The organism is Nitrospirae bacterium YQR-1 (assembly GCA_039908095.1).
In the GTDB taxonomy this organism is placed as follows: domain Bacteria; phylum Nitrospirota; class Thermodesulfovibrionia; order Thermodesulfovibrionales; family Magnetobacteriaceae; genus Magnetomonas.
This window is the reverse complement of the sequence record JAMOBJ010000002.1, coordinates 57,672-115,342: the sequence shown is the minus strand read 5'-3', so window position 1 is coordinate 115,342 and position 57,671 is coordinate 57,672. Positions and strand designations below refer to the sequence as shown.

Below are 57,671 nucleotides of genomic sequence, written 5' to 3'. Positions count from 1 at the left end.
TGCATATTTCTCGCCTGCACTGGCTTTTGACAAGGAAACGAAAGAGCCCTTTACTTACACAAAGATGATGAATAATCCGGCAGTGTATATAGAATTTAGAAAAGACGGTAAAGACTTATATGAAGGCTGGGTGGCTAAACGCTATCCAAAAACGTGGAACCTGCCGGAGGGGCACAAGGTGGAACTTGTTGATTACTGGGGCTATCAATATACCGGGTTGCAGGTGAGAAAAGACCCCGGTGTGTGGGTAGTTTATCTCGGATGTTTAACAATGTTGTTTGGCCTTTACGGGGCCTTTTTCTTGAGCCACAAAAAAATATGGGTATTAGTTAAAGACAACAGGAATCGCACACAAGTTATGGTAGCGGCGACGTCTAATAAAAATCGCATTTCTTTTGAGAGTGATGTGGAAAGAGCATTTGGAATGCTCGCAGGGCTGAAATGAAAAGAGTGAAAATACTAATGGGAGGAGGCGGTTGATGGCAAGTCCGCAGTTTTTCGGCATAGCTGAGGTTGGCTATTTTGTAGCGATGATGGTATATATCGGGCATTTTGTGTTTCGGAGTGCATTTTCAGGGAAAATTGCCACTGTCATAACCTCTGTTTCATTTCTTTCACAGACGGCGGCAATTCTGCTGCGGTGGTATGAGTCTTATCAAATGGGTATAGGCAGAGCGCCTCTTACAAATTTGTATGAATCACTGGAGTTTTTTGTCTGGTGTCTGATTTTGGGCTATCTGATAATTGAGTATAAATACAAAACCAAAACTTTCGGCGCCTTTGTAACACCTATCGCAGGGTTGGCTCTTGGGTTTATAGACTTAACCGGAATGAGGACAACAATTGAGCCACTTGTACCGGCTCTTCAGAGTAATTGGCTTTTAGCGCATGTTACGATGAGCTTTATATCCTACTCGGCATTTGGCCTGTCCTTTGCCGCCGCTATGATGTATCTGATAATGAAGACGGAGGAGCGCAAGGGGTCGGCATATTGGTTTTGGACAGTTATAGGCGGCATTTTTGTAGCTTTACTTGTTGCCATGTTTATTGACTACCTCAATTATCATATACTGCAAATCACACCGGCAGGTGAAAGGAGTAATATTTTGGGCTCAACCTTCAGAAACACATCCTCCGCTGTGAGAGTGTTTAGTTATCTGGCCACAGCCGGCTTTATTGCCTTTGTTTGGCGCTATGGCGGCACATTGAAGCGCACACTCAGTCACTTTAAGATATCTCCTGAGCTTCTTGATGAGTTAAACTATAAGGTGATAGCTCTGGGGTTTCCGATTTTTACGCTGGGGGGGTTGATATTTGGTGCAGTGTGGGCGGACCAGGCCTGGGGAGTGTACTGGAGCTGGGACCCGAAAGAAACATGGTCGCTGATAACATGGCTTGCATACGCTTTTTACCTTCACGCCCGTTTTATAAAGGGCTGGCGCGGTATAAAAACAGCCGTTGTGTCCTCTGTGGCATTTATAATCGTTATATTTACGTATCTGGGAGTTAATATATTTCTATCCGGACTTCACAGCTACGGCGAGATGCCATAGGTTTTTTTGACCTGGTTTGTCGTGAAATGGACAAATCCGATATGGCATTAGCTATAACCGGCCACTCTAAATCTCTTTAACCATTCCAAAGCCCATGTGGCAGTAATCGCCAAAACCCGTGTCGTATCCAAACTTCAGCAGCTCAGGCTCTGCTGAGACCTTAAATGGTGCAAGATATCCCACTATTTCCGTTCGCTCGTATTTTACTTTTTTCTGAATTCTGCCCCTTTTTCTTTCCATATAATCGGAGTCGAATTCAAAATTAAAATTATTGTCATTGCTTATTTTCATGCCGGTAAATTTTCTGTATTTATCTGTCAAACTATCTTTAATTTTTTGAATAAACCCCATATCTTCAAATTTCAAAAAGAATCCATCGGAATTCATTTCATCTAAACCCTCCGTGGTAACTGTGATAGGTGACAGAGATGTGAACTTCATTTCAGAGCCAAAGGGGGGCATTTGCACCTCATCTATGCTCATAAGCTCAAAACATACACCATTAACACTAATTTTTTTTCTGTTTTTCATATATGCCGAAAAATCGTTGAGAAATTCCTTCACAGGAGATGAAACAAACCACTGCGCATTCCCTCTGTTAAAACTTATCCTGTAACCTCTGACCTTATATGAATCAAAAAATAATTTTGAAAAAGTAAAGAGTTTAAATTTCCGCTTCTCTTGACAACCGGCTGTTAATTTGCCCTCGTAGCACTTTGCGTCCGGCTTACTCAGAAAATCACTAAACCACGACTGCATAAGGTGGTTATAATCTATCGACAAGGTACCAACAGGATGGTTAAAAACAAAATTTAATCTCATAAGCTTCCCCTGATATTCAAAATTGGTATTGTTCTCCATAAGCAGGGTAGCAAATTCCATGCCAAACAAAACGAAACCGGCAAGTGTTAGATATTGAAGGATAGTTTAACGTTTACGGTTCAATCTTGTGGAACATTATACCTACATGTGTGGTTATTTAGCCATACATGTGTGGCAATATCGCCATAGTTGTGTGGTTAAAAGTCCATGTTTTCGCTTTCATTAAAGATTGACAGACCTTTCTTTAGCGGGTTGCATTTATTTGTCTAATGAGTTAGAATTGGAATAAATGCAATATCGGCAGCGTTTTGTTTACTATTAGAGACACCTGATTGCTTAGGTTGAGATTGAACTAAGGAAAATGATACACATAAATACTGTGTCCGATTATGGCAACCGGCGTTAAACTCTCCAGCATTCCAAGGGATTCTTTACTTAGTTTGATTGAAGTGATATTGACGGCAAAATACACCTCCGGATAACCATGTCCCATATAGAGTTGCTGTTTTGGCGGCGGTTTAAAAATTTTGCCCTCATCGTAATAATCCACAGGGGTCCCAATCCATGTCTGTACAATCATCTTATCAATTTTGTTTTTCTGAGCCCATATGTAGAGCCGCTTAAGATTTTGCCCCCAATCAAGATTAGAATCCAGCAGATGTTTATAACCATTGGCAGGACCGCCTGCAATAACATTGAAATATGCAAGATAATAAGGATAGACGCTGATTATACTAAGTAGTTGTAACACAACGGCTAAATGCCACAGCCGGAACTTTAACCAAAAATGTTGATAAGATAAAACTAAAACCGAAAAAAGAGTTAAAGTAGCAATCATCGGCTGTATGTGGCGAATGCCGATGTTTAAGCTTGAGGTGAAGGTTGTTGACAAATAAAGCACCGAATACAATAGCAACATTATCTCAAGCGGCTGTGTCTTGTGATTGCGCCATCTAAAAAACAGCAGGCCTGAGGCAAATAAAATCAAAAGTATAGGGGTTTCTTTATATAGCAGAGCAATGAGAAAGTAATACCACCAGCCCTTATCATATCTGATCTCTCCGTTAAGATACTGAGGTGGATGCCCCCCTCCCGCTCCCAGTTGAGTCCGCTCCGTTATATGTTTTAAGCCGGTTTTATATAGTACCACCGGTCTAAAAAACACATTTGTCTGCCATGACGGCTCTGTTGCCTGCTTGTCATTTGTAATAACAAAATTTAGCTGCATTGGATTTATTGCCCAACCAACTCCAAAATAAACCAGATATAACATCAACACCGGCACAATAAAAATCAGCGCAAAAGTGCGCTTTGCATTAAACATTTGTTTAAAACGGTTAAACATCAGAAATGCTAAAATAAGAAAATACACGGCAAGTCCTGAAAATTTGCTTAAGAGTGCTCCACCCAAAAACACAGCCGTAAGCCATATATAAATTCGCTGTTGTCTTTCCAGAAAAACCCCAAAAGATACCAGTGAAAGCACCGTAAAGACGGTAATCCCTGCATCAGTTGTAATATAACGGGCATGTGCCAGAAAGTTTGGTTCAAAAGCAATGAAAAATACGCCTAAGCAGGCAAATACCGGAGAGATTATCTGCTTTAGGAGTAAACCAAGGACAAACAGGAAAAAAGCATGAAATAATATGAGTGCAACACGTCCGGAAAGTAATACAGTGTCAAAGTTGCTTTTATTGAGGTCAAAAAATCTGTATCCCTCCTTCCACTCATCAGCAGGTGTGTTGGAGACTAAATCGGACTTATAATTAACTTTCTGAAAAAGCATCGGCACTGCGGCAATCATTTTAAGCATTGGCGGATGCTCTAAATTTAAGATAAAATTCTGTTCCTTTAGAGCTGCATAACCAGATGGAATATGCGCCGTCTCATCATTAACAAGATTGTCATCCTTGACGCTAAACACACCAATACAAACAAATGTCACACACAAAACAAACAGTGTAAGGATGAAACGAATATTTCGTGTATCATTAAAAAACTCTGAATTTAGCTTCTTAAACCTCATTGCTTAGTAACTATATCATTTCTGTTATGCTGCAAACAAGAACACCAGTCTCAGGGAATCGGGCGCTCCTGAAGAACTCTCTCCAAGTGCTTGGTATTAGAGGATAATTTATTTCATCTCAGGCATGGTAATATGCCCTTCTTTTCTCCCCTCACTTGACGGGAGAGGCTCTTGGAGGGTGATTATAAAAAATCGTACCCCTTGCCCTAGCCCTCTCCCGTAAGGGCGGAGGTAACATTCCCCAACGGAAGGCTGGATCGTTCTATGCGGTTATTTTAAATTGTTACCTTGTTTTAGGTTTAAGAGACTCTCCGCTTGCCTCAATGGTTTCAAGCATACACTGGGGCATATTCCTTGCAAAGGTGGTCATTAGTATGAACCCTTTCTGAACCTCCGGGTCCTTTAGTGCACTAAAGATATTCATCATACCGGGTTTGAGGGGTTTTTCCATAAGTTGTTGCATGGTGCGGACAGCGCATTTTTCCATACCCTTCATCATAACTTCTGTTTCTTTGGCATATGCCGCCTCAAGTGTGAAGTCCAAGCCGCCGTCTCTGTCAAACTTATTTAAGAAATCAAGAAGTTTAACGAACGATGGCATACATTCACCTGTTTTAATAAGCACCTCAAGGGTTTCGTCCCTTTCAAATGCCATCCTAAGTGAATTAACAGACGGTGTGATCTCTTTCATGATAGTGTTGACAGCCGGCATTAAATCCTCAAAAAACCCTTTAAATGCCTTCATTGCATCAAGCATCATAATGAAAGTTGGAATGCTGTCGCCTACTTTTTTAAGCAGTTCGATTGTTTCATCCCTTTCGTAGCGGACTCTGAGAGCATTTAGGGTATCCCCAATCTCCTTGGTGATTTTCTCCATAGCAGGCATCATATCAGCATACATTCCTTCCATTATGCTAAGCCTGTTGTGTATATCATTAACTTGCGCGGCCATCTTCTCTGTACTGCTTAAGCTTACTTCCGTGTTTTTCTTTACCATAGCGCGCTCCTTACACTAAGCCGTTAAGCATGAGGTTCCAGTAAAGAGGCCTGAGCATGTGTACCTTGAGTACCCAGTTGGAGTAGCTTTCTAAGGCAGGTGAAATGGATTCATCGTAGTTAAAATGTGCAAACATAACCCTCTTGTATTTAGTAAGCATCGGGCATATGATCTCTCCGTCGTACTTTACGTCGGATACCTCACCATTTATGTTTGCCTTGAGGCGCTCCACGAGCACCTTCGCCTGCTTTCTAATACCCGAGGCGGTCTTGGATGTCGGGAAATCGGTTGCATCTCCAATACCGTAAATATTAGCAAACTTTTTGCTTACCATCAGATTTTTATCACAGCTTACCCATCCAGCTGCATCCCCTACGTTTTCAGAGTTCTCGATTACAAACTCGCCGCCATGAGGTGGGGTTATGGACAGAAGGTCAAATTTAACCTCTTTTCCGCCGAAATCCTTCAGCACTCCCTTGTTGTGGTCAACTTCAGACGGTGTAAAGTTCGGGACGGTCTCAATACCCCTTGTTGCAAATATGGAGTTTAACTTCGAGGCATACGGCTCCCTGCTGAAAACCGCAGGCATCGGGGTTGTAAAGACAAATTTAAACTTGTTTCTGAGTCCTTTAAGCCTCATCGTATCCTCAGCCATCATGATAAACTTCATAGGGGCGGCAGGACATTTTATCGGCATCTCACTTATGGTTGATACTATTGTGCCACCGTCCATATCTTTAAGCTTATCCCTGAGACTTATCGCTCCGTTGAGGTTATAGAAGGTAAACACATTTTTGTTTGCCTCCAAACTCTCTTTTAAACCCTCGGTCTCATCTAAAATTAATTTTGCTCCGGTTGCTATTACCAGATAGTCGTAGTACAGCTCACCGCTTTTCCCTGTTATTACCTTGTTATTTCCTGCATCAATCTTTGTAGCCTCATCATGCACCAGTGTTATGCCCTCAAAAAATAAATCTTTTACAGGCCTAATTAAATTCCTTGGCTCATCAAGGCCAAAAACGACCAGAGTAAATGCCGGCTGGTAGAAATGCTTTTCACTACGCTCAATTACCACAATTTCTACGTCATCAGGACTGAATTCCCTTCTCATGCGGTTTGAAAACATTACACCACCGCTTCCACCACCAATGACCACTATTCTCTTCATGAGTGACAAGCCTCCTTACTTTAAAAACCGTTTATAAAAGGTGCTCCTCATACCTGTCAGCAGGCAGAGTACTATCTTGACTGGCTATAGGCTAAACAAATTTATTCATAAATGTCAATAACAAAAGATTAATTATTTCAGAAACTCTCATATAAAAAGTATAAGTCAGAGCTAAAGTGAGGGTCCCCTTTTTGAAGCACCGCTTTCCATTTATTTGTAAAAATATCAGATTCATTTTTAAGCCGCAGTTTCTTGCCGGCAGTGATATCGTATCCCCTGCTTACAGACTCATAGTGGCGGAGTTCACTTTCGGGGCTCCAGATTGTCTCAAACCCTGCGGCATTTAGGCGTAAACACAGGTCAACGTCATTGTAAGCAAGGGGAAGGCTTTCATCAAAACCCCCGATATGGTCAAACAGCTCTCTGCGAAGCATAAGACAAGCCCCGGTTACGGCAGATACGTTTCGCACAGCTTGAAGTGCATACAGGTATCCGTCACTTCTACCGTCTGCACCCTGAAAAGGGTCCCCTGCAACACCCCCAAATCCCAGCACTAAACCACCGTGTTGAATTGTGCCGTCAGGGTAGTACAGTTTTGCCCCTACCGCTGCGGTTCCGGTTTTCAGAGCATGACAGAGCATTTTTTCCATCCACTGAGGCGTTATTACCTCCGTGTCGTTATTCAGAAAAATTAAAACGTCCCCGGAGGACTCGGCAACAGCCCGGTTATTTACCCGTGAATAGTTAAACTTGCCGGGTATCGTTATTATTTTTATATTTTCTTTTTTTTTTAGGTTGTCATAGAGCAGAAATGTTTGATTTGTAACACTGCCGTTTTCGGCTATTACTATTTCAAAGTTTCTATAAGTGCTTTTTGAAAGAATTGAGTCTGTACATTTTTTCAGCACAGAGCTGTTGTCCTTATTTGGTATTATGATTGAGATTAGCGGGGTTGATTTCAATATATAATTAACACTGTATATACCGGAGGGGTTTTGCTTCTGAAGACTAAAACCGGTATCGGTACCGCTTTTGATATAAGAGGTTAAAACCTCATCGCAGCCGCCTGAAAACTCAATTGCCCTTTCATCTTCTCTCTCGACACTTACGTGAAAGAGCACCCTTGAGATACAGTGGCTCCGTCCTTTCATTTTACACACATGAAGAGACACCTCAAGGCTTAGACAATTGACGGAGGAAATAGAAAGCCCGCTGATAAACTCCCTTCTTACCACCCAAACGTCTCCCACATAGTTGAGGCGGTAAAGGGTTTCTGAGGCCGGAGAGGGTTTAAACACAGGGCAAAACCGCCTGTTTTTGCGGCGGCTGATGTAATCATGGTTGGAATATATAAAGTCAACATCAGGGATTTCATTTATAATGCAAATATACTCATCCAGGGCAAAAGGCTCCATCACACAGTCTTTTCCGATATATAAAATATAATCCACGGAGAGACAACGGGTATTTATCGTATCCACAACAAGAGCTTCCGCCACAACATAAATATTGCAGTTTGGCTGTCTCAGTGAGGTGATTGAGTCATTAATGCCGGAGCTGTCAGAAACCACGATTATGGCAAAGGACGGGTTATGTTTGAAATCACATGATTTTTGGGTGGTGGCGTGTGGTTCATTAAGCAAAATCCAACGCTGATAGTCCTTCCTTTTTATGAAAAATCCATGATTTTTTCTGAACAATTTTCTTTTTAAAGGTTTAAGAACTCTGCTATAGACAGCTTGTTTTATCTTATGTAAAAGTCCTATTTGATACCTGCCTGAAATAAAGAGTTGACACAGCCCTCTGATGTTGACAAAAGATCAGGGGTAACTTATAATCAATACAGGAATTATAACAGATTATGAAATCAAAAATGTATCACAAATAGCCGGCAGCCGGAAGATGGACAGTCCAAAAATAAGTGTTGTGATGCCCGCCTACAACCATGAGCTTTTTGTGGCTGAAGCAATAGAGAGTGTGTTGATGCAGAGTTTTAGTGATTTTGAGTTTATAATAATAAACGACGGTTCGCAGGACGGCACTGCTGATATTATAAAGCAATATACAGATAGCCGTATAGTGTGCTATTATCAGGAAAATGCCGGTTCTCACGCTGCAATAAACAAAGGATTAAGTCTTGCAAAGGGCGATTATGTTTCGATAATTAACTCTGATGATTTGTACCGTTGTAACAGGCTTGAGGTTCTTTATAATAAGGCCGTAAACGACAAGCTTGACTTTCTTGTGACAGATTTAACCCTGATAGACAGAAACTCCGATGCCATTACCGATACCGGCCATATATGGATAAAATGGTACGAAGGGCTCAAAGACGTTTACAGAAAAACACCGTCTCCGCTTATGGCAATACTAGCCGGTAACTATACAATAAGCACGTCCAACTTTTTTTTTCGAAGGAGCATTATAGGAAAAATAGGCTACCTGAGCAGCCTGAAATATACTCTTGATTACGAATACGCCATAAGGGCGATGGAATTTAACGAAAAGGGTTTCTTTTTTTTAGTTGATACCCCCTTGTTTTTTTACCGCTTGCATGGGGACAACACGATACTCAAGGACCCTGTCGCAGCCCATCTTGAGGCTTACACTCTGGTAGCCGATGCGCTTAAGCATACCTATGGGGCGGACATAGCCCCTGCAATTGATCATCTCACTGAAATGACCCTTGCAATAAAAACCCTTTGCGAGGGACATATGGGATTTTCTGTAAAAAGATATATTAAAAAATATATAAAACCGGGCACCACCCTGTTCAAACTGGCCAAGGCCATTTCCGCTGTCACAGGGTAATGAGCAGCAATCCTCACTGAAGGGTAGCCGGGACAGCTGTTAAGGCTGACTCTTTCAATGACAATAGGTGCTCTGTAATGCCGAAACTTGACAAAACACTGCGCTTTAACTTAAAATTAAAAATAGTCATATTAAGAACAACACTATTATTTTTTCATAAGATAGCAGGGAGGTTATACCGTTAGGGTGAGAGAGCGGCTTATTTTTGTATGACAGAGACAGGCAGACCTGAAATAAGTGTGGTAATGCCGGCTTATAACCATGAGATGTATGTGGATGAGGCGATAGAGAGCGTACTTTCCCAGACATTCAAAGACTTTGAACTGGTCATAGTAAATGACGGCTCTACAGACGGCACGGAGGCTGTTATTAAACGATACGACGATCCCCGCATACGTTACTATTACCAGGAAAACGGTGGCTCACATGATGCAATAAACAAGGGAATTTCACTCTCACGTGGCGATTATGTCGCTATCATTAACTCAGATGACGCCTTCTACTGTGACCGCCTTGAGGTTCTACTGAACACGGCAAAAACCGAGGGGCTGGATTTTGTAGTTTCTGCGGTGACTCTGATTGACGGCAATTCCAACATAATCTCAGACCCAGCGCACATATGGATCAAGTGGTATGAAAAACTAAAGACTGCCTACAGAGAAAATGAATCTCCTCTTAAAGCAATCATGGTAGGCAATTATACAATCAGCACCTCCAATTTTTTTGTAAAACGCACCCTTTTTGATGAAATCGGTACATTAAGTAATCTCCGCTATGTTCTTGATTATGACTTTGCGATAAGGGCAATGAAGAGGGATGAGTCAAAGTTTCGTTTTCTGGTTGAGAGCGAACATCTTCTGTATCGTTTGCACGGTAAGAACACAATCCTTTCGGATACGGTGAGTGCTCACCTTGAGGCTTATGAGCTTATATCAGAGGCGGTGAAGCACATCTTTGGCAAGGAAATAATCCCGTCGGTTGACCATCTGAAGGAGATGACCTACTGTATCAGGTCACTAAGCGGGGGATACGAGAACTTTGCATCTCAGCTGCTTACCGAGCGTTATATAATAAGAAATTCCTTTAGCCATAAACTTGGTAAACTTCTCACTCTGCGCACCTTTAAAGAGAAAAAGGGTAAAACAGTAAAAGACGTACAATCACTGAAAGCAGGGATAGAGTTATTCATAGACGATGTTGATGTGGTATCTTTTGATTTATTTGATACAGTTTTTGACAGACACATTGAGCCACCCGAGCGGGTTAAAGCCCTTGTTTCCGAGCTGATTTCAAAGTATCTAAGAGACACATACGGCAAAGAGCTGGCGGCTATTGACATTCTTCTGATTAGAAATGAGGTTGAGACAAATCTTCGCAACTTTAATGCAACCCATGGGGAGGATTATGAGTGCTCTTACAAAAGTGTTGTAAGAGCAATGTCTGAGAAAATCCTCGGCAGGCTTGATGAGGACTTTGTCAAGCAGGTAATCGTTTTTGAAATCATAACGGAAAACCAGGCAATTTATGTAAAAGATGGAATGATGGATTTAATTAAATGGATAAAATCCAGGGGTAAGAAAATGATAGCTATCTCCGATATGTATCTAGATAAAGATATCTTGTGGGAGATTATACGATTGAAGTCATTGGCAGGGCTCTTCAGCTCTCTGTATGTATCATCGGAGAGAGCTTTAAATAAGATTTCAGGTAATCTGTTTAAACATGTAATGTTTTCCGAAAAAACACTTCCGGAGCGGATTCTTCACATAGGAGATCATAAAGAGGCCGATTATAAAGTGCCGGTAAGCCTCGGATTTAAAGCTATACGTTTTTATGATTTAAAACAGCACAAAAAAAAACACATTTTAAAGACATACAATACCCTGGCCAACAATAATATCTACTGGTGCGGCAGGTATCTGCTTCAGTTGGTTAAACCTTCAAGGGAAACCACGGAGAGCAGTTTTTTTTATCACTATGGTTATACACTTTTAGGGCCTCTTTATGCGCTTTTTGTTTATGGTGTCATTGAAGCGGTAAAAAGATTTCACCTGAAGAAGCTGTTTTTTATAGCACGTGAGGGGGACCTTTTTCTTGAGATATACAACAGGCTTGCCGGTAATTTTTTCAAAAAAGATGAACTGCCGGAGGCCCTCTATGTTTATATAACAAGAAAGACTACAGCGCTTCCATCAATCTATAAGGGGTTAACAAAGGAAAAAGCATGGATGACTTTTCATAAGCCGCAGAAAGAGGGGCTACAGTCACTTTTTGATGTTTATGGACTGCATGAGAGTGAGTTTGAGGAAATTGCTTTAAAATCCGGGTTTTTAAGCCTTCAAGAACCGGTAAGAGAAAAAGACAATTGGTGTTTGACTGTTATGCTGAAGGATCAGAGATTTCAAAAGTTAGTTAAGAAAAAAGCCAGGAAGGAAAGGCATATGCTCAGGGATTATTTACGCCAAACCGGTTTTTTTGGAAGTAAGTCCGTTGCCTTTATAGATATTGGATGGAGTGGTTCGATACAGAAGTTTTTAGATGATACTTTTGGTAACAGGCCGGACTATCCACACTTATACGGCTTGTATTTTGGCTTTAGTAATGGTGCAAGGTATGTTTTTAATTCGGCTAAAAACACTATCGTGGGCGTATTGTTTGATGACAGGTATAGTAGCCCTGTTGAGAGGATATTCAGCCGGTTTGAAGAGCTCTTTGAGGAGGGCGCAAGGGCACTACATGCAACTGTCACCGGTTATAAAAACAATCCTCACACAAAAGAAATTGAACCCATTTACAAAGATGACAGCGACAGAGCCAGAGAGATCGAACTGCAGCACAATTCTGATATATCCGATATAAGAAGAGGGGTATTGGATTTTACAGAAGAATTCCGGAAAGCGCTGGTATTAACTAACTATACATTTTCCGAGCTGAAACCGTTCTTTATGACCATGGCTGAACGTGCTGTTGCTTTTCCTAAAAAAGATGAGATAAAAGAGCTGTTTTCCATTAAGCATGCTGAGGATTTCGGCAGAAAAAACATTACAGACTTAAGTGGCTGTATGATAGAGAAAAAATCAGTGCTTCTAAGTCCGGCGGCATTTAAGAGGATTGTTAAAGATTCCATGTGGCGCTATGGTACGGCAAAAAGTCTGGGAATTCCGGGCATGAATGTTTTTTTCCGGCTGCTTGATATTGTAAGAGGAATTTAGTAGTGCAAATATGCCGTATTTAAAAAAAAACAACGACCTCTGTATTTGTGACCTGAAGCAGGTATTTATTATAAGTGTCCTGCACAGGTTTATATTCTACCTTAAATACAGATACATTCACTACTGTCCTCAGGTAAAAGAGATCATAACCGCATGGCTTGCGCACAGTGCCTTTTATCTTCACCGCAGTCTTATAAAAATTGGAGTTTATCTGAGAAAACTGTGGAGACTGCCGGCAAGAATTTTTCTATATGTGTTACGGCGTCTTTTCAGGGGAGTTGTTACGTAGTACCGTTTTGAGGAGGCTGTGGCGGACTGCATCACTGCCTGAGAAATTTATTCTATCCGCAAAAATTGACACAAAGCAGCTAAAAACGTTATAATTATCACTTACTAAGCACTAACAAGAGGAAGTCTTTTAACGCACTATGCCAGGGCTCTTTCAAGTAATACCGGTACTGTTACTGTTATTGATAAGCGGAAATGCCGAGGGCGGCCACAACGTCCGGCACTTTCCTGAAAATGTTCCTGAGCATGCATCCATCTATGGAGATATATCCACGCCCTTAGTGTTTGGTGACATTGATGGAGATGGAAAAAATGAAATCATCTTTGGAACTAAAAACGGCTATGTTTTTGCTATTGAGAGGGACGGGAAAAAGACCGGATTTTTGAAAGTTGGTGATTCTGTAAAGGTACAGCCGATATTGGTAAATTTTGAAAGAAACGCTCATCCCGACATAGTTGTCTTTAGCAGACTTTCCGAGTACAATAAACCGGCAAAAGAGAGTCTGATGGTTATCGTTGACGGAAAAATGTTTACCAAAAAGCTGGAAATTAAAATAGAAGGCAGTGTGGTTTCAAAACCTGCGGCTGCCGATTTTGACAATGACGGTAATGTGGATTTTCTTGTTTCAGGGCGTGGACTTTATTTAATAGACGGAGCTTATCTGGCAAAGATGGCTCCCCCTCAGGTGTATAGTTATTCCTCTTCAGGTGTCAGCCTTACATCCCCCGTGGTTGATGACTTTAACGACGACGGAATAAATGATTTTCTTATTCCATATACAAATAAGAATCAGTATTTTATAGACGTGTTTCTTTCGACCGGAAAAGAATTTGGTTATGTAAAAACCACATTTCCGGTCAGTGGCGAGATGAAAGTTCCTCCAACGACAGTTAGAACAAGGGATGATGCTGTTGTGCAATGGTTACTTATAGCTCCTGAGGCAGACAATAAAATTTCCTCATGGACACTTACATGGTCTCATGAGAGTGAGAAACTATCACTTAAGTTTAACAGCCGCAGTGCAGAGGTCCTGGCTGACGGTAAAAATCAGGTGCCGCTTATCTGTGAAAATGGAAATAGTTGTAAGTTGATGGCAAGAGCTCCGGATAACTCCACGTTAAGTTTCCTTGACCCGGTTAGTTTTAAAGGCGCGGACAGTACAGGTGGAATTCCTCAATATGCTAATATACCGGCTTATTTCAGAATTCGGCAAGGAGCTGCGGCGTCTCTGAGTACGGCCTTTATTGAGGATGGGACGCTCTATGTGTATGAGGCCGGCAAGAAGATAAAACTTGCCTCAGTATCCGCCGAAATTCCCGGCCTTGAAAAAATATATCTGTTTCCGGTTTTAAAAGACGGCGGCTCCGATTATATCCTTGCCGGAACAGACGGCGACAACAAAATATGGTTAGATGGCAACAATACATTTAAAGCTGACTTTGTGCAACCAAATGAGCACGGGTACTTAAATCAGGGAGTGTATCCATTGAAGGAAACTAACGCCTTTTTTGAAGAGATGGAAAATTTTATAGACATAAGAAATGAAGGCCGATTAAATGAAATGCTTAACTTAATGGCGCAGCTTTATCCGGGCAATGTGGATTTTCATAGAGGGGTGGAGGCATTAAAGACGAGAATAAAGGCGGAGGCACTGAGATATGCAAAACTTGAGGAGATGAAAAATGAGCTGAGAAAAAAGGCTTCTAAATATGATTATTTTCTGTTAGCGCAGTGGCTGCTTTCGGACAATATAGAAGTGAATCTTAATTATGTTGTAAAGCAAGACCCTGAGTTTCTGGAAGAGGAGCGGATAGCGGGATTGTACAAAGACTTAGAGCAGGTTAAATCTTTTTTGAAAGCCTTTTTTCCTATTACCTCCGGCATATTGGTTCTTATTGCAGTTGTTTTAATCATATTTAACTATTCTTTTTTTATAAAACTGTACCTTAATATTTTTGACCGTCTTGGCACAACCCTGTTATTCAAAAAACTGATAAGAGAGAGGGGCGGTGTTGAGGAATTAAATGAGTATCTGGAAGCTGAGGGCTATTTTAAGTGGCCGCTTGACCAAAAGACTGATTTCAGGTTCAGGATTTTCCTGGCTCTTTTATTAAAGGAAAAGAACCACCTCTGGTTTGAGGTTCTGAGTATCTATGAAATGGCCGTTCTTGCCTGCGGCGGCTTGAAAGACCAGGATAGGTGGACATTTTACCGGTATCTTCTGTACTTGTACAAAAGACTTTTTTACAAGAAAATCCACAGAGATTCTGTGTTTCTTTGGTTTGTTTTTCAGTTGAGGCACGCCTTTGCCAGTGACTTTTACGACTATCCCGACAGAGGGGATGCAGAGATATCACTTCTTAAGTATGAACTGGCCAGGGTTTTTATAAACATGAACGAGTACAAGCCTGCATTTAATTATTTCCATAAACTGATACTTCAAGACAGTGCAGCGGGACAGAGCCCTACAGCGGGGGACGATGTTTTAAGGTTTCTTGAATTTATACCGGAGAAGAAGCTTGAAAATTATTTTATTAATTATCGCAGGCATTTTTTCAGCAGAGTGCGGGGGCTGGCTGAGCAAATCAGGGTGTTGTCATTTTACCGGTTAAGGAACTTAAATGAAAGACTTGTTTCACTTATCAGCTCCATGTATGAGGAATGTTTTTTGAGAGGCGGTTTACCCAAAGTGATAGTGTCAAACTATACACCGGCGGATTTAGCCTGTGTTCACGGAGCGTTTATCACCATAAAAGCCATTAACAGGGTAAAAGGAACAGAGGTGGTGTTGCGCTGTATTTATAATAAGTACAAAGCACTCAACATAGCGTTGGACCCGCGGATTAAGGAACTTCCTGATATATTTGCAAGAGTGATAAATGTCCACAAAAATAAACGGTGGAGCGTTGTGGTAGAGCAGGCGTTACCATATAAGTCTTTAAAAAGGACAGCAGAGAAGGGGATTACAGTAAAAGAGGCGGTGGAGATATTGGTGTTACTTTCAGAGTGTTTGTTAAAGTATCGCTCCGGCTGGTTTGTACCAAACCTTCATCCGTCATTTATATTTAAAGAAGGCACAAACATTTATTTTTCGGCAACCGGAATATCCAAGCCCAACATGGACAGGATATATCTGAAAACATTCAAAAATAAGACAGGAGGAGATTTCTTTATAGACCCGTCTTTTGTAGAAAACCCGGTGGTTGAAAACGTGTTAAGTTCCACAGAGGCCATAGAAAAAAACACTGTAGCATTACTGGGTCTTATTGCGTATTATCTTATAGAGGGTAAGCCGTTAATAAAAGATAATTTTGTTTCAGGCCAGCATATTGTTCAGTTGACAAAGTGCAAAAGCGCCGGTAAGGCGATAAACTCAGCATTAAGTCCGCCCGATGAGAGGATATCTCTTAGTGAGTTTTGTAACCTTATACGGGAGATTTCATGGGAGCCGCAGGATGAGTCGAAAGTTTTGTAATACCAAGTAGCAGTCATAAAGAGTAACGAGGCGGCTGGGAGAAAGCTCCGGGATATACTAAAGCGTCGCTTTCCTCATTGCCGCCTGTGTTTACTTCTGACTGCTACTTGGCCTTTAGGGGAGACGTCAAGGAGCTTTCGACGAAGCCAACAAAGTTAATCGAATGAATGCAACTTGGTATAACGTGGATTTTGCCAAGGTGGTTGACAAGGCATGAAATATTTTTATACCATTAAACAGGAAGGAAATTAAAAATATGAAAGAAAGTGTAATTTTTGATACCCATGCATATGTGAAAAGGCTTAAAGCTGTAGGGTTTACTGAAGAACAAGCTGAGGTGCAAACTGAGGTTTTATCCGAGTTGTTAGAGGAAAGCCTTGCTACCAAACGTGACTTAAAAGAGCTTGAAAACATTCTTAGACGTGACTTAAAAGAGCTTGAGAATAATTTTAAGCGTGATGTGAAAGAGCTTGAAAACAAGGTTGCCCGTGATTTAAAGGAGCTTGAATTGAAATTATCTGTACGGCTTGGCACTATCGTTGCCGTAGGGATTGCAGGAGTTGCAGCGGTTATGAAGTTAATTTCACACTAAAATTCTTATAAATCAGAAATAATACATTGGAACCGGAAAAATTAGAGAAGGAATATCGTAATGAGTGTGAAATCTCCGTTGTTATACCTATGTACAATGAAGCGTCTAATGTTGCCTTTCTATTTCAGCGCTTAACCCCGATACTTGAGACAACCGGCCTCAATTACGAAATAGTTTGTGTTAACGACGGAAGCTCTGACGACACACTGAAGAGGCTGCAACAGGAAAGACAAAATAACCATGCAATAGTGATTATAGACCTCTCCCGTAATTTCGGCAAGGAGCTGGCCCTTACGGCAGGCCTTAAGTACACGGTGGGAAAGGCGGTTATCCCTATAGACAGCGACCTACAGGACCCCCCTGAGTTGATTATCTCAATGATAGCAAAGTGGCGTGAAGGCTTTGACGTTGTTTATGCTGTAAGACGCTCCCGATCCGGGGAGACCTTTTTAAAGCGTTTTACCGCTAAGATGTTCTACAAGACAATAAATTATATTACCGATATAGACATCCCCAGAGATACCGGGGATTTCAGGCTTCTTGACAGGCGGGTAGTTGACGTGCTTAACAAAATTCCGGAAAATACAAGATTTATGAAAGGGCTCTTTGCATGGGTCGGTTTTAAACAAACCGGTATATTTTATGACAGAGACCCCAGGTTCTCCGGTGAAACTAAGTGGAACTACTGGAAACTTTGGAATTTTGCTATAGACGGAATCACTCTTTTCAGTGTAACCCCCCTGAAGATTTGGTCTTATGTGGGATTTTCCATTGCTTTTTTATCATTCCTATATGCTTCTTTTTTAATTGTCAAAACATTAATCAGAGGGATAGATGTTCCCGGGTATGCATCCATTATGGTCACGGTACTGTTTATTGGTGGAATCCAACTTTTAAGCGTAGGGATTCTTGGTGAGTATATAGGACGGATTTACAGGGAGGTCAAAAGACGTCCCCTCTTTATTGTTAATAAAGTTTATGGAATAAATAAGGACAATGTTAATGAGGAGACCCCGGATACCTAACCACAGCAGCAGCTCAGCCCATTGTTCCGGGCTGAGGACTTAAGCAGATAAATCATGATTCAGACTTTTTTTATTTAATAAAATAATTTCAAACAAAAACATTGAATTAAATGTGTGAAGTATGTTATAAACAATGATAATTTAGTGGAGCCTTTATTGCTGTAAAGTTAAAAACATAAGGAGATGCTATGAAAAAATCGTCAATTATACTGTTTTCGTTTATATTTCTAATAATGAGTACCGGCATTTTATATGGAGCTGCAGATTATGTCTCAGAGGGAATAGCCCAGTTTAAGGAGGGCAATTACGAGGAAGCACTGGAACTCTTTAAAAAAGCACAGCAGGGACAGCCGGGCACATCAACTATATCTTACTACCTGGGTGTTACTTACAAAAAAATAGGTGATTTAAAAAGTGCTGAGAAGTATTTTAAAGAATCCCTCCATTTTGTGCCACCGGTGGCAGATGCATATATTGAGCTGATAGGCACCCTCTACGTCTCAGATAAACTAGATGAGGCGCGCCAGTGGATTCAAAAAGCGGAAAACGACAAAATACTCCCAGGACAAATCGCTTTTTTAAAGGGACTGGTATTGCTTAAAGACAATGACAACGAGGGGGCAATAAGCTCATTTAAAAAAGCAAAGGAGCTCGATTCAACAGTCATTCAGGCTGCGGATTTTCATCTGGCTATAGCGTACAGCAAGGAGAGGCAATTTGATGAGGCAGGCGGCTATCTCGACAAAGTGGTTGCGGCAGACCCTACCTCTGATATGGCGTCATTTGCAAAAGAGTACCAAAAGGAAATAGCAAAAGGCAAGGAGGCATTTAAAGAATGGCAATTTACCGTTGGTGTATCCTACAGGTATGACGACAATGTACTGTCCAAACCCATTGATGATATCCCTGGAGTAGATATATCAGGCGAGAAGGACAGCGCCATTCTGAACCTCTTCAGAATTGATTACCGTCCAAACCTTGGCAGCAAGTGGTTTTTTAATGCTCAGTACAATTTCCTTAGTACTGTCTATTTTAAAAACGAAACACATAACCTGTTTATAAATAGTTTATCACTAAGCCCGGGGTATAATTTCAAGGACTCCGCTCTGTCCTTCCCCCTTACATACACACATGCGATACTTAAAGATAAGTCCTACATGGGGGTTTTGTCACTTAAGCCTATTTACAACTGGATTTTTGTGCCAAACAATATAGCACAGGCATATGTGGGCTATGAATTGCGTGATATGATGGCAAAGATATATGATCCGGATGAAAACCGTGATTCCAACAAGTTTCTGGGCGGCTTCGGTTATGTTTATGTTTTCTCCAAAGGCCAGGGAATGTTTAACTTAAAGTACGAGTACTCATATGACGACACTGTGGGTAGTAACTGGGTAAATGACGGACATAAAATAAATGCCGGTCTTGTCGTGCCTATCGAGGAAAAACTATCCGGTATCATTACGGGCGAGGCTTTTTTCCAAAACTACAAGAATGAACACAACGTGTTTTATGTTCACAGAAAGGATGATTCATACACCTTTGGCGCCAGCCTTGTCTGGCAGGCACTGAAGAATTTTAACGTCAACTTTAACTACACACATACAGATGTTACCTCCAATATTTACATCTATGAATACAAACGAAACATGTTTACCACAGGGGTTGAGTACAGGTTTTAGATTAGATGATAACTAAAACAACAAAAAGTTTTTTAATACTCCCTGTAATGGTATTTCTGCAAATACTTACAGTGTATGCTTCCCATGCGCTAAGTGCTGAAGCTGTAAGGATTGGAATATTTGAAATTCAGAAGATAATAGCTGAGGCTAAACCGGTAAAACAATACCGGAAAAGATATGATGATACGCTTACGCAAAAGAAAGCCCCTCTTTTACAGAAAGAAGAGGAGGCTAAAAAATTAAAGGAAAAAATAGACAAGGGCGACCTCAAACTGGATGAAAAGTTAAAACTGGAAGAACAGTTCGCCCAAAAACTTAGAGAGCTAAAACGCCAGAAAGAGGACCTCGATCAGGAAGTGCTTCAAATGGAAAAATGGCTGAAAGCTCAGGTTTTTAAGGACCTTAATGAAATAATAGCAGAAATAGGGAAAAAGGACGATTATACAATTGTAATAGAAAGAAACACAGGCGGTATTGCTTATGCCAAACCTGCTATTGATTTAACTGACAAAATCATAGAATTGTACAACCAAAAGAAATAATATTGTTGCTGTAATCTTAGTTTTACTCAAATATTAACAGGAAAACCGATTTTCTATACCGGAATTCAGTTAAGTTTTTCATGTTTGCTTTTTTTGTATGTAAATGTTAAAATCGCTGAGGCAGATATGTCTTAGTTGCTGATTATGAAAATGCAAATGGTTCGGGGGGAGTTGGATTAAAGTCAGGCAGCACCGCTGAAATGGCAGTTAGTGCAGTTTTTAAACAAGCCGGCAAAGATTATATTATGAAAAAGGCAACTGTGTCAGAGATTACAAACATAAAAGAGTGTATGTTTTATAGCACTGATGCCGCAAGAGCAATGCCTCTTATGGACATATATGAAACTGATGACCTGCTTGTGTTTGAGATAGATGCGCCTGGGATAATCCTGGAAGAGGTCAATGTAAAAGTCTGTGATGACCTTGTGGTAATTGAGGGAGACAGGAGGAAGACAACACGCTCTGAAGGAAGCCGTTTCCTCTGTATGGAAAGGTGTTATGATCACTTCAAACGTGTGGTGAAACTACCGGTAAAGGTTAATGTTGCTACCGGCAAGGCTGTTTACTCCAAAGGCGTAATAAGGCTTACTTTTGAAAAGATTAAGGACAGAGTTATACAAATTACTATCGAAAGAGGGACAATAGGAGATTGAGATGGGTGAAGCTGATAAAAAAATAGATGAAAAAGAGCTTGAAATTCCGGAAATGCTGCCGGTACTGCCGGTCAGAGATATAGTTGTATTTCCTTATATGATAATCCCTTTATTTGTAGGACGTGAAAAGTCCATCAGCTCTATAGATTCATCATTAAGCACCAACAGGATGATAATGCTGCTGACCCAGAAGGACCTCAACACTGAAAACCCCGCCATAGATGAGCTTTATCATACAGGCACTGTAGGGCTTATTATGCGTATGCTGAAGCTACCGGACGGACGCGTTAAAATACTGGTTCAGGGGCTTACAAAAGCACGTTGCTCCCAAATATACGAAAAAGACAACATCTATGTTGCCCATATACAGAAAATTGAGGAAAAAAAACCGGAGGTTCTCACCCTGGAGGTAGAGGCCCTTATACGCTCGGTTAAGGAGCAGATAGAGAAAGCTCTGTCTTTGGGTAAGACGATTTTACCCGATATTATGATAGTGATAGAAAACCTCGATGACCCCGGCAGGCTTGCAGATTTAGTTGCTTCAAACATCGGGTTAAAAACTGACCAGGCGCAGTATATTCTTGAGATTGAGAACCAGTTTGAACGGCTAAAGAGGGTGAGTGAGGTTCTTAACCGTGAAATTGAGCTCCTCATAGTGCAGCAGAAAATCCAGACGGAGGCTCGCGGTGAGATAGATAAAACCCAGAGGGAGTACTTCCTCAGAGAGCAGCTTAAGGCTATACAGAAAGAGCTTGGCGATATAGACGAAAAGATGGAGGAGATCCGGGAATTCAGAAAGAAAATCGAAGAGGCGAAGATGCCTGAAAAGGTTCAAAAGGAAGCTGAGAAACAGCTTAAACGCCTTGAGAAAATGCACCCGGACAGTGCAGAGGCCGCCACTGTCAGAACATACCTCGACTGGCTTGTGGAATTGCCGTGGTCTAAATCCACTAAAGACAACATCAACATAAAAACGGCAAAAAAAGTATTAAATGAAGACCACTACGATCTGGAAAAAATAAAGGAGCGGATTTTAGAGTATCTTAGCGTAAGAAAGTTAAATCCGAAAATGAAGGGGCCGATTCTATGTTTTATAGGGCCGCCCGGAGTGGGAAAGACCTCGCTTGGAAAGTCCATAGCAAGGGCGCTGGGCAAGGAGTTTGTGCGTATGTCCCTTGGCGGGGTGCGAGATGAGGCTGAAATACGAGGCCACAGGAGAACCTACGTGGGTGCATTGCCGGGCAGAATCATACAGGGCATAAAACAAGCCGGAACTAATAATCCCGTCTTTATGCTTGACGAGGTTGATAAAATCGGTACGGATTTCAGGGGAGACCCCTCATCAGCCCTCCTTGAGGTTCTTGACCCGGAGCAGAATAACTCTTTCGTTGACCACTACATTGCAGTGGCCTTTGATCTTACTAAAGTCATGTTTATAACCACGGGCAATATCGCCGACACCATTCCAGGACCACTTAAGGACAGAATGGAAATAATCAGTCTCTCCGGTTACACGGCTGAGGAGAAAAACGGCATAGCAATAAATTATCTGATTCCTAAACAGTTTCAGGAACACGGTCTTACAAAGGGAGTGCTGAGAATATCCAACTCAGCCCTTAACCTTCTCATCACTCAATATACAAGAGAGGCCGGCGTAAGAAATCTCGAGCGTACTATAGCCAAACTATGCCGTAAAGTAGCTAAACAGATAGCCGAGGGGAAGCGCAGAAAGTTTCTCGTAACTAATAAGAACCTTTCAAAGTATCTGGGAGCACCGAGGTTTTTACCGGAAGAGGAAATGAAAAAAGACGAGGTCGGTGTCACTACAGGATTGGCATGGACAGAAAGCGGCGGTGACATTATATATGTTGAAGCCACCACAATGAAAGGCAAAGGCAACCTTACCATAACCGGGCAGCTTGGTGATGTTATGAAAGAATCGGCTCAGGCGGCTCTTTCGTATGTCCGTTCCCGAGCCAAAGAACTCGGCATTAACGAGGATGTTTTCTCAGAAAAAGATATTCACATACACGTACCGGCCGGTGCTATTCCAAAAGACGGCCCCTCTGCGGGCATTACTATAACAACGGCTGTTGCCTCAGCTCTTATCGGTGTCCCTGTCCACAAAAACATTGCTATGACCGGTGAGGTAACTCTCAGAGGAACGGTCCTGCCTATTGGCGGTCTTAAAGAAAAAACTCTTGCAGCAAAACGGCTCGGCATAAGAAGAATCATAATACCAAACAGAAATCAAAAGGATCTGGACGATATACCCAAGTATATCAGAAAGGACATGGAGTTTATACTTGCTGAGACCATGGATAACGTCCTTGAAATAGCTTTAAAGAAACCGGCTGCAACATAGTCTGACACTATGAAAAACTCCGGAATGGGTGAGCTGTCCCTTGTAAAACACATAAGGGAGAGCTTTTTTAAAACTGCCGAGGGGCTGATTGTAGGAATTGGGGATGACGCCGCCGTCTTAAAACCTCCGCGCGGTCTTCTTACCGCAACAACAGATGCGATGATGGAGGGGGTACATTTTGACCTTTCGTATTGTACCCTATATCAGGTGGGATATAAACTTGTCAGTGTAAACGTAAGTGATATTTATGCCATGGGAGGGCGTCCGCTTTACATGCTGTTGTCACTTGCAATCCCTAAGGAAAGAGCCAAACTCTGCATTGATGAGTTTTTAAACGGTCTGCGGAGTGCTCTGACTATTTATGATACAACTTTAGTCGGAGGGGATGTGACCTCATCACAGTCAGGGCTGGCCCTAAGTGCCACACTCATAGGAGTTGCAGAAAACAGTCCTGTTATGAGAGCAGGGGCAAAACCAGGCGACAGGGTTTACGTTACGGGGCAGCCCGGAAACTCGGCGGCGGGTTTACAGCTCCTCAAGAAAATCAGGCGCCAGATTCACTTAGAAAACGCCGAGACGATAGATGATTTTCATATACCATGGAGCACCTTGAAGCCGCTTATCACAAGACACCTTATGCCCACAGTCAAACATCGCCAGTTTACTGAAAACATAAACGCTATGATAGACATCAGTGACGGCCTCTCCATTGACCTCAGGCGTCTTTGCACTGAAAGCGGTGTCGGTTGCAGGCTTTATGAAAACTATCTGCCTGTATCTAACGAATTAACTGATTCATGCAGCTACCTTGGAGTTGACCCCATTGATTTATGTCTTTGCGGTGGTGAGGACTATGAATATCTTTTCACCTGTTCCTCTGCCGCCGATGTTACAGATGCTGTTTACATTGGTGATATTGTCAAAGAGGGTATTACAATTGTAACTAAAGACGGCAATGAAACAGAGCTTAAGGAATGTGGGTATGTACATTTTGAAGATTAGAAATGCCTTTAAGCAGCTCCTTGGCCTTGACGATCCTCCTTTTTTGATCGCCCTGTCTTTTGGCATAGGGGCGCTTATCGGGTTCTCTCCGCTCTTTGGCATTCACACCCCCTTAGCCCTTATTCTGGCTTGGGCTTTCAAACTAAATAAGGTGTCTATCATAACAGGTGTCTATCTGTTGAACCCTTTGACTATGGTTCCGATATATACATTTGGCACATGGGTTGGAATTAAAGTCTTACGCAGTGATGCCTCCGTTGCAAATCTTAATTTTAAACACGTGACATTGTCCAATATAGGAGAGACTTTTGGGGCACTTTTTTGGCCGTTTTTTGTCGGCAACACTATAACCAGCATTATTGGAGGTGTATTAAGTTTTCTCATTTTATTTTATATCATCAAACTAAGATCCAGACTAAAACCGATTGAGGCAAACACACTGCCACATAACCAATAATGACCACCCCTACCGCCTTTATAATTACACTGGGCTGCCCTAAAAACCGGGTGGATTCTGAAAATCTTGAGACCCTCTTTCATAAAAACGGCATAAACACCGTCTCTTCACCTAAAGACGCATCTTTTTTAATTATCAACACCTGTGGGTTTATCGAGGATGCCAAACGGGAATCTATTGGTGAAATCCTCTCACTCATAGACGAAAAAAAACAGGGCAAAAAAATACTTGTTTTTGGTTGTCTGGCGCAAAGGTATAAGGATGAGCTTATGGCGGAAATTCCTGAAATTGATGCTATCTGGGGAGTAGGCAGCGAGGATGAAATAATCCGCTACTGCAAGGAGACCCAAATATCAGATGAGTTAACCGGCAAAAAGCAGCTCCGGCTGAAGATGCCCCCTAATCAACCCTATGTTTATTTAAAAGCAGCCGAGGGCTGCAATCGCAGCTGTTCGTTCTGTGTTATACCCTCAATAAGGGGGAAATTCAGAAGTTTCCCTGTGGATAGCATTATAGAAAACGCTAAAATGCAGATACTGAGCGGTAAGAAGGAGTTGGTTTTTGTAGCTCAGGACCTTACCTCCTATGGCTCAGACTCAAACACATCACTGCCCTCATTAATCAGGGCTGTGGCTGCCATCAGCGGGGATTTTTGGATACGTCTCCTTTACCTCTACCCAACCTCCGTTACTGATGAACTCATTGCGTGCATCAGAGATGAGGAGAAAGTGCTCAAGTATTTTGATATTCCGTTTCAGCACTCCGAGGATAGGATACTAAAAGCTATGGGACGGGGAGGCGGTAAGATTCACCAATTAAAACTTGTAGAAAAAATTCGCAGCCGGATACCTTCAGCAACACTTAGAACAACCTTTATAATCGGGCATCCAGGAGAGACAAGAAGTGATTTTACAGCCCTTATGAATTTTGTTAATGAGGTGCGCTTTGACCACCTTGGTGTGTTTTCGTACTCCGATGAGGAGGGTACACTCTCACACACAATGCCCAAAAAGGTATCTGTCAGAACAATTAAAAAACGTATTGATGAGATAATGATGCTTCAGGCTAAAATCTCATATGAGAAGAATCTGGCTATAATCGGAGGCACATATCCGGCTCTGATTGACGAGGCCGGTGAAAATGTTTTAATCGGACGTCTTGCGCGCCATGCTCCTGAAATTGACGGTAATGTTATTATAAATTTATCCGGCGATGAAAAAATGAGTCACAAAACCCTTTCAAGTTTTATAAACGTAACTATAACCGATGCCTCTGAGTATGATTTAACAGGAAAAATTCTTACTACCGGTATAAAATGAATATGAAAGCAACCACCTTTGCACAGAAAATAACACCTCTGCATGTAGCGCTTTTTTTTCTGACATTACTATCCACACTGGTTGCCGGTATGATTCAAAAGGGGATAAACCCATTAAGTTCACCCGGTAAATTCTATGAAGGGTTGCCGTTTGCTCTGACCCTTATGGGGATTCTTCTTTCGCATGAGCTTGGCCACTATGTAGCATCGGTTAAACATCACACATTGGCTACACTTCCGTACTTTATACCGGCGCCGTCTATATTCGGCACATTTGGTGCATTTATAAAAATGAAATCTCCCATTCAAACTCGTACCGCCTTAATAGACATCGGCGCCTCAGGGCCTATAGCCGGATTTGTTTTCTCACTAATCGCCTCAATTGCAGGTCTCATGGGTTCGGAAGTTGTAAAGACAACCGGCACAGAGGGCATAGTTCTGGGTGATTCCTTATTATTTACTCTTTTATCTAAAATTATAATCGGTACACCTCCTGCCGGATACGACATAATGTTAAACTCAGTGGCATTTGCCGGATGGATTGGTCTTTTTGTTACATCGTTAAATCTCCTGCCGGTTGGGCAGCTTGACGGCGGCCATATTGCCTATGCTGTAACAGACATCGGCCACATGTGGATGTCAAGGATAATTGTCGCAATTCTTGCCTGTATGGGCGGGCTCTACTGGGAGGGATGGCTTGTATGGGCTTTTTTAATGATTCTCCTTGGCATACATCACCCGCCGGTTTACTTCGCTGAGTTCCCTCTCCATGCTTCAAGGAAAAAAGTCGCTGTCATCTCTTTAATTATTTTTATTATCACTTTTATGCCGTCTCCTTTTATATTAAAAGATTAAATAAACTGCTTATGCAGTTATTGATCTTCCCCCGATTCAGTGGACACAAAGTTTCAGTATTCTATCTTATTTAACTGTCCACTGAATCGGGGGAAGATCAAAAAAAAAACTACTTTACATTTTTTTATTCATTTTGTTACACTAATTTTATGGCAAGGAAAATTGATATGTTGCAGGTATATCATCGGCTAAAGGGAGCGCAGCTTAGCAGCAAGGCCGCTAATCAGCTTATTTCGCAGCCTGCTACCAGGTCGGATGTGGATGAGCTGTTAATTGAGTTAAAAAAGGTACTTGCTACAAAAGAAGACTTGAGAAATGAAATCAACAGGCTGATTGCTGAGCAGAAAAAAACACGTCAGGCAATTATGATAAATATTTTAATCATTGCTGTTCTTTTTATTCTGAACAATCCGGCTTCTTTAGATTTTGTCTCAAACCTTTTAGGGATTTTTCAGTAACGGCTGTCACCATTATGTTCATTTAAAACAAGCAACTGAAAATGCCGGTCCGTTGGGGTGCTCAGGTTGTTCAAATGCCGGTTGAATATCTTCAAAGCCAAAGAATCTGAGTGCAGACAATATGTCTTCTCTGAGCATCCAATGGCTGTAAGGGGTAGTGCAGTCGGGGACGGAACAGGAAGGCACCCCGCCGTAATAGTACCTATAGAGGGTGTGTTTAAATCCTTGATAGTTATGCTCCTGAGATGTTTCCTCTGTGAAAAAACCGTCTATGAGGGCATTGTTTTTTATCCGTTCCTTGTCGTAGTAATGGCTCCAAAGGTAAAACTTATCACACACCCTTGAAATAAGCGATATTAACTCAACAGGATTTATATCCTGGTACAAAACACCACTTGCAATGCAGACGTCAAATTTATCCTCAGTTACTCGAAGGTACTCTGTTAAATTACCAAGGTGGAACCGGCTCCGCTTAAGCTCCAATATTTCTTTTATAATAAGGCATTTCATGTATGGCACTGAGTTTGTCTCTATAGAGAGTACTGATTGTGCCCCCATCTTTTCGAGCATATATGAATAAGCGCCTTCTACCGGACCAAGCTCAAGTATGTTCCGGTTATGAAAACCTCCAAGATACATTTGAGCCCACAGAAGCCTCGGGTCTTCAAATAGCGGCATTGCACCGGCTTCTGATTTGTCATATGGCGGTGGCAGTTTGCAAATCCACTGTCCTTTAAAGATATCAAGCACATTTTGCACATCCACTCCGGTGGTTATATGGTCATCACTGATTTTCAAAGGCGGCCTCCTTTGCGATTTCTTCTAAAAGTACACAGCTTGCCGTATTTAGAAATTTAACCACAAAAAACTTATACCAAGTTACAGTCAAAAGAGTAACGAGGCGGCAAGAAGAAAGCGACACAGGCGTACTATGCTCGTACGTCAAGGAGCTTTCGACGAAGCCAACAAAGTTAATCGAATGAATGCAACTTGGTATTACAGATGTCTCCAACTCTCTTCAACTATCTTATAGTCACCCGGACAGCCGTACAACACCAGTGTCTTTATGCCTTTGTCTGAAACCGTATCTGAGGTGTACTCCTGTGTGAAACTTACCTCTATGCGCTTTCCAGAGACAACTTTAAATTTTATATCCTTAGCATTAACTTTCAAACTTTTTGAAGCCTTAAATAATCCCTTCTTATAAGCCTTCCATTGTTTAACATTCATCCCGTCAGATGAAAAAGCCGGGGAATAATGGCTTATGTACTTTTCGATATCCTTTGACTGCCATGCCGCTCTCCATTTAGATACTATGGTTGAAACATGCTTAGACACTATAGGTTCAACATCCATCTTGTTAAATTCCTCGGCTATTACCTTAAATTCATCGCTGCCACCGCCCCCTGTCAGGTACAGAAGTTTTGTGCCGTAAGAAAGCACATTGTCGGCACAGTAGAGCTGATTGAACTTATACATAAGAGCATTGGAATTCTCAGTGAAAATGTTTATATCCGAGGTTACCACTTTTCTGTTGGGATAGACCTGCATAAGTTTCTTTTTTTCAGCTAAATATCTCTGTGCGGTTCCGTTTGACTCCCCTTTGAACTTAGTATCAAAGAAACTGGCAAACCCCTCATAATCACCCTTCTCCCAACTGGTTATAAATTTTTTGAATATATCCATATATTTCTTTTTCTTTTTCTTATACTCTTCTATGTTAAGGAAATGAAGATGTTCGGAAATAATCACAGGCGTTCCTAATATAAGAAAGGTCTTCAGATGTTCAAAGTCTTTGTTTTGTAGAGCAACACAACCCTTGGTCTTGTTATCGTTTCTCTCCTCGCCCATACCGTGAATCCAGATGCCGTGCCCGGTGCGTCCCATGTTTTTGTCCACTATGTTGGGGTAATTAAGCGTTAAAGCGCCGTCACCAAACAGCTTGCGGTCCAGCTTCTCCGGTGGTATATACTTTGTTATGAAATAGAAACCCTCAGGGGTTTTCAAATCCCCTTCTCTTACTTTTGAACCATTATTTTCACCTGTTATTACCTTGTAGTCTTTTACGATGTATGGAACGGTATCTTTAACAGTTACCGAATAGAGAGTGCTTGTGGTTTTATCTACGAGTATTACATTGAAATTATCGTTGTTGTCTGTAAAAACATTACCGGAGAGGGAGTCTATATGGGACTGCTCCTTGGAAGTCCCCTCAACAGCATATACATTGCCGCAAAACAGTGCTGTTGCAACAGCAAAAAACGACGAGATGAATAAAAATACCTTCTTTAACACTAAAATACCGGTACCCTCACAAAAATTGATAATGCCGGCATCAAGGCAAAGCCGGCTGCCGCCGCAAATGATGTAATTTGCAAAGCATCTGCTATTTTGACCAAATCAACAGCTCCTCCATCGTCACCTATGACAGACTTATTTACCAAAATACCGCTGTAGTATGAAGCTCCCCCCAATGCTATGCCCAGAGCACCGGCCATCGCCGCCTCAGGCCTTCCCGCATTTGGGCTCGGATGCTTACCACCGTCTCTTACCAACACCATAATGCTTTTATAAACTGACAGGCGCTTTGCTCTGTCTGTGTCCCCTTTTCTTATAATTACATAAATTACCGAATAGTATAACATAGATATAAATTTTAAAGCAAGAGTGCCGGCAACTATTAAAAAAGCCGTCAAACGTGATGGGATAAAGTTTGTTATATCATCAAGTTTTGCCCCTGTTTTGCCAAAATATAAATATTTTGTGTTTTTATATCCAACCATCGAGTCTATAGTGTTTATCGCCTTATAGGCAAAAGCCAGTGGCAGGCCTCCAATGGCAAAATAAAACATTGGTGCAATTACTCCGTCCGATAAGTTCTCCGAAAGACTCTCTATCGCTGCCTTTATAATTGCCGGCTGTTCCATCTGATGCGTATCACGACCGACAATTGAGCTCAGAGCCTTTCGTGAGCCTTCTGTATCACCGCTTTGTAACAGTTTATATACCAGGACCACAGAGTCTCTGAGCCCGCAGTAGGCTATTGAAAATGAACCAATAATGCCGATAATTATGTCTGACAGTGCAAACCTGCCGCCTACTATAAACACATTGCCAAAAACCTTGTTTGTGTAATAATTTATAAAATAAAAAAAAACATATGTTACAGAAACAACGGCGATAACCATGACTGCTCCGCAAAAAAGCTCTCCGCCTTTTGTGCTTGTAAGTTTCCTGAGGCTTGTCTCTGATTTTTCAATCAAAAGGCCTATTGCTTTTACAGGGTGTGGAAACCACCTGGGGTCGCCTATAAGCAAATCCACAATAAAGGCAATAAGAAGTTGCAGCGGTATGCCCGCAAGGTACTGTATGTCCATATTATTATATTAACTCCTTCTAAGAGACTCCCTCCATGTGTTTGTTTTTAAAGTCTTTTCTTTATTTGTCATTCCCAACTTGATTGGGAATCCACTTCTTTTTTCCTCTATAATAAGGATATGGATTCCCTTTTTCAAGGGAATGACAAAAAAAAGGGGGAGGAAGCACCCTTCCTCCCCGGAGTATACGAAATTTTATCTCAACAGGGCAAGTACGTTTTGCGGGGCCGAATTGGCCTGAGCCAAAACCGAAATGCCGGACTGTTGTAGAATCATAGACTTAGTAAGGTTTGCTGTTTCGGAGGCAAAGTCGGCATCCATAATTCTGGACTTTGACCCCTGAGTTGTCTCTATTACGTTGTCTATGTTTCTGATAGATGCTTCAAACTGGTTAGCCTTAGCTCCCATGTCTGATTTTGAACTGGTTACAAAATTTAAAGCTGCATCAATCGCAGCAATAGCATTTGAGGCTTGCGATCTGAATCCGGTAACGCTGGTTGAATCTGCTACCTGAAACGATGCTATACCGGTATAGGTAATACTGCTTTTAGCCTCAAAACTCCAGTTAGGCGGATATCCTGCACCGCTTACAAAGCTGGCATCCCCTATACCATTTACTCCGCTTGTGGTAGCGGTGTGAATATCTTTTAAGTAAACGATTGCTCCATTTTTACCGGTTGGAGTAAATATCGGGCCACCCAGGGCATCTGTGTTCATTGAGCCGACTGCAACCCTTATCTGGGCGTCACTGGCTGCATAGCTTGTATGGATTCGTTGATCAAAAGCACCGGCAAGCAGCCTCTTGTCATTGAACTTGGTCTGCTCCGATATTCTCCCTATTTCCTCTACAAGTGAATTTACTTCCTTTTGCATGTACGATATATCGGTTACGCCATACTGCCCGCTCATTGCCTGCACGCCAAGCTCACGAATTCGCTGTAGGTTTTGAGTGATTTCATCCATTGCACCCTCGGCAGTCTGCACCATTGACATACCATCGTTGGCGTTTCTTACCGACACGGTCAAGCCTCTGACCTGTGAAGTCATTCTTGTTGCTATTGCAAGCCCTGCTGCATCATCCTTTGCTGAGTTTATCCTGTATCCTGATGATAATCTTGCCATTGCATCCTGCAACGGAGTTTGTGTTCTTCTCAAATTACGTTGAGAATTAAGAGACATTATGTTTGTATTTATTACAAATGCCATGGTAAACCTCCTTGCGTCTTTTTTAAATAGCATCCAGCTATTCGGTTAATCTACAAGTCAATATGTCCTAATACTATAAACACTAATTCTACATCTCATACACCTCCAAATATTTCAATAATTCAACTTATTGGGATTACAACCCAATTCTGTTATCCTCCTGCTTTATCAGTATTTTTCTATCTCAACAGTGAGAGCACATTTTGCGGAGCCGAGTTGGCCTGAGCCAAAACCGATATGCCGGACTGTTGTAGAATCATAGACTTAGTAAGGTTTGCTGTTTCATTAGCAAAGTCGGCGTCAATAATTCTGGACTTCGACCCCTGAGTTGTCTCTATTACGTTGTCTATGTTTCTTATAGACGCTTCAAACTGGTTTGCTCTTGCACCCATGCTGGCTTTTGAGCTTGTAACATAATTCAATGCCGCATCAACTGCAGCGATAGCATTTGACGCTTGGGACCTAAACCCTGTCACACTGGTTGAATCCGCCACCTGAAAAGCCGTTGTTCCGGTAAAAGTGATTGTGGATTTAGCTTCAAAACTCCAGTTAGGCGGATACCCTGCACCACTTACAAATGAGCCATCCCCTATGCCGTCTATTCCGCTCGTTGTAGCAGTATGGATATCTTTTAAGAATACGGTTGTACCATTTTTACCGGTAGGCGTAAAAATCGGGCCACCCAGGGCATCCGTGTTCATAGAACCGATTGTAACCCTTATCTGGGCGTCACTGGCGGCATAGCTTGTATGGAGCCGTTGATCAAAGCCCCCGGCAAGCAGCCTTTTGTCATTAAATTTAGTTTGCTCTGAAATTCTCCCTATCTCCTCAATAAGGGCATTTACTTCCTTTTGCATGTACGATATATCGGTTACTCCGTACTGCCCGCTCATTGCCTGCACGCCAAGTTCACGAATTCTCTGAAGGTTCTGGGTGATTTCATCCATTGCGCCCTCAGCAGTCTGCACCATTGACATACCGTCGTTGGCATTTCTTACCGACACAGTCAGACCTCTTATCTGAGTGGTCATTCTTGTCGATATTGCAAGCCCTGCTGCGTCATCCTTTGCTGAGTTTATCCTGTATCCTGATGATAATCTTGCCATTGCATCAGCAAGCGGAGTCTGGGTTCTTCTTAAGTTACGCTGTGAATTGAGGGACATTATGTTTGTGTTTATTACAAATGCCATGATAAACCTCCATGTGTCGTTTTAGTCTAATAGCATCCGGCTACTAGTTTTAATAGTAATTGCACTTAACGGTTCTGATACAACACCGTCTATATACTTAATTTATAATCTTAAATAAATTAAGCTGACAGCGGTTATGTATCGTTGATAAGTTTGTGATGGAGAATTATTATTGTTGCTGCAGTTATTAAAGTCATGTCAACCTCCTTGTAATTTCACCAATTCTGACAGCATCCGGCTGCCGTTTTAAACCTAAAAACAAATATTTAACTTACTACTTTTTTATTGTCGTGCCCAGTGAGCTTTACGGTACTGTATCCTTACAATACCTAAACACTGTTAACACTTATTGCCTTCTATTTGTCTTCTTTCTTTCCTTTTTTTCCTTTCCTTTTTCCTGCTTTTAATAGTTTATCGGTAGTATTTTGGAAAAACTTAACAGTGCTTATAATAAAGACTGAAATCATAGAAATCCTCTGTATTTAACGGGTACATGCATACGTATTGACAAAAGGGTTACAGTAGCGGTAGAATCAACGATAGCGCCCATGGCTCAACTGGACAGAGCGTCGGACTACGGATCCGAAGGTTGGGGGTTCGACTCCTCCTGGGCGCGCCAATAAACCCATGTTGGCTACCATTCTACAATGTTTTTTAATTCAAATTCAAAAATAGGCCGTTGACCAATGTTGACTATTAAATAAGGACATTCCAATGAAGCGCACATTAAAACAAGATTTTTTTGTGGTTATCCACTGGGATGTTTATATGAAATTTGAATAAAAAAACACTGTAGAATGGCTTATGGAGCGGAGAGGGTGGGATTCGAACCCACGGTAGATTTGCACCTACAACGATTTTCAAGACCGTCGCTTTCAACCGCTCAGCCACCTCTCCACTGTGTCACTATCAGCTTATATAATACAACAACAGATATAGAATTTATCAATAGAAAAAAATAAGAAAAAAAGTTATCCTGTACATGGCAGGGTAATTTCTGATTAAACACCACCAAATCAAAAGGGCTGCTCATACCTGTAATAATTGTTGCACAGCTTTCTCATAGTAGTGTTTTGTATGCCCCGGAGCTTGTGAGGAGTGCAACCACAGTTAGAGAAGGCAAAATTGTTTCACCGGCCTTCCATGGCCTCTATACATCACAGTCTTTTGCCCTCCTGCCTGTTTTCCGTACACAGGTGTTAATACTATCGCCTAAGGTACTACTTAAAGCACGAGGGCACCTTACTACCGGTTTAAGCGTTTGTCATTTACACCTGCTATAGTTTCTCCTTAAGATTTTAAGAATTAACTGTGTTTACAAGTGCCAGGTATTTTTGGTTCAGATAATCCGGACTGTAGTTCATGGTCAGATCGGTATAAGTTACCTGCCCATCCGCATCATGGTCCAGTGTGTTAAATGTTGTTGAGTCAACACCCATTGACTCCGCCTCTGTTGAGCTCAGGTACCCATCTGAGTCGGTATCATATTGTACTATTGTAGATTTAGAAGTGTTATCTACCCGGTCTTTGAGATAAGTGTACATGCTCTCATCCGTGCTTATTTTATCATCAGAATTTACATCCATCGTTGTGAAATCTTCGCTGCTGATTCCTGCAGTGCTTGCCTCTGTTGAGCTTAAGTAACTGTCGCCGTCACTATCAGCATTTTCCATAAATGACTTTGTAGCAGATAAAACATTATCACGGTCAGTAGTGCCACAAACTGTTAAATACTCTTTTTGAAGAGTTTGTGCGAAATTATTAACTACTTCCTGTAGTTTACTTGTTGAACTACTGCTGGTTGATGAGTTTGATGTTACTGTACTTACTGAGCTTATGTCTGACATATTAACCTCCTTAAATCATTTATTAAAGTTTGTATCACTAAACACATTGTTATTGTTGTTGCAAAAATCATGCCAGAAATAATGTAGTAACTTAAAAGCATCGGCTAACACTGCCGGCGGTGCTTCAGGCAACCTTATACCAAGTAGCAGTCAGAAGTAAACACAGGCGGCTGGAAAAAGCGACGCCTCCCCTCATAGGGGATTCCCCTTTAAGGGAGACGTCAAGGAGCTTTCGACGAAGCCAACAAAGCTAATCGAATGAATGCAACTTGGTATTAGGTGGTAAAGCAATTGGTTACCTGAGGGTAACACACTTTTTCAGATGTCTTATAAGAAAAATGTTCCTGCTGAAAGAAAAAATTTCTGTATTAGACCAATTGATACCAAGTTGCAGTCAGAAGTAAACACAGGCGGCTGGGAGAAAGCGGCGCCTCCCCCCTATCTTGAGCTGTCCGATATGTACCAATAATATTCGTATGACACAGTAAAAACCACCCTCTAAATCTCCCATGAGGGAGACTTCTACCCCCAAACCCCCTTCAAAGGGGGCTATTAGCTCTGAATAGCTCCGTGCCTGACATTAACCCTGAATATCTTGAAGAGACTATCCAAAATACTCAGTGGAGTAAAAAGACTAAGCAAAAATGTGGCCGGAGCCATGTATAAATTAACATTAATAGTAGGAAAAAACGTCATATCTATTATCGAAATAATTAAAAGACGACTTATAATTCCAACTATGAGAGTTGTGTTAAAAAAGAACAGCATTGTATATTTTCTAAATATAAACAAATTAACAAAATAGCATAATAAGGCTAAAATGCAACTATAGGGGAAAATGGTGTTGTATATAGTAGCAATGAAGTTGAGAATACGATACTTAAATATCGGCATTTTTTTTATGATATTATAAGTTTTTTCAAAGTCAACATCAGTGTCGAAAGCCACCTTATCAAAATGCACCTTTACGTTACTATCGTAGATGTATAATACATCAGGGAGATGAGATATTGGCGCCTCAGCGACCAACATCGATGAGTTGTCATAAAAGCCAAGCGAGCAAAGGTGGTCGTATTTTGTTTCGATATAAAATCGTGACCACTCCGCCGATGGGGCGTTAAACATAGCTACAACATCAAAGCCTCGTAGTTTCTCAGAAAAAGAAATTTGATAAAGACAAGGGGCGGTAGTGGAAGATTTTAGTTTTAACTCAAGAGGAGCTGAATTCTTTTTAAATGCCCAGCCTGTAACCTTGCATTTGCCGGTTTTATGTGGTGGATGAATTATGTTATTAGTGATTGTTTGAAAAAGAGAAAGCGAACTTGCATCACCAGTGGATCTTAGTAACTCATTTGGCACTGAAAAGGTAAAAGTAGCGGCATTGATTCCAGCAGTAAACAAAGTTGTCATAAAGTCATGTATGTCATATTTCCAAATGGGGGGCAAGAGGATATCAAACCTGTGGCTGCAATTCAGCACTTTGCTATCACACAAGTTATTAATCTCAGCAGCAAGCAGTTCGTAGAATTCCGAGGTGCTCTTTGCTGATTTATAGTAACCTGCTCGTGCAACCATGTTTCTTAAACACCATGGAAAGTTTCCTCCTGAAATCTCCTCATATCCTCTGAACCATCCTCTGTCAATATTAGCTTTTATTTTTGAAAAGGCAGGACTGTGCTTTGCGATTTCATCCATAGTGGAGGTCTGGAGAGATACTTTTGGTGTCCATTCTTTAGGGGTTACCCTCGTTAATGCACCATACGCTTTGAGATATGGTTTGTATTTGAACTCATTTGTAGTGTATATACCATAGTGCTTCATATTGACATAAGAAATTAAACTTGAAAAAAACAATAGCATTGCAAATGGGACGGTTAATATCAGGATTGTCTTTAAGAGAGTACCTTTGCCGTTATTTCTAAGGTTTAAAATAATAACAAAATAAGTAAATGCAACTGACGGTATCACCCAAACTCCTTCCTCACGTGTAAACCAAAACATAGACAGTGAAAGTCCTGTATAGACAGCCCATTTAAAATTCCTAAAAAGAAGCAATCCAAAAAGAGACGAAAACAAAAGCATCATTTCAGAAATATAAACACTGTCTCTTACAACTCTGGTAAAGTCCATGGAGGTAAGGAGTGGGAAAAAAGTATAAAAAACAAAAATAGCGGTTAATATAACAGTGTTTTTTGTAACATGAGATATTGTATATAAAAAAAACAACCCGGCAAAAATGTAAAGAAGCTGTTGAGTAAGAAGAAGAGGAAAGCCTACTGAAAAGTTTAAGGCAATGAACAATGGATAAACCACGCCCTTGATAAGTGTATATTCATCATAAGGGCCAAGCCAGCCTCCACTGAGAATATTGGAGGCAAGCCTTACAAAGAGAGCATCATCGTGGGTGGAATAGCCGCTGACAAGTATTAACATGTTGGAAACTAAAAACAGCTTTATCAGTGTTATTATTAACAAAGCAAAAAGCAGATGTTTTTTAGCCTTTTCCACCAAGAGATGATATCCGTAATGCTATTTGAAAGTCAAGGCGCATCCCCGAAATCCGATATAGAAAAACCGGCAGCCCGCTAAAAGTGGTTTTTGAGCGGAAATTTCAGATCACAGCAGACCTATCCATTTTTTTCTACTATATCTTTGCTCGTTTTTCTTACCTCTGTGTCGTTTTTCGGGAACAATTAAAATATTTACTTTGCTACGCTTAGTAGTTTAATATAAATGTTGCTAAAGTAATTTTACTAGTGGAGGGGTGTTTTTGGAAGAAAAGTATAATCCTTTAGGTATAGAGTCAAAGTGGCAAAAGTACTGGCTTGAGGCAGGGTTAAATAAGGCTGACTCTGACAGAGATAAGCCCAAGTTCTACTGCCTTGAGATGTTTCCCTATCCCTCAGGGAAAATCCACATGGGACACATCAGAAATTACGTAATCGGCGACGTCATTACCCGCTACAAAAGAATGAGGGGATATAATGTGCTCCACCCCATGGGATGGGATGCCTTTGGTCTGCCTGCTGAAAATGCGGCTATTAACAGCGGCATTGCTCCGTATAAATGGACTTTTGAAAATATTGAATACATGAAAGCACAAATAAACAAAATCGGCTGCAGCTACGACTGGGACAGAGAGGTCACCACATGCACACCGGAGTACTATAAATGGAACCAGTGGTTTTTTATTAAACTTCTTGAAAAAGAACTTGCTTATAAGAAAAACTCTTTTGTTAACTGGTGCGGACACTGTGCTACAGTGCTTGCTAATGAGCAGGTTATAGACACCCGGTGTTGGAGATGTGACACTGTTGTGCAACAAAAAGAACTTGAGCAGTGGTTTTTTAAAATAACCGCCTATGCCGATGAGCTATTAACCGCCTGCGACACACTAAGTGGCTGGCCCCAGCACGTGGTTGCCATGCAAAGAAACTGGATAGGCAAAAGCCGCGGCGTGGAAATGGACTTCCCTGTGGCCGGCTCAGATTTAAAAATAAGAATTTTTACCACTCGCCCTGATACCCTCTTTGGCGCCACTTTTGTGTGCCTTGCCCCAATACATCCACTGGCTGATATTATAACTGAAGATAAGGCAGGCCTTGAAACGGTAAAGTCCTTTTATGGCAAAGAGGATGAAAAAGTGGGGCTCTTCACCGGTAAATATGCTGTTAATCCGATAAATGGGCGGGAAATTCCCATTTACACCGCTAACTTTGTCCTGTTGGACTACGGCACAGGAGCCATTATGTCAGTGCCTGCCCACGACCAAAGAGATTACGATTTCGCAAAAAAGTACGGGCTTCCGGTAACTCAGGTAATCGTAAGTGACAAGGATGCCTCTACCTCCGCTGAGTTACAACAGGCATACGAGGGTGAGGGGTATCTTATAGATTCAGAACAATTCAGCGGACTTCAGAATAGGACGGCAATTGAGCAAATCGGCCTCTACATAGAAAATGCCTCCATGGGCAAGATTGTTACCAACTACAAGTTAAGAGACTGGGGCATATCAAGACAACGATATTGGGGAACCCCTATACCGGTTGTTTACTGCACCACATGCGGTGTTGTACCTGTAGAGGAGAAAGACCTTCCGGTAATCCTGCCCGACAATGTTAAACTAAAGGGAATGGGCGGCTCACCGCTTTCAGAAGTTCCTGAGTTTTTAAACACCGCTTGCCCGGCCTGTGGAAAAAATGCAAGACGTGAGACCGACACGATGGATACCTTTGTGGATTCCTCATGGTATTTTATAAGGTACTGTAACCCAAAAGAGTCAGCTCCGCTGGATAAGGACAACATATCATGGTTTATGCCTGTTGACCAATATATCGGTGGTGTTGAACATGCAGTGCTGCATCTTCTGTATTCAAGGTTTTTCAGCCGTGCCCTCAGAGATATAGGCGTTGTGGATTTTGATGAGCCCTTTACAAACCTTCTTACGCAAGGAATGGTCTGTAAGGAAACGTTAAAATGTAATGAGCACGGCTGGCTTTTTCCCAATGAAATCCAAAACGGAAAGTGTCTGCACTGCAAAATGCCTGTGATACGAGGACGCACTGAGAAGATGTCCAAGTCAAAGAAGAATCTGGTAACTCCTGATGAGATAACCAGCCGCTATGGAGCCGATACAGCACGGGTGTTTTCCCTGTTTGCCGCCCCTCCGGAAAAGGACATCGAGTGGTCGGTACAGGGTGTTGAAGGGGCCTACAGATTTCTTAACAGGCTCTGGGGCCTGCTTTATAACTATGCCGATGAATTGAAGACAGTTAATATAAAACCTGAGAAATTATCCGGCAAACTTGTAAGAAAAACCCATCAGACAATAAAGAAGGTGACAGGTGCAATAGAACGGGACTACCACTTTAACACGGCGATTGCTTCCTTGATGGAGCTTCTTAATGATATATCTGCCTTTAAACCCTCAGATGTGGCTGATTACGCCGCTCTGAAGTTTGCCTTTAAATCTCTTACATTACTGCTTAGCCCTTTTGCACCACACCTGTGTGAAGAGCTTTGGGTAGTGTTGGGTGATGGAAAGTCAATATTTTTAACACAGTGGCCGGTGTATGATGAAAATGCAGCAAAGGAAGAGGAAGTTGAGCTTGTGGTTCAAATTGGCGGAAAGGTCAGAGCAAAGATGATGATTGCCGCCGATACCGATGATGAAGCCCTGACTAAAGCCGCACTTAATCTCGATAAAATACAGGACTACATTGCCGGTAAAAAGATTAAGCAGGTGCGTGCCGTTAAGGGCAGGCTTGTTAATATTGTACTGGAGAGTGGTTAGAAGGTGCTCACATGGTTAACAAATTAGTGCTTAAACAGCTTTTTGGTGTAATAACCTTTTCACTGCTGTGTTTGTGTCTTTCAGGATGTGGATACAGGGTTTTAGGCGGCTCTTCTTTACCCTTTACCACAGTAAAGGTTGGGAAAATACAAAACACCACGTCGGAGCCTAAACTTGAGGACATATTTTATGTTGCCTTAGCGGAGGAGCTTTTAAAAAGAGGTGTATCTGTAACAGACTTTTCGGAAAATACCATTGAAGGTAATATTAATTACTTTCAGTTGGTAATTGTTTCTGAAAAGAAAAAGTATGCCTCTGAGTATAAGATAGATTTAAAGGGGGATTTTGTAATAAAGGGCAGGGATGGGAAAAATAGAGAGTTTAAAGGAGTCACATCTCCCTTTTATGAGTCCTTTTACGGCCCTGACACCGTAAATGCAATAGTAGCCTCAAAAGAGACAGCCGCTGCGGAAGCTGTTAAACGCCTTGCCGCCTCACTGGTTTTTGAGATTTTAATTTCGCAATAAGGATTGACATAGGTAATGAGCTTAAAAGCACTTAATGAGGATAAACAGCAGGGATTTCCAGAGCCTGTTTATGTGCTTCTTTACGATGATCCTTTTTTTGAAAAACAGGCTCTTTCTATTATCAGAGATAATGCTTTTTCCATGGATATTTATGACGTTTTAGAGACAGAGCAGCCTTTTTCTATATCATCCATATCGGAGAGCCTTCGTATGGTGTCCATGTTTTCAAACAAAACAATGGCTGCAATCAGAAATGTTCAAAAACTTAAAGCTAAAGAACTGGATGTCCTTAACAGATATGTATCTAATCCATCAGAGGGCTCGACACTGTTTCTTTTTTATGCATTGCCACAGGGAGGCGGGAAAAAGGACGATGCCGTGAAGTTTACCGGTCAGTTTAAACTGCTTAAACTGACACTGCCCGGCAAATTTGCCCTTAATGATTGGATAAAGAGTGAGGGACAGAAGAGGGGAATTGCTATTGAGGCTCAGGCTGTGGAATTTTTAAAGGAAATCTATGGTGATGACTTGCAGCTCCTTAGTAACGAAATAGAAAAACTTAGTCTTTTGGGTAATAAGAATATCTCTCTTGCAGACACTTACGAAACATGCCTGGGCAGTAAGGACTTTAATATTTTTGATTTTGTGGGTAAAATTGTAAGGGCAGACACGGCAGGAGCATTGAAAATAATGAGCGGCCTCGGTGACGCCATTGATGAAAAGTTCAACGGTGCCGTAAATTATGGTTTATGTAAGGGAAATGCTCCGCTTGAGGCCTTTATATCCCATCTTATGCTGCACATCAATATGCGCCTTAATGCCGGCTATCCATATGAATTGTTTGTCGCAGAGTTAAGCAGAGCTTGCAAGACTGCCGGCTGCATAAAAAAAGATACTAAGTTATGAAGGCTGGTTTTAACTCCTTTGGCCCTTACATGAAATCGCTCTATGGTGAAACAGTATATAAAGTAAATGTTGATGCCGGATTTACCTGCCCAAACAGAGACGGGACAGCGGGCTATGGCGGCTGCATTTACTGTAACAACGACAGCTTCAGGCCCGAGGCATGTAAACCCGCTCTCGGTGTTGACAAACAGGTGGAAAACGGTATCGCCTACCTCTCTAAACGTTATAAGGCTAAGAAATTTATTGCATATTTTCAACCCTATACAAACACCTATGCCCACGTAGATGAGTTAAGACGGCTATATTACCAGTCCCTGTCTCATCCCAATGTAATCGGTATAGCCATAGGAACGCGCCCCGACTCTGTTGATAAGGAAAAACTGGAACTCCTGAAGGAAATTTCAAAAGATTATTTTGTTTTAATCGAGTACGGCATTCAGTCTGTCTATGATAAAACCCTTAGTTTTATAAACAGAGGGCACGATTATGAGTGCTTTCTCAAGACAATTGAACTATCGGCTAAAATGGGACTTACCAACATCAGCGCTCATATTATAGTTGGCTTTCCCACCGAAACCCGGCAGGAGATGATGGATATGGCAGGGTTCATCTCGGCTTTACCTGTTAATTTTCTTAAAATCCACCAACTACAAATAATAAAAGGCACGGAATTATGCAGAATTTATGAAAAAAAACATTTTTATGTTTTTTCATACGAGGAATATCTCAATTTTATTTTGGAATTTATAGAAAAGCTCTCTCCACGCCTCATCCTTCAAAGGCTTTTTGCAACTGCTCCTGATGACATCCTGATTGCTCCCATATGGAATAAGACAAGACAACAAATCATCCGTGACATTGATCGGATGTTTACCGATAGCGGCAGCTATCAGGGAAAAAACTATAGTAATACCGAGTTGCATTCATTCGATTAACTTTGTTGGCTTCGCCGGAAGCTCCTTGACGTCTCCCCTAAAGCAACCGTGATGTCAAGTAAAATTTTCAAAAAATTGTTCTTTCACTTTTGAGTGGGTAAAAGAAAGCTACTTTTCAAGAACAAGACGAAACCCTATGGCAGCATCATACATGCCTGTTTTTCTGCTATTGCGAAATGTACACGATACAATCCCATGAAAATCCCAACTGCCGCCATGTATAAAGAGGGTATCATTGCTTATGTCACCGGACCACTCCCACACATTTCCTAACATATCGTACAACCCCAAATTGTTTGGCATCTTACTGCCTGCCGGCGCTGTTACTGCAAAACCATCGTCACACTTGAATTGCGCAGAAGATGAACTATCACCCTGTGCCGATTTATCTTCCACGTTGGCATAAAGACATGCATCATCTTCTGTAACCCAGTACTTATCTTTATCTGTTCCTGCCTTACAGGCACTCTCCCAGTCCTTATTTGTAGGCAGTCTGTATTTCATCCCTGTTTTATCCGACAGCCATTTAGCAAAATCATCCGCATCATTAGCGGACACATAAACCGCAGGTTGCGTATCTCCATTTAGTGAGTTTCCTTTAAATTCTCTGCTATTATGGTCAGGCCTGTACTTTCTGAATTGAGCGTTTGTCACCTCAAATTTACCCATATATAAGCCATTTTTAATCTTCACAAACTCCATAGCTGTAACAGGGTCGGTGTATGTCTCACCATATGCTTGTTCTTTAAGAATCAGGCTGCTTGTTATCGATAGCAATATCAAAACCAGAATGATTACTATTTTTTGCATTACATACCTCCTTAATTAATAGTAGCATCCCACAAACGGAGAACTATTCTACAGATATTATAGTAAATAATATTTCTTTATTTTTGTCAATATGAAAGCCGGAATCCGCAGAGGCGTAATACCAAGTTGCATCCAATCATTTAACTTTGCTGGCATCGTCGAAAGCTCCCAGCCGCCTCGTTACTCTTCTGACTGCAACTCGGTATAACTATTACTCCAAATCTTTCGGTATTGTAATTGTAAAGGTGGTTCCCTCTCCTAAAACGCTTTCGCAAGTAATGTTACCTTTGAACGTCTGGGTTATAAGATTATAAAGTATGTGCAGTCCAAGTCCGGTGCCGCCGCCGGCTCTGTTTGTTGTAAAAAAAGGATTAAATATTTTGCTCAGATTCTCCTCAGGAATTCCCCTTCCGTTATCACTGTACTTTAACGATAACGTGTCATCACCTTTTATGATTTCTATAGTGATTATTCCTTTTGCTTTATCTCCATAGGCGTGCATAAGAGAGTTTATAACAAAATTTGTTATTATCTGCGCTAAAGCCCCTGGATAACTGTTTAGTTCTAAATCAGGAGGACACTCCAGTCTGATTTCTATGGATGTCTGTTTTAATTTCGGACTCAGACTCGTTATCACCTTCTCTATGTATTCCCTGACGTTAAACACACGCTTCTCATGAGAGGTCTGATCGGCTGAGACCATCTTGAAACTCTTCACAAGTTCACTGGTACGCTCAAGATTCGTTAAAATCAACTCGCTGGATTTTGTGGCGTGTGTGAAGTAGTTAAACAGCTCTTCCTTTTTTGCAGTCTTATTGTTGATGGCATCGGAAAGTTTTCTTGTTACATCCTGAAGATGCGAGGCTGTGGTGACGGCTATCCCCACAGGAGTATTTATCTCATGCGCCACACCTGCTACCAGTGCGCCAAGGGCTGCCATCTTCTCAGCCTCCACCAACTGCTGGTTAGCTTTCTTTAACTCGTTTGTACGTTCCGTAACGAGCTCTTCCAAATGGTCCTGATATTTTATCAATTCCCTTTGTGCTTTTATTCGCTGCCGTATGTTGATAAGGAGAATAACGATAAAAACAACCAGTACGGTTATAAGTGTAGTAACTCCCCAAATTATGTGCTTGTATTTGTAATAGAATGTTTCAGGTTTGTTTATGACATTAGCTCCGGCCGGTAGTGATGAGAGATCAATATCAAATTTCTGTAGTATGTTGTAATCGAACATAAACGAGTTAGGGCTTTCACTGATTACAGGAATGTCACCGGGTTTTTCTCCGTGTAATATTCGCAGTGCAAGTTTGCCTGCCGTCTCTCCTTGATAGAAACTGTTTTTTAGCATGCCTCCGACTATCCCATGCCCCAGCATATAATCCACGGCTCCATACATAGGTACATTAGCCGCACTTGCTATCTCATAAATTGCCTCTGAAGGCGCATAATACTGCCCACTGCTGTCCTTAAAAAAAGATAAATAAAACAAGGCACTATCCTGAGTATTAAGATTCCTTACTGCCTCCTTAACCTCTGACAGTGTGGCATTATCTATAAATGTGAATTTAACAGTGTCACCATACCCTGCCGTTTTATCCATAAATTCTTTTTTTAATAAAATCCCTGACGTCATTCTGTCGTTTATTACTATAAAGCTCTTTAACTTTGGATTTAATTTCAAAGCAAAATCTATTGTTGACTTAAAATCAGCCTCTTCATTAACTCCGGTAAAATGTTTTTCATAACCTGCTATTTTACTATCGTTAAAATTGTTGATCCCGCAAAACACTGCCGGTACTCCGCCAAAAACTTCCTCATGGTACGTTTTTACAAATTCCAGCGCATCGTCATCCGTAATTATAATGACATCAAACTTGATTTGGTTATACTTATGCTTATACATTTCTCTTAACATAGCCTGATACTTACTGTCGTTTGCTATTTTGGTATCCATATATTCAGTGTAAAGTATAATGTTATTTTTGTTTCCTAAAACAGACTCTATCCCCTTTATCTCGTTATTTGTCCATGTATAACCATAATTATAAGAGTTGATAATTAAAACATGTTTTTCCTGTTTATCACCGGTCTCAGCAAATACCATGCTTACATGTAACATCAACAAAAGGCTTACAGTAAGAATCTTCAAAAAAAAGCCCCTGTGCCTTTCACTGCCGGTGGGAAAAAAGGGGGGAGAAAAAGGACTGGATTCCCGCTTCAGAGTGGCAATGACAGCAGGGGACATATTTTGTACAATCTCTGTCATACAAGAGTATTGAAAAAGGTTTCCGATCTCAGCCCCTGCCTCAATGACTCCAAAACCATGACATCATCAGGTGCAATATTACCAAGGTTTACGTTGGCACCAAGTCTGTTTATAAAGTACGCCTGGCTTTTATGTGTAGGGGCCTCGACAATCAAATCCCGGCAGTCACACGATTGTACAATCGTGTTAAAAATGCTTACCCTCAAAGAACCGTCACTCTGAAAAATTCCCCCCGTGCCGGTAGCTCTGGCCTCTATAATGACAAAAGAACAGCCTGCATCTTTCAAAGTCTTTATTTCGGTTATCCATTGCCGCTCTGTCATCATATCGGCTATTTCTGGAGATTTGGAGCCAACCTCACTTACCACTGTAAAGTGTTTATACTTTTTATGTATAGCTGCTATGATTTCCACACGGGCTCCTATATCTATATGCACTGTGCCCTCAGAAACCTCTATCCAGTCCACATCAAGAGATTGCAGATAATCACAATAACCATCAACGGAACCTTCCTGGGAATAAAACTTCTCAAACAGAGTGCCTCCAAAGCAGACATTTACGCCGAAGTCTTTATACAACCTCACTTTCTCAGCGATGAAAGGAGCAATATAGGCCGAGCCAATCCCAAATTTTACAATATCTATAAACTGATGGTAGTCCTTGAGATATGCCTGCAGATAACCAAGCGGCAACCCTAAATCCATTATAGCGGTAAGACCGTGCTTTCGTGGCTTTTTTTCTCTTTCCGGTAATTTTAACAATTTAAAAGACCTCCCTAGTTTTTGTAATTATCCGTGGAACGGGCAAATACCTCGTAAACCTCCGGCAAAGTGATCCCTCTTGCAGTCAGCATTCCTTTACGCATAGCAACAACAAACTGTGTGTTGAGGCGTATCGGGATATCTCTCGGAGATTTATGGTTGTCAATAATATCTACCGCCATATTAGCGGCAACCTCACCCTGTTCAAAAGGTGAAACCCCAACCGATAACATACACCCGTCCTCAACGTTAAAAAGGTTAAGACCGAGCACGGGAACTTTAGAGTTTTCATCTGTCCATTTCACCACCTCATTCGGATGGACAAGTTCCTGTAAGCCTGCCTGATTTGTGCGCTTTAGAGTCCTGTAGTTGGCTATCAATATATAGTCGGCATTTTTACCGGCCTCAAGCACATATTTTTTCCATTGCTCATAGTTATCGGCTACGTAAGAGCCCAGGTACTTAAAGGGACTCCAGTTGTAAGCGTCAATGTATTTTTTATCTATTGCAAGGGACTTTGAAGGATCGGCGATATACATTATTTTAACAGGTGCCTTTGTACCTTGCCCCTTTCCTGTATTAGAGTTAAGTTTTGAAGACTTCTCAATGGTTTCGATGATTTCCTTCATCGCATGAAATTGTTTATGTTCCAAAATACCGGTAACGTTTACAGCTTTATCGTATCCGTAAGGAGCGTAGTCTCCGTTTAATCCGGCAAAGACAATGTTGACTTTCGGGTTGTTGACATAGTATTTTCCGACAAGCTCTGATGCGTCGTCATCTATGAGTATCAACACTTTGGGCTGCCATCTATCCACCGCCTGCCGTGCCAATATGCCTGTCTTGCGTTTGAATGCAGGCTCGTTATGATTTTTTAGGTCCATGTAATACCACTTAACGGAATAATTCGGATGTTTCTTTAACACTCGCTGCAACCCCACCGTAATATCTCTGCTCCATGCATACTCTGTATCGTAACTGTGTATGATAAGCACTATAGGTTTAGTCATGCTGCTATAGAGTACAACCGCAGTTGAGGAAAGCAAAAAGACTATTGCCAGCACAAATATAATTTGTTTTTTTATCATAAAACTCCGATTTTAGTCCAAAAAGGAATAGACAAGTATATGGCGGCTACTTTGACAAAAAACATTAAAAAGTTCATTACGCTGACGTTGCCCTCCTGCTGGTTGACAACCGCTCTGGTAGCATTTCTGAAATTAGACAAATACGGAGCCTGAAACGGGAAAACCGCTGTCTCGGCCAGAAGAAGAATAAGAAACCCTGTCAGCCATGTGCTGATTCCACCAACCTTAGCCAGTGGCAACAATGTGGCGGCAAAAATCAAAACCGCAGCATTCATCGGTATAAATATCCTTAATACAAACATGGCTGCAGACATGAGGACAATGAACAGACGAAAATCAGACTGCATATAATTTGCAAGCCAACCGAGATGTTTAACGACAATAAGGTCAATCTTAAGATAGTTCATGGTATTGACCAGCCCTATCATACTGCCCAGGAGAAATAAAAAAGACCAGTCTATTTTAGTCTTAAAGTCTGTAGCCTTAAGCACTCCAACTAAAAGAAGAGAAAACATAATGGCAAAAGCAACCCATGTAACATTGATTTTTGTTACACCACCGGCAAACAAGCCACAAGCAAGGATTACTATACCTGAGAGGGCAATCCATTCGGCTGCTGAAAGCCCCCCCATTTTTTGTAGCTCCTCGTCAATGAAATCTTTGTTGACATTAAGTTTGTGAAAAGTACGGAAATACAGATTTATAAAAATAAAAAATGACACCAGCAGAGTGCCTGAGACAACAAGTGAGGCATATGACCACTTGAGAAACTGGAATGATTGTTGTTCCTGCAGTGGCAGCATTCCGTAAATTATCAGATTTAAGGGGGTACTGCTGAGAAAAGATGCTGAAAGAAGTGTTATGCCGCATAAGCTGCTTGTAAACAAAAAGGTCTTAGAACGTGCTTTTGTTTTTTCATCCAACTCCGAACCATCGTAGCAGTGAGTAACAATTTCATTTAATACGGGAGCTACAATTGCCGCCCTGCCAGATATTACCGGTACAAGGGGTGTAAATATTAGTCCTGTAAAGAATAAGCTTATCGAATACCAAAATGTGTTTGAAGGCATAATCTTTAACATCATAAGCGAGTATCTGTAACTCAATCCGGAGGTAACAATTACAGAGCCTAGTCCAAGGACACTGACGGCCAGAAAAAAACCCTCAGAGGCAAACCCCGACAGCACAACCTCATTGGGGGCAAGATTAAAGAGGATTAACATTAATGTGGAAAAGATACCCGGCACAAAATCCGGCAATATCTCTGTTATCCACATAACCAGGGTCACAGATACAATGGCGGCGAAAATTGAGCTTTCCCTACTAAGCCCCGCCTGCTGTGTAAACAAATACGTAAGTACCGGCGCAATGTTAGAAAGCGACCAGCCGGTTATCTCTTTCCATGAAATAGCTGTTTTCTCTTTTATCTGTAAAAGGCTGTTTTCCATGTTAATAATAAGAGACTGCTCTGCTGACCGCTAACTCTTCCATTTCAGGCATAATATCGTTATATCATCGGACTGTTCTGCGCCGGCTGTAAACTTGCCAAGAGTGCTTACAACATTTTCCACAATAGTTCTTGATGCGTTGCCGCGGTTTTCCTTCAGCACATCTTCAAGTCTGCTCTCATCAAAAATCTGACTCTCGGTATCCATGGCCTCCGTTACGCCGTCAGTGTAGAGAAAGATAGTATCACCACTGGAAAAGATAAACTTATCATTTGCGTATTCCGATTGTTCCATAATGCCAAGTGGGATGCCTTCGCTTAACTTAAGCTGCTTTATCTCTCCTGAGTTGTAAACAATATACGGAGGGTTGTGGCCGCCGTTGCTGTATGAGCATAAACCGGTTGAGGTATCTATAATCCCGATAAAGAGAGTTACAAACATAGACTTCTCGTTGTCTCTGCACAAGTCATTGTTGACAATACGGAGAATTTCACCGGTATCGGAGTAGATTTTAGCAACAGCCCGAAGCAGTGTCTTTGTGACAGCCATAAAAAACGCTGCCGGTACCCCTTTGTCGGTTACATCCCCAATGATAAAGCACAATTTTGTGTCATTTATAAAAAAGAAATCATAGAGGTCGCCCCCAACTTCTCTTGCAGGCTGCATAGAAGCATACAGGTCAATTCCATGTTCCATGATGTCGGAGAAGTTTACAGGCAGCATACCCAATTGAATATCTCTGGCCAGTTTCATAGATTCACGGATTTTCTGCTTTTCTATATTTTCAAAAGCCATAGAGATGTTGTTGCAGAATATTTCCACCATGTTTTTGTCTATTTCGTTGAGTTCCCTGTGGCTGTTTATATAGATCATATTGTAGAGGTTGGTTTTATTTCTAAAATAAACCACACAAGTGTTTTTGGCAAATATGTTTTTCTGTTGTGTCTCGGCACGAAGGAGCATTTCAAACTCACCGGCTGCCAGCACATCTTTTGCAGGCTTGCCGCTGTCATCCCTGAAGATGCCTGTTCCCTTGACTATAGTGATGGTCTTTGAGCTGTTGTAGGCAATAAAGGAAGAATCGAGAAACATTGAGTTTTCCTCGAGTCTTAACAGAGAAGACAACTGAGTCAGGATGCCGGAGATAAAGTCATCCATAGACTGGACTTCAAAAAGGGTCGGGAAAGCCGCTATAATTTGCTCAAGCCCCCTTTTAGCACCGTCAATTGTAACGAGATTTCTATAGTCCCGCAAGGCTGAGATAAGTGTCGTAAATAGTTTCTGTTTGGTGAGCTCGCTCTTTGACTTATAGTCGTTGATTTCGTATTGCATGATGACCTCCTCCTCGGGGGCCTGTCCGGGCTGTCCGGTTCTCAGAATTATGCGAAGGAGGTTATTCTTTAGTACATTGCGAATATGTTTTACAACCTGAAGGCCGGCGTCATCCGTCTCCATAACGACATCCAGCAGCATAATGCAACTGTCCGGGTTATTTTCGATGAGCGTTTTTGCCTCTGTGCCGGAATATGCCTGTAGAAAATTAATTTTTTTATTATCAAAAACTATATCCATTAAGCTCAGAATAGTGGCGTCGTGTACGCCGGGCTCATCGTCAACTATGATGACTTTCCACTTATCTTCACTTCCTGCCGCAGCGGATTGCCCCTCAGTGTCCTCAGCGAATAAATCATCAAGGTCATCTGTCTGATTATTGTCATTTGGTAATAAATCTGATTCCATCTGTAATCCCTTGAGTAACAGTATATTTTAAACGTTAATTTTTTGTCAAAATCGTTTGACCTAAAAAATAGGTACCTTTTCATTTGGAGTGTGTATGTATGGTAAGAACATTGTCCATAAGGACATAGACAAGGCTTCTGCGTTTACCGGCACAATACTAAGGATGATTGTAATCGTTTGATTACACAAAGCACCTGCCGGAGCTAACTTTACTTCATTAAGTAGTTTATTTGAAAATATATGTTGCATTTGAATCATATCATGTGCTACAGTACCGGTAGTTAATTACTCAATGGCTCAGGGTATCTACATATGCTATATGACAAGACATGAACATTGAAAGACAACGCCTGGAGTATATATTTAAGAGTGCCGTGAAAGCGGTGATGCCACATGAGGCTGTAACCGCTAAGCTTGATTATTTAAGGCATATCTATAAAGAATCCGGCTGTAACAGAGTGATAGTGACGGGTTTTGGCAAAGCAGCTTGTCAAATGGCTCAGGCGCTGGAGGGCGGCCTGGAGGGTATCATCCAAACCGGTGCAGTAGTTACCAAATACGGCCATAGTGTGGATGTGCAGCTAAAGAAAATATCGGTTTTTGAGGCATCCCATCCCATCCCTGACGAAAATGCCGTAGCGGCTGCAGATAAAATCATAGAAATCTGTAAAGGTGCCGATGCACAAACTCTTCACGTATGTCTCATATCAGGGGGTGGGTCGGCACTTCTGACAAAACCTTCCACCGGTATTACAATAGATGAGAAAAAGGAGCTTACACGATTATTGTTAAAGTCCGGCGCAGATATTGCTGAGTTAAACACGGTGAGAAAACACATATCCGCAATAAAAGGCGGACGTCTTTCCGGTCTGGTTTATCCGGCAATCACCCGTTCACTGATAATTTCAGACGTTATTGCCGACAGGGTTGACACAATAGCCTCAGGCCCCACAGCGCCTGATAATTCCACCTTTTCGGATGCCTATATTGTGTTAAAAAAATACAGACTTTTAGAGAAAACACCCGGCTCAATCATTGAGACCATAGAAAAAGGCATGAGAGGGGAAGTGCCTGAGACGCCTAAGTCCGGAGATAAAATATTTAATCGTACAAAAAATATAATTGTATCAAACAACACAATAGCACTCAATGCCGCCAAAAAGGCAGCCCAAAAAATTGGCTATGAAACTGAAATCCTCTCTTGCACATTAAGTGGAGAGGCAAAAGAGGCGGCAAGGAAACTTGCTGCCGTGGCACGTTCAAAGAGAGCCCAAAGAGGACTGTTGCTGCTAAGTGCAGGTGAGACCACAGTTACAGTTAATGGAACTGGATGTGGGGGACGAAACACAGAATTTGCTCTTGCATTTGCAAGGCATATAGAAGGGGTAAACGGGATAACTCTTCTTAGTGCAGGCACTGACGGCATTGACGGGGAAACAGATGCGGCAGGAGCCGTTGTTAACAGCTCTACTATAGCAAAAGCGATGATTATGAGGCTTGATCCTCAACAGTATTTAGACAATAACGACTCATACAATTTTTTTAGACAAACCGGTGAACTTTTCATAACCGGCCCCACAGGCACCAATGTTATGGATATTCAGCTCATTGCTATTGAGTAGAAACTCTCTTTAATAGTTGCCAATACCCGTATGTGGCGGGCATTCTTTTCGAAAGAAACTCCTGATATGGATTTATACCAAGTTGTCTTCAATCGTCTAATATCAAGTAGCAGTCAAAAGAGTAGCGAGGCATCGCTTGTTCCCAGCCGCCTGTGTTTACTTCTGAATTTGAATTGGAATTAAATATAAAGGTTCGGAGAGGTCAACAACAAAGTCATTATGTTAAAATATTGAAATGTACAGCAATTGGCTTGAAATAAAAGGCATAAAACAGAATAACCTTAAAAACCTTAATGTTAGGATACCACATGATTGTGTTATTGCTATAACCGGTCTTTCCGGCTCAGGTAAGTCATCGCTTGCGTTTGATACCATCTTTGCCGAGGGGCAGTGGAGATTCATAGAATCCCTGTCAACATACGCTAAGCTGTTTTTAGAAAAACTCGATAAACCCGATATAGAGGAAGCTGTCAACATCCGCCCTGCTATCGCCCTGCAGCAGAGAAATCCGGTTAAAGGTTCTCGCTCTACGGTAGGCACGGTTACAGAGGTGTATGACCTTCTGAGGGTTGTCTTTGCCAAAATAGCAAATCCGGTTTGCCCCTCCTGCGGCAGTAATATAATCAGATGGGATGTGGAAAAAGTATATGATGAGTTAATCACTCACCACAAAGACAGACGGGCTATGATAATGTTTGAAACCGGTGAGACACTTGCAAGCCTCAGAGAGCGTGGATTTTACAGAATCTATGAAGACGGGCAAACAAAAGATATTTTTGAAATCACTGGAGATACCGACAGACATGAGGTGGTTTTAGACAGGCTTATAATTTCAGATGATCCACGGTTGTTTGAATCCCTCGAGCTGGCATGGAAAGAAGGGGATGGCAGGATAAAAATAATGTCTCCCGGGGCGGAGGATTTCATTTACTCCGATAAGCACTCCTGTGACAGTTGCGGCAGGGTGCTCCCTGAACCTATGCCCATTCTGTTTTCATTTAACCACCCCGTTGGGGCTTGCCCGCAGTGTAAAGGCTTTGGCAATGTGCTTAATTACGACCCCGCACTGGTAGTACCGGATTTGTCACTTAGTCTTTATGAGGGCGCTATCGAGCCGTTTGAAAAACCGGCTTTCACATGGTGGAAAAACCAACTGCTGAAAAATGTAGTAAAGCATGGAATTGACGTCAGAATGCCCCTTGCGGATTTTACACCGCAGCAGTGGGAAATTCTTTATAAAGGCGGTAAAGGTTTTTACGGAATAAATGATTTCTTTGAAGCCCTCTCGGAAAAACGGTACAAACTTCACGTGAGAGTGTTTTTAAGTAAATACCGTGTAGCCGCTATCTGCCCGGTGTGCAACGGAACGCGATTAAAAGAAGAGGCGCTTTCTTATAAAATCGCAGGGATAAGCCTTGCCGATATGAACGCTATGACAATTAATGAGTTACACAGTTTTTTCCAAAAGCCGCCACTGACAGAACACGAGCTGGAGGTCATTTCCGAGGCACACAGACACATTTCAGCCAAGCTCAGCGTTATGGTTAAAATGGGACTGGGATATCTGACCATGCAGCGGCAAACGTTGACACTCTCCGGCGGAGAGTATCAACGTGTTAACCTTGCCAATCAGCTCTCATGCCGTCTTGCCGGCACTCTTTACGTTCTGGATGAACCCACTGTGGGGCTCCACAGCAGAGACAACCGGCGTATTATGGAAATAATAAAGGAACTCTCCGGTCTGGGTAACACGGTTATCGTGGTAGAGCATGACCCTGAGATAATAGCCGGTTCGGACTGGGTAATGGAGTTGGGCCCGGGGGGCGGCAAAAACGGAGGAGAAATTGTTTTTTCCGGTACGATTAATGATTTTTGTAACTCAGACACTATAACAGCAAAATACCTCTCAGGGGATGCTCAAACAGGCAAAAAGCGAAAAAGACTAAAAACAGAGCCGGCAGGTTTTATAGAAATCACAGGAGCTAAAGGACATAATCTTAAAAATATCAATTTTAAAATCCCTGTTAATAAACTAACCGTGGTAACAGGTGTATCAGGGTCGGGGAAAAGCTCACTGGTTGTGGAAACCCTCTATAGAGCAGTGGCTAAGCATCTGAAAAACTCCTCCGATAAGTCCCTTCCCTTTGAAAAACTCAACGGTGTCGAGCAACTTAACGGCATCTGCCTTGTAGATCAATCCCCCATAGGGAGAACACCGCGCTCAAACCCCGCCACTTATATGAAGTTCTTTGACAACATCAGGAAAATATTTTCTGACCAGACGGAGGCAAAGGTTCACGGATATGAGCCCGGGTTTTTCTCATTTAACCTCAAAGGCGGCAGATGTGAACACTGCAAGGGGGAGGGGTATGAGAAACTGGAGATGTACTTTTTTGAAGACTTGTATGTAAAATGTCAACAATGCAGCGGGATGCGTTACTCTGCCGAGGCATTACGCATAAAATACCGCGGATGGAGCATCAGCGAGGTGTTGGGGCTGACCGTGGATGAAACCCTTGAGCTGTTCAGTGAGGATGCTGCGATAGTGAAAAAACTACAGCTCCTTAAAGACGTCGGGCTGGGATATCTCAGGATTGGACAAGCTGCAACCACGCTTTCCGGTGGTGAGGCTCAGAGGCTTAAAATATGTGCCGAACTGGGAACACCAGGTAATGAGAGGATTCTGTACGTGCTGGATGAGCCGACCATCGGGCTGCACATGCACGACGTTGCAGCTCTGATGTCTTTCCTTATCCGGCTGGTTAACGCAAACAACACGGTGGTGGTGATAGAGCACAATCTGGACGTTGTGTGTGCCTCCGACTACGTGATTGACCTGGGCCCGGAGGGCGGATATGAGGGTGGAAATATCATGTTTGAAGGTACTCCTGAGGAGCTTACCGAATTTGAGGGCTCATACACTGGACAGAGCCTGTTTAAGTACGTGAATAAAAATGTATAAAGCAAGATACCGGCGTCTTAAACTTATCATAATGACCCTTTTGATGCTTCTTTCGAGCCTCTTCATAGGCGCCATGGTGATTCTAAATCACTTTTGGCTTAAGAGCCGTATTTATAATGAAACAGGGGATCATTTAACGTGGCTGGTTATAGTTTCTATAGTGAGTCTTATGTCTTTTGCACTTGTTACCTATAAGATAACAGGCGTGTTTGTGGATCGTATAAAAGAGGCTGACATTAAGCGTGAAACAGCCATGAGTGAAATAGAACACTCAGCAAAGCTTGCCTCTATCGGCAGGCTTGCCGCAGGTGTGGCACATGAGATAAACAATCCGCTCTCTATAATAAGTGAGCGGGCAGGGCTTATAAAAGATATAATTGAAATGTCGGCGGAAAATGGTACATCTTCCGGGTTTTTAAACGAGATGAGCCGGCGGGAGAGTTTTTATAACTTAATTAAGGGGATAATAGATGCCGTTAACCGTTGCCGCACTATAACGCACCGTTTACTGGGTTTTGCCCGTCGCATGGATGTAGCCTTTGAGATTATCGATATAAACGAAACCATATCGGAGGTATTAAGCTTTCTGGAGCGGGAAATCCTCTTTAGGAGCATTGGGCTTGTACGTAACTTTTCAGAGAGCATACCCAGCATAGTTACCGATAAGGGGCAGGTGCAGCAGGTGATATTAAACATTGTCAATAACGCTGTTGATGCTGTTGATAAGGGGGGAGTTATAGAGCTCACTACGATGTTTAAGGATAGCACCGGTACTGTGTTGGTACAAATATCCGACAATGGCCCGGGCGTGCATGCGGAGCAGTTGAAGCATATTTTTGAGCCGTTTTTCACAACTAAAGAAAAAGATAAGGGTACTGGACTTGGTCTTTCCATCTCTTATGGTATAATAAAAAAACTCGGCGGAGATATACTCGTAACAAGTGTCCCAGGCAAGGGAACAGTGTTTACTGTGGAGCTTCCTCTTAAGGCGGAGCACAAACAGGATGAGGCTTTTGTTAAGGACTAATGCAGGCCGTTTTATGAGGCGTATGTTTATAGGCGATATTACGTTAGGAGGAGGAAAGAGCTATGGTGAGGGATTTAAAAGACAGCCGGCTTGCATTTATCGGGAAAATTCTTTCCATGTTTACACATGAGCTAAAAAATCATCTTGCAATAATAAGTGAATCAGCCGGCCTGATGGGAGATATTATTGAGATGGAGCAAGGAGCCGCCGGCGGCACAGATAAATTCTCTGAGATCATCAGCTCTATCGCAGCGCAGGTACAAGCTATCTCCGCTTTGACAAAATACTTAAATCGTTTTGGGCACAGGATGGACTGCACTTTGAGCACTTTTGACATTAATGAGGCTGTTGAGGAACTGGCTGTTTTAATGTCCCGATTTGCAGGACAGCGCCTTGTACGGATTGAAACCTCTTTGGATGCAGGGCTGCCTGGGATTTACGGGAATCCGTCTCTTTTTCAATATGCACTCTCCACACTTGTCTTTAGTGCAATAGAGTCTTTTGATTCTCAAAAGAAGTCAACCCTGACTATAAAAACACAAAGCAAGGGTGACTTTACAGAGATAACTATGTTTAAGAGTGAAAAAGAGGGGTTACGGCTTGTGGGCGACGGCGGTTCTCATGATTTATCACCCTGGCAGCATCTTCATGCCACAGTCAGCCAAGACGGGCAGGGCTCCTTAGTAATAACAATTCCAAATAATATTTAATACCAATTCTAATTCATTGGAATATAGGGGCCGTCAAGCTCTACGGCAGCCTGGGCAGATGCTAACGGCTAAAAGAGCCGTAGTCAAACCATTAACACCATAATCATATTTTAACTCTTTAGTAGGGAAATAGCAAATGGCAGGAGCACTTTTAACAAAGGTGAATTAATTAAGAAGTTTTTTTATTTTGCCGGTTGGATTTCGGGTTGACGCTCTGTAGCCGCACTTTGTATAATCAATGTACAGAAATCATTCATTATACTTTCTTAGTGGGGGCTTATAAATGAAAGCATTACTTTTAGCGGGAGGTTCAGGCACAAGGCTTTGGCCTCTGAGTAGAAAAAGTTTCCCTAAGCAATTTCTTAAACTAAACGGTAAAACGTCCCTCTTACAAGATACAGTGTTAAGGCTGACACGTGCTATGTCACCCGAGGATATAGTGATTCTTACAAACAAAGAGTATAAGTTCCATGTTCTTTCCGACATGGAGACCCTGTTTCCAGGTCTTAAACCCCATATAATATTTGAACCCGCCGCAAGAAATACGGCTCCAGCCATAGCGCTGGGGTTAAAATACTGTCAGGAATCTTTGGGCTCAACCGACATGGAAACTATTTTTGTCTGCCCCTCTGACCATATAATAAAACC

At 41.8% G+C, this 57,671-nt stretch carries 44 protein-coding genes and 2 tRNA genes (2 of these 46 cut by a window edge); 27 read left to right on the top strand and 19 right to left on the bottom strand.

The features are described 5' to 3' along the window. Both H7844_02345 and ccsB read left to right on the top strand, forming a co-directional pair. Nucleotides 1–445, top strand: the 3' portion of a protein-coding gene (locus H7844_02345; protein MEO5356120.1) for a cytochrome c biogenesis protein ResB. It extends 986 nt beyond the left edge of the window; only the last 445 of its 1,431 coding nucleotides appear in the window; its start codon lies beyond the left edge, outside the window; it ends in the stop codon at nt 443–445. Between the two features lie 34 nt (nt 446–479). After that, a complete protein-coding gene (ccsB, locus tag H7844_02340; GenBank protein MEO5356119.1) occupies nt 480–1,553 on the top strand; it encodes a c-type cytochrome biogenesis protein CcsB in 1,074 nt (357 codons plus the stop codon). A 66-nt stretch (nt 1,554–1,619) separates the two neighbouring features. Here the strand turns inward: ccsB and cas6 are convergent, their stop codons facing one another. The 5 genes from cas6 to H7844_02315 all read right to left on the bottom strand — a co-directional run bounded on the left by cas6 (nt 1,620) and on the right by H7844_02315 (nt 8,209). Further along, nucleotides 1,620–2,375, bottom strand: coding sequence for a CRISPR-associated endoribonuclease Cas6 (gene cas6, locus H7844_02335; protein ID MEO5356118.1), 756 nt, complete (start codon nt 2,373–2,375; stop codon nt 1,620–1,622). Nucleotides 2,376–2,727: 352 nt separating this feature from the next. Further along, a complete protein-coding gene (locus tag H7844_02330) occupies nt 2,728–4,401 on the bottom strand; it encodes a glycosyltransferase family 39 protein (GenBank protein MEO5356117.1) in 1,674 nt (557 codons plus the stop codon). A gap of 283 nt (nt 4,402–4,684) precedes the next feature. Beyond that, nucleotides 4,685–5,398 carry a DUF1641 domain-containing protein gene (locus tag H7844_02325; protein ID MEO5356116.1) on the bottom strand — a complete coding sequence of 238 codons (714 nt, stop codon included), beginning with the start codon at nt 5,396–5,398 and terminating at the stop codon, nt 4,685–4,687. A gap of 10 nt (nt 5,399–5,408) precedes the next feature. Next, nucleotides 5,409–6,566, bottom strand: a complete 1,158-nt coding sequence (locus H7844_02320; GenBank protein ID MEO5356115.1) for an NAD(P)/FAD-dependent oxidoreductase — start codon at nt 6,564–6,566, stop codon at nt 5,409–5,411. 137 nt (nt 6,567–6,703) lie between these two features. Further along, nucleotides 6,704–8,209 carry a glycosyltransferase family 2 protein gene (locus H7844_02315; protein ID MEO5356114.1) on the bottom strand — a complete coding sequence of 502 codons (1,506 nt, stop codon included), beginning with the start codon at nt 8,207–8,209 and terminating at the stop codon, nt 6,704–6,706. Nucleotides 8,210–8,468: 259 nt separating this feature from the next. Here H7844_02315 and H7844_02310 point away from each other — a divergent pair, with 259 nt between their 5' ends. The 15 genes from H7844_02310 (at nt 8,469) to H7844_02240 (ending at nt 27,305) form a co-directional block, all read left to right on the top strand. Further along, nucleotides 8,469–9,377 carry a glycosyltransferase gene (locus tag H7844_02310; GenBank protein ID MEO5356113.1) on the top strand — a complete coding sequence of 303 codons (909 nt, stop codon included), beginning with the start codon at nt 8,469–8,471 and terminating at the stop codon, nt 9,375–9,377. Nucleotides 9,378–9,586: 209 nt separating this feature from the next. Continuing rightward, nucleotides 9,587–12,589 (top strand): glycosyltransferase, encoded by a 3,003-nt coding sequence (locus tag H7844_02305; protein MEO5356112.1) that lies wholly within the window; start codon nt 9,587–9,589, stop codon nt 12,587–12,589. Nucleotides 12,590–12,599: 10 nt separating this feature from the next. After that, a complete protein-coding gene (locus H7844_02300) occupies nt 12,600–12,878 on the top strand; it encodes a hypothetical protein (protein ID MEO5356111.1) in 279 nt (92 codons plus the stop codon). A gap of 139 nt (nt 12,879–13,017) precedes the next feature. Continuing rightward, the gene (locus H7844_02295) at nt 13,018–16,353 is read left to right on the top strand and encodes a VCBS repeat-containing protein (GenBank protein MEO5356110.1); all 3,336 of its coding nucleotides are present in this window, start codon (nt 13,018–13,020) and stop codon (nt 16,351–16,353) included. 256 nt (nt 16,354–16,609) lie between these two features. Beyond that, a complete protein-coding gene (locus H7844_02290) occupies nt 16,610–16,945 on the top strand; it encodes a CCDC90 family protein (protein MEO5356109.1) in 336 nt (111 codons plus the stop codon). Between the two features lie 89 nt (nt 16,946–17,034). Continuing rightward, nucleotides 17,035–17,970 (top strand): glycosyltransferase family 2 protein, encoded by a 936-nt coding sequence (locus H7844_02285; protein ID MEO5356108.1) that lies wholly within the window; start codon nt 17,035–17,037, stop codon nt 17,968–17,970. 188 nt (nt 17,971–18,158) lie between these two features. Further along, nucleotides 18,159–19,655: a tetratricopeptide repeat protein gene (locus H7844_02280; GenBank protein ID MEO5356107.1), complete on the top strand. Its 1,497-nt coding sequence runs from the start codon at nt 18,159–18,161 to the stop codon at nt 19,653–19,655. A 5-nt stretch (nt 19,656–19,660) separates the two neighbouring features. Beyond that, nucleotides 19,661–20,197 (top strand): OmpH family outer membrane protein, encoded by a 537-nt coding sequence (locus H7844_02275; protein ID MEO5356106.1) that lies wholly within the window; start codon nt 19,661–19,663, stop codon nt 20,195–20,197. 200 nt (nt 20,198–20,397) lie between these two features. Further along, a complete protein-coding gene (locus H7844_02270) occupies nt 20,398–20,850 on the top strand; it encodes an Hsp20/alpha crystallin family protein (GenBank protein MEO5356105.1) in 453 nt (150 codons plus the stop codon). Nucleotide 20,851: 1 nt separating this feature from the next. Then, on the top strand, nt 20,852–23,215 hold the full coding sequence (gene lon, locus H7844_02265) for an endopeptidase La (protein ID MEO5356104.1): 2,364 nt from the start codon (nt 20,852–20,854) through the stop codon (nt 23,213–23,215). Nucleotides 23,216–23,224: 9 nt separating this feature from the next. Further along, a complete protein-coding gene (gene thiL, locus H7844_02260) occupies nt 23,225–24,217 on the top strand; it encodes a thiamine-phosphate kinase (GenBank protein ID MEO5356103.1) in 993 nt (330 codons plus the stop codon). After that, nucleotides 24,198–24,674 (top strand): DUF2062 domain-containing protein, encoded by a 477-nt coding sequence (locus H7844_02255; GenBank protein MEO5356102.1) that lies wholly within the window; start codon nt 24,198–24,200, stop codon nt 24,672–24,674. The genes thiL and H7844_02255 overlap by 20 nt, the downstream gene beginning before the upstream one ends. Then, nucleotides 24,674–25,993 carry a 30S ribosomal protein S12 methylthiotransferase RimO gene (gene rimO, locus H7844_02250; GenBank protein ID MEO5356101.1) on the top strand — a complete coding sequence of 440 codons (1,320 nt, stop codon included), beginning with the start codon at nt 24,674–24,676 and terminating at the stop codon, nt 25,991–25,993. The genes H7844_02255 and rimO overlap by 1 nt, the downstream gene beginning before the upstream one ends. Then, complete coding sequence (locus H7844_02245) at nt 25,990–26,847, top strand: site-2 protease family protein (protein ID MEO5356100.1); 858 nt, start codon at nt 25,990–25,992, stop codon at nt 26,845–26,847. Before rimO ends, H7844_02245 begins: the two co-directional genes overlap by 4 nt. A gap of 167 nt (nt 26,848–27,014) precedes the next feature. Further along, nucleotides 27,015–27,305 (top strand): hypothetical protein, encoded by a 291-nt coding sequence (locus H7844_02240; GenBank protein MEO5356099.1) that lies wholly within the window; start codon nt 27,015–27,017, stop codon nt 27,303–27,305. Nucleotides 27,306–27,323: 18 nt separating this feature from the next. On the opposite strand, the gene H7844_02235 is transcribed toward H7844_02240, so the two are convergent. From H7844_02235 to H7844_02215, 5 genes are all read right to left on the bottom strand, one after another. Next, nucleotides 27,324–28,103: a class I SAM-dependent methyltransferase gene (locus H7844_02235; GenBank protein MEO5356098.1), complete on the bottom strand. Its 780-nt coding sequence runs from the start codon at nt 28,101–28,103 to the stop codon at nt 27,324–27,326. 198 nt (nt 28,104–28,301) lie between these two features. After that, nucleotides 28,302–29,600 (bottom strand): L,D-transpeptidase family protein, encoded by a 1,299-nt coding sequence (locus H7844_02230; protein ID MEO5356097.1) that lies wholly within the window; start codon nt 29,598–29,600, stop codon nt 28,302–28,304. Then, the gene (gene cbiB / locus H7844_02225; GenBank protein MEO5356096.1) at nt 29,600–30,682 is read right to left on the bottom strand and encodes an adenosylcobinamide-phosphate synthase CbiB; all 1,083 of its coding nucleotides are present in this window, start codon (nt 30,680–30,682) and stop codon (nt 29,600–29,602) included. Before cbiB ends, H7844_02230 begins: the two co-directional genes overlap by 1 nt. Before the next feature lie 195 nt (nt 30,683–30,877). Further along, entirely contained in the window at nt 30,878–31,888 is a 1,011-nt protein-coding gene (locus H7844_02220) for a flagellin FliC (protein MEO5356095.1), read from the bottom strand. 179 nt (nt 31,889–32,067) lie between these two features. Next, nucleotides 32,068–33,078 carry a flagellin FliC gene (locus H7844_02215; protein ID MEO5356094.1) on the bottom strand — a complete coding sequence of 337 codons (1,011 nt, stop codon included), beginning with the start codon at nt 33,076–33,078 and terminating at the stop codon, nt 32,068–32,070. A gap of 542 nt (nt 33,079–33,620) precedes the next feature. Here H7844_02215 and H7844_02210 point away from each other — a divergent pair. Further along, a tRNA-Arg gene (locus tag H7844_02210) sits at nt 33,621–33,697 on the top strand. A gap of 191 nt (nt 33,698–33,888) precedes the next feature. On the opposite strand, the gene H7844_02205 is transcribed toward H7844_02210, so the two are convergent. From H7844_02205 to H7844_02195, 3 genes are all read right to left on the bottom strand, one after another. After that, nucleotides 33,889–33,975 (bottom strand) — tRNA-Ser (locus H7844_02205). Between the two features lie 401 nt (nt 33,976–34,376). After that, nucleotides 34,377–34,925 carry a hypothetical protein gene (locus tag H7844_02200; GenBank protein MEO5356093.1) on the bottom strand — a complete coding sequence of 183 codons (549 nt, stop codon included), beginning with the start codon at nt 34,923–34,925 and terminating at the stop codon, nt 34,377–34,379. A 552-nt stretch (nt 34,926–35,477) separates the two neighbouring features. Continuing rightward, nucleotides 35,478–37,433 (bottom strand): hypothetical protein, encoded by a 1,956-nt coding sequence (locus tag H7844_02195; GenBank protein MEO5356092.1) that lies wholly within the window; start codon nt 37,431–37,433, stop codon nt 35,478–35,480. Between the two features lie 262 nt (nt 37,434–37,695). Here H7844_02195 and leuS point away from each other — a divergent pair, with 262 nt between their 5' ends. Genes leuS through H7844_02175 form a run of 4 tightly spaced genes read left to right on the top strand, consistent with a single transcriptional unit; the run spans nt 37,696 to nt 42,586 of the window. Continuing rightward, nucleotides 37,696–40,218 carry a leucine--tRNA ligase gene (gene leuS, locus H7844_02190; protein ID MEO5356091.1) on the top strand — a complete coding sequence of 841 codons (2,523 nt, stop codon included), beginning with the start codon at nt 37,696–37,698 and terminating at the stop codon, nt 40,216–40,218. Between the two features lie 11 nt (nt 40,219–40,229). Next, the gene (gene lptE / locus H7844_02185) at nt 40,230–40,745 is read left to right on the top strand and encodes an LPS assembly lipoprotein LptE (protein ID MEO5356090.1); all 516 of its coding nucleotides are present in this window, start codon (nt 40,230–40,232) and stop codon (nt 40,743–40,745) included. A gap of 15 nt (nt 40,746–40,760) precedes the next feature. Then, on the top strand, nt 40,761–41,651 hold the full coding sequence (locus H7844_02180) for a hypothetical protein (protein ID MEO5356089.1): 891 nt from the start codon (nt 40,761–40,763) through the stop codon (nt 41,649–41,651). Continuing rightward, a complete protein-coding gene (locus H7844_02175) occupies nt 41,648–42,586 on the top strand; it encodes a TIGR01212 family radical SAM protein (GenBank protein ID MEO5356088.1) in 939 nt (312 codons plus the stop codon). Before H7844_02180 ends, H7844_02175 begins: the two co-directional genes overlap by 4 nt. A gap of 108 nt (nt 42,587–42,694) precedes the next feature. Here the strand turns inward: H7844_02175 and H7844_02170 are convergent, their stop codons facing one another. The 6 genes from H7844_02170 to H7844_02145 all read right to left on the bottom strand — a co-directional run bounded on the left by H7844_02170 (nt 42,695) and on the right by H7844_02145 (nt 50,702). Then, a complete protein-coding gene (locus H7844_02170) occupies nt 42,695–43,396 on the bottom strand; it encodes a formylglycine-generating enzyme family protein (GenBank protein ID MEO5356087.1) in 702 nt (233 codons plus the stop codon). A gap of 211 nt (nt 43,397–43,607) precedes the next feature. Beyond that, nucleotides 43,608–45,548 carry a sensor histidine kinase gene (locus H7844_02165; GenBank protein ID MEO5356086.1) on the bottom strand — a complete coding sequence of 647 codons (1,941 nt, stop codon included), beginning with the start codon at nt 45,546–45,548 and terminating at the stop codon, nt 43,608–43,610. A gap of 113 nt (nt 45,549–45,661) precedes the next feature. Next, nucleotides 45,662–46,426: a phosphosulfolactate synthase gene (locus H7844_02160; protein MEO5356085.1), complete on the bottom strand. Its 765-nt coding sequence runs from the start codon at nt 46,424–46,426 to the stop codon at nt 45,662–45,664. Between the two features lie 14 nt (nt 46,427–46,440). Further along, nucleotides 46,441–47,514 carry a hypothetical protein gene (locus H7844_02155; protein ID MEO5356084.1) on the bottom strand — a complete coding sequence of 358 codons (1,074 nt, stop codon included), beginning with the start codon at nt 47,512–47,514 and terminating at the stop codon, nt 46,441–46,443. Continuing rightward, entirely contained in the window at nt 47,511–48,962 is a 1,452-nt protein-coding gene (locus tag H7844_02150; protein MEO5356083.1) for an anion permease, read from the bottom strand. The genes H7844_02155 and H7844_02150 overlap by 4 nt, the downstream gene beginning before the upstream one ends. Nucleotides 48,963–48,992: 30 nt before the next feature. After that, a complete protein-coding gene (locus tag H7844_02145; GenBank protein MEO5356082.1) occupies nt 48,993–50,702 on the bottom strand; it encodes a SpoIIE family protein phosphatase in 1,710 nt (569 codons plus the stop codon). A gap of 329 nt (nt 50,703–51,031) precedes the next feature. On the opposite strand from H7844_02145, the gene H7844_02140 reads away from it, so the two are divergent. The 5 genes from H7844_02140 to H7844_02120 form a co-directional block, all read left to right on the top strand. Further along, on the top strand, nt 51,032–52,324 hold the full coding sequence (locus tag H7844_02140) for a glycerate kinase (GenBank protein ID MEO5356081.1): 1,293 nt from the start codon (nt 51,032–51,034) through the stop codon (nt 52,322–52,324). 235 nt (nt 52,325–52,559) lie between these two features. Next, nucleotides 52,560–55,286 carry an excinuclease ABC subunit UvrA gene (uvrA, locus tag H7844_02135; GenBank protein ID MEO5356080.1) on the top strand — a complete coding sequence of 909 codons (2,727 nt, stop codon included), beginning with the start codon at nt 52,560–52,562 and terminating at the stop codon, nt 55,284–55,286. Then, nucleotides 55,279–56,313 carry an ATP-binding protein gene (locus H7844_02130; GenBank protein MEO5356079.1) on the top strand — a complete coding sequence of 345 codons (1,035 nt, stop codon included), beginning with the start codon at nt 55,279–55,281 and terminating at the stop codon, nt 56,311–56,313. Before uvrA ends, H7844_02130 begins: the two co-directional genes overlap by 8 nt. 62 nt (nt 56,314–56,375) lie before the next feature. Beyond that, nucleotides 56,376–57,023, top strand: coding sequence for a hypothetical protein (locus tag H7844_02125; GenBank protein MEO5356078.1), 648 nt, complete (start codon nt 56,376–56,378; stop codon nt 57,021–57,023). A 283-nt stretch (nt 57,024–57,306) separates the two neighbouring features. Beyond that, nucleotides 57,307–57,671, top strand: partial view of a mannose-1-phosphate guanylyltransferase/mannose-6-phosphate isomerase gene (locus H7844_02120; protein MEO5356077.1) — the start only. Its footprint extends 1,051 nt past the window's final position; only the first 365 of its 1,416 coding nucleotides appear in the window; the start codon lies at nt 57,307–57,309; the stop codon falls past the right edge of the window.

Excerpts from the sequence above, each read along its gene's own strand:
- H7844_02310 (MEO5356113.1), top strand. The coding sequence starts at position 8,469 with ATGGACAGTCCAAAAATAAGTGTTGTGATGCCCGCCTACAACCATGAG.
- H7844_02245 (MEO5356100.1), top strand. The coding sequence starts at position 25,990 with ATGAATATGAAAGCAACCACCTTTGCACAGAAAATAACACCTCTGCAT.
- H7844_02275 (MEO5356106.1), top strand. The coding sequence starts at position 19,661 with ATGATAACTAAAACAACAAAAAGTTTTTTAATACTCCCTGTAATGGTA.
- H7844_02305 (MEO5356112.1), top strand. The coding sequence starts at position 9,587 with ATGACAGAGACAGGCAGACCTGAAATAAGTGTGGTAATGCCGGCTTAT.
- H7844_02220 (MEO5356095.1), bottom strand. The coding sequence starts at position 31,888 with ATGGCATTTGTAATAAATACAAACATAATGTCTCTTAATTCTCAACGT.
- H7844_02320 (MEO5356115.1), bottom strand. The coding sequence starts at position 6,566 with ATGAAGAGAATAGTGGTCATTGGTGGTGGAAGCGGTGGTGTAATGTTT.
- cas6 (MEO5356118.1), bottom strand. The coding sequence starts at position 2,375 with ATGAGATTAAATTTTGTTTTTAACCATCCTGTTGGTACCTTGTCGATA.
- H7844_02240 (MEO5356099.1), top strand. The coding sequence starts at position 27,015 with ATGTTGCAGGTATATCATCGGCTAAAGGGAGCGCAGCTTAGCAGCAAG.
- H7844_02280 (MEO5356107.1), top strand. The coding sequence starts at position 18,159 with ATGAAAAAATCGTCAATTATACTGTTTTCGTTTATATTTCTAATAATG.
- H7844_02150 (MEO5356083.1), bottom strand. The coding sequence starts at position 48,962 with ATGGAAAACAGCCTTTTACAGATAAAAGAGAAAACAGCTATTTCATGG.
- thiL (MEO5356103.1), top strand. The coding sequence starts at position 23,225 with ATGAAAAACTCCGGAATGGGTGAGCTGTCCCTTGTAAAACACATAAGG.
- H7844_02180 (MEO5356089.1), top strand. The coding sequence starts at position 40,761 with ATGAGCTTAAAAGCACTTAATGAGGATAAACAGCAGGGATTTCCAGAG.
- H7844_02145 (MEO5356082.1), bottom strand. The coding sequence starts at position 50,702 with ATGGAATCAGATTTATTACCAAATGACAATAATCAGACAGATGACCTT.
- H7844_02295 (MEO5356110.1), top strand. The coding sequence starts at position 13,018 with ATGCCAGGGCTCTTTCAAGTAATACCGGTACTGTTACTGTTATTGATA.
- lptE (MEO5356090.1), top strand. The coding sequence starts at position 40,230 with ATGGTTAACAAATTAGTGCTTAAACAGCTTTTTGGTGTAATAACCTTT.
- H7844_02255 (MEO5356102.1), top strand. The coding sequence starts at position 24,198 with ATGTACATTTTGAAGATTAGAAATGCCTTTAAGCAGCTCCTTGGCCTT.
- H7844_02175 (MEO5356088.1), top strand. The coding sequence starts at position 41,648 with ATGAAGGCTGGTTTTAACTCCTTTGGCCCTTACATGAAATCGCTCTAT.
- H7844_02330 (MEO5356117.1), bottom strand. The coding sequence starts at position 4,401 with ATGAGGTTTAAGAAGCTAAATTCAGAGTTTTTTAATGATACACGAAAT.
- H7844_02130 (MEO5356079.1), top strand. The coding sequence starts at position 55,279 with ATGTATAAAGCAAGATACCGGCGTCTTAAACTTATCATAATGACCCTT.
- H7844_02300 (MEO5356111.1), top strand. The coding sequence starts at position 12,600 with ATGCCGTATTTAAAAAAAAACAACGACCTCTGTATTTGTGACCTGAAG.
- H7844_02270 (MEO5356105.1), top strand. The coding sequence starts at position 20,398 with ATGGCAGTTAGTGCAGTTTTTAAACAAGCCGGCAAAGATTATATTATG.
- H7844_02140 (MEO5356081.1), top strand. The coding sequence starts at position 51,032 with ATGAACATTGAAAGACAACGCCTGGAGTATATATTTAAGAGTGCCGTG.
- H7844_02155 (MEO5356084.1), bottom strand. The coding sequence starts at position 47,514 with ATGATAAAAAAACAAATTATATTTGTGCTGGCAATAGTCTTTTTGCTT.
- ccsB (MEO5356119.1), top strand. The coding sequence starts at position 480 with ATGGCAAGTCCGCAGTTTTTCGGCATAGCTGAGGTTGGCTATTTTGTA.
- cbiB (MEO5356096.1), bottom strand. The coding sequence starts at position 30,682 with ATGGACATACAGTACCTTGCGGGCATACCGCTGCAACTTCTTATTGCC.
- H7844_02285 (MEO5356108.1), top strand. The coding sequence starts at position 17,035 with ATGTACAATGAAGCGTCTAATGTTGCCTTTCTATTTCAGCGCTTAACC.
- rimO (MEO5356101.1), top strand. The coding sequence starts at position 24,674 with ATGACCACCCCTACCGCCTTTATAATTACACTGGGCTGCCCTAAAAAC.
- lon (MEO5356104.1), top strand. The coding sequence starts at position 20,852 with ATGGGTGAAGCTGATAAAAAAATAGATGAAAAAGAGCTTGAAATTCCG.
- H7844_02325 (MEO5356116.1), bottom strand. The coding sequence starts at position 5,398 with ATGGTAAAGAAAAACACGGAAGTAAGCTTAAGCAGTACAGAGAAGATG.
- H7844_02170 (MEO5356087.1), bottom strand. The coding sequence starts at position 43,396 with ATGCAAAAAATAGTAATCATTCTGGTTTTGATATTGCTATCGATAACA.
- H7844_02215 (MEO5356094.1), bottom strand. The coding sequence starts at position 33,078 with ATGGCATTTGTAATAAACACAAACATAATGTCCCTCAATTCACAGCGT.
- uvrA (MEO5356080.1), top strand. The coding sequence starts at position 52,560 with ATGTACAGCAATTGGCTTGAAATAAAAGGCATAAAACAGAATAACCTT.
- H7844_02200 (MEO5356093.1), bottom strand. The coding sequence starts at position 34,925 with ATGTCAGACATAAGCTCAGTAAGTACAGTAACATCAAACTCATCAACC.
- H7844_02290 (MEO5356109.1), top strand. The coding sequence starts at position 16,610 with ATGAAAGAAAGTGTAATTTTTGATACCCATGCATATGTGAAAAGGCTT.
- H7844_02125 (MEO5356078.1), top strand. The coding sequence starts at position 56,376 with ATGGTGAGGGATTTAAAAGACAGCCGGCTTGCATTTATCGGGAAAATT.